The 57,671-nt window shown below is 58.3% G+C and carries 48 protein-coding genes (1 of these 48 cut by a window edge); 18 read left to right on the forward strand and 30 right to left on the reverse strand.

Going from position 1 to position 57,671, the window contains the following annotated elements; all coding sequences use genetic code 11:
- Positions 1 to 91 precede the first annotated feature (91 nt).
- From cgtA to rplU, 3 genes are all read right to left on the reverse strand, one after another.
- Positions 92 to 1,318, reverse strand: coding sequence for an Obg family GTPase CgtA (gene cgtA, locus ACZRMS_RS18415; protein ID WP_463996465.1), 1,227 nt, complete (start codon positions 1,316 to 1,318; stop codon positions 92 to 94).
- Between the two features lie 197 nt (positions 1,319 to 1,515).
- Positions 1,516 to 1,791 carry a 50S ribosomal protein L27 gene (gene rpmA, locus ACZRMS_RS18420; RefSeq protein WP_048359284.1) on the reverse strand — a complete coding sequence of 92 codons (276 nt, stop codon included), beginning with the start codon at positions 1,789 to 1,791 and terminating at the stop codon, positions 1,516 to 1,518.
- 34 nt (positions 1,792 to 1,825) lie between these two features.
- Complete coding sequence (gene rplU, locus ACZRMS_RS18425) at positions 1,826 to 2,140, reverse strand: 50S ribosomal protein L21 (protein WP_003443915.1); 315 nt, start codon at positions 2,138 to 2,140, stop codon at positions 1,826 to 1,828.
- A 241-nt stretch (positions 2,141 to 2,381) separates the two neighbouring features.
- Here rplU and ACZRMS_RS18430 point away from each other — a divergent pair, with 241 nt between their 5' ends.
- From ACZRMS_RS18430 to ACZRMS_RS18440, 3 genes are all read left to right on the forward strand, one after another.
- Entirely contained in the window at positions 2,382 to 3,350 is a 969-nt protein-coding gene (locus tag ACZRMS_RS18430; protein ID WP_048359285.1) for a polyprenyl synthetase family protein, read from the forward strand.
- A gap of 203 nt (positions 3,351 to 3,553) precedes the next feature.
- Positions 3,554 to 3,895, forward strand: a complete 342-nt coding sequence (locus tag ACZRMS_RS18435) for a zinc ribbon domain-containing protein YjdM (protein ID WP_048359286.1) — start codon at positions 3,554 to 3,556, stop codon at positions 3,893 to 3,895.
- Positions 3,896 to 4,091: 196 nt separating this feature from the next.
- On the forward strand, positions 4,092 to 4,364 hold the full coding sequence (locus ACZRMS_RS18440) for a PA4570 family protein (RefSeq protein WP_463996466.1): 273 nt from the start codon (positions 4,092 to 4,094) through the stop codon (positions 4,362 to 4,364).
- 101 nt (positions 4,365 to 4,465) lie between these two features.
- Here ACZRMS_RS18440 and ACZRMS_RS18445 read toward each other — a convergent pair whose 3' ends face one another.
- Entirely contained in the window at positions 4,466 to 5,083 is a 618-nt protein-coding gene (locus ACZRMS_RS18445; protein WP_019824026.1) for an FKBP-type peptidyl-prolyl cis-trans isomerase, read from the reverse strand.
- A gap of 142 nt (positions 5,084 to 5,225) precedes the next feature.
- Positions 5,226 to 5,714, reverse strand: a complete 489-nt coding sequence (locus ACZRMS_RS18450) for a TIGR00645 family protein (protein WP_003443930.1) — start codon at positions 5,712 to 5,714, stop codon at positions 5,226 to 5,228.
- Positions 5,715 to 5,856: 142 nt separating this feature from the next.
- Between ACZRMS_RS18450 and ACZRMS_RS18455 the strand changes: the two genes are divergently transcribed.
- A complete protein-coding gene (locus ACZRMS_RS18455) occupies positions 5,857 to 7,689 on the forward strand; it encodes a hypothetical protein (RefSeq protein ID WP_463996467.1) in 1,833 nt (610 codons plus the stop codon).
- A gap of 9 nt (positions 7,690 to 7,698) precedes the next feature.
- Here the strand turns inward: ACZRMS_RS18455 and ACZRMS_RS18460 are convergent, their stop codons facing one another.
- Together ACZRMS_RS18460 and ACZRMS_RS18465 are read right to left on the reverse strand one after the other, a co-directional pair.
- Positions 7,699 to 8,016: a PA4575 family protein gene (locus tag ACZRMS_RS18460; RefSeq protein ID WP_463996468.1), complete on the reverse strand. Its 318-nt coding sequence runs from the start codon at positions 8,014 to 8,016 to the stop codon at positions 7,699 to 7,701.
- 250 nt (positions 8,017 to 8,266) lie between these two features.
- Positions 8,267 to 10,705: a Lon protease family protein gene (locus tag ACZRMS_RS18465; RefSeq protein ID WP_463996469.1), complete on the reverse strand. Its 2,439-nt coding sequence runs from the start codon at positions 10,703 to 10,705 to the stop codon at positions 8,267 to 8,269.
- Between the two features lie 273 nt (positions 10,706 to 10,978).
- On the opposite strand from ACZRMS_RS18465, the gene ACZRMS_RS18470 reads away from it, so the two are divergent.
- The 4 genes from ACZRMS_RS18470 to ACZRMS_RS18485 all read left to right on the forward strand — a co-directional run bounded on the left by ACZRMS_RS18470 (position 10,979) and on the right by ACZRMS_RS18485 (position 14,320).
- Positions 10,979 to 11,467, forward strand: coding sequence for a DUF3015 domain-containing protein (locus tag ACZRMS_RS18470; RefSeq protein WP_463996470.1), 489 nt, complete (start codon positions 10,979 to 10,981; stop codon positions 11,465 to 11,467).
- A 78-nt stretch (positions 11,468 to 11,545) separates the two neighbouring features.
- Entirely contained in the window at positions 11,546 to 13,399 is a 1,854-nt protein-coding gene (locus ACZRMS_RS18475) for an Lnb N-terminal periplasmic domain-containing protein (RefSeq protein ID WP_463996471.1), read from the forward strand.
- A gap of 15 nt (positions 13,400 to 13,414) precedes the next feature.
- A complete protein-coding gene (locus ACZRMS_RS18480) occupies positions 13,415 to 13,705 on the forward strand; it encodes a chorismate mutase (RefSeq protein WP_463996472.1) in 291 nt (96 codons plus the stop codon).
- A 120-nt stretch (positions 13,706 to 13,825) separates the two neighbouring features.
- Positions 13,826 to 14,320 carry a GreA/GreB family elongation factor gene (locus ACZRMS_RS18485; RefSeq protein WP_463996473.1) on the forward strand — a complete coding sequence of 165 codons (495 nt, stop codon included), beginning with the start codon at positions 13,826 to 13,828 and terminating at the stop codon, positions 14,318 to 14,320.
- On the opposite strand, the gene gdhA is transcribed toward ACZRMS_RS18485, so the two are convergent.
- Together gdhA and ettA are read right to left on the reverse strand one after the other, a co-directional pair.
- Positions 14,317 to 15,654: an NADP-specific glutamate dehydrogenase gene (gene gdhA / locus ACZRMS_RS18490; RefSeq protein ID WP_463996474.1), complete on the reverse strand. Its 1,338-nt coding sequence runs from the start codon at positions 15,652 to 15,654 to the stop codon at positions 14,317 to 14,319. The two genes, ACZRMS_RS18485 and gdhA, sit on opposite strands and share 4 nt — an antisense overlap.
- Before the next feature lie 374 nt (positions 15,655 to 16,028).
- A complete protein-coding gene (ettA, locus tag ACZRMS_RS18495; RefSeq protein ID WP_463996475.1) occupies positions 16,029 to 17,696 on the reverse strand; it encodes an energy-dependent translational throttle protein EttA in 1,668 nt (555 codons plus the stop codon).
- A gap of 266 nt (positions 17,697 to 17,962) precedes the next feature.
- On the opposite strand from ettA, the gene ACZRMS_RS18500 reads away from it, so the two are divergent.
- Both ACZRMS_RS18500 and glyA read left to right on the forward strand, forming a co-directional pair.
- The gene (locus tag ACZRMS_RS18500) at positions 17,963 to 21,820 is read left to right on the forward strand and encodes a sensor domain-containing protein (protein WP_463996476.1); all 3,858 of its coding nucleotides are present in this window, start codon (positions 17,963 to 17,965) and stop codon (positions 21,818 to 21,820) included.
- A 105-nt stretch (positions 21,821 to 21,925) separates the two neighbouring features.
- Positions 21,926 to 23,179, forward strand: a complete 1,254-nt coding sequence (gene glyA / locus ACZRMS_RS18505) for a serine hydroxymethyltransferase (protein ID WP_463996477.1) — start codon at positions 21,926 to 21,928, stop codon at positions 23,177 to 23,179.
- Positions 23,180 to 23,475: 296 nt separating this feature from the next.
- On the opposite strand, the gene yjiA is transcribed toward glyA, so the two are convergent.
- From yjiA to katB, 6 genes are all read right to left on the reverse strand, one after another.
- Positions 23,476 to 24,444 carry a GTPase gene (yjiA, locus tag ACZRMS_RS18510; RefSeq protein ID WP_463996478.1) on the reverse strand — a complete coding sequence of 323 codons (969 nt, stop codon included), beginning with the start codon at positions 24,442 to 24,444 and terminating at the stop codon, positions 23,476 to 23,478.
- Between the two features lie 142 nt (positions 24,445 to 24,586).
- Entirely contained in the window at positions 24,587 to 24,784 is a 198-nt protein-coding gene (locus ACZRMS_RS18515; RefSeq protein WP_003443968.1) for a YbdD/YjiX family protein, read from the reverse strand.
- Between the two features lie 15 nt (positions 24,785 to 24,799).
- Positions 24,800 to 26,866 (reverse strand): carbon starvation CstA family protein, encoded by a 2,067-nt coding sequence (locus tag ACZRMS_RS18520; protein ID WP_463996479.1) that lies wholly within the window; start codon positions 26,864 to 26,866, stop codon positions 24,800 to 24,802.
- A 127-nt stretch (positions 26,867 to 26,993) separates the two neighbouring features.
- The gene (radA, locus tag ACZRMS_RS18525) at positions 26,994 to 28,361 is read right to left on the reverse strand and encodes a DNA repair protein RadA (RefSeq protein WP_463944470.1); all 1,368 of its coding nucleotides are present in this window, start codon (positions 28,359 to 28,361) and stop codon (positions 26,994 to 26,996) included.
- 45 nt (positions 28,362 to 28,406) lie between these two features.
- Positions 28,407 to 28,937: an ankyrin repeat domain-containing protein gene (locus ACZRMS_RS18530; RefSeq protein ID WP_463996480.1), complete on the reverse strand. Its 531-nt coding sequence runs from the start codon at positions 28,935 to 28,937 to the stop codon at positions 28,407 to 28,409.
- An 89-nt stretch (positions 28,938 to 29,026) separates the two neighbouring features.
- Positions 29,027 to 30,568 carry a catalase KatB gene (gene katB / locus ACZRMS_RS18535; protein ID WP_463996481.1) on the reverse strand — a complete coding sequence of 514 codons (1,542 nt, stop codon included), beginning with the start codon at positions 30,566 to 30,568 and terminating at the stop codon, positions 29,027 to 29,029.
- A gap of 280 nt (positions 30,569 to 30,848) precedes the next feature.
- Here katB and mscL point away from each other — a divergent pair, with 280 nt between their 5' ends.
- On the forward strand, positions 30,849 to 31,262 hold the full coding sequence (gene mscL / locus ACZRMS_RS18540; protein ID WP_463996482.1) for a large-conductance mechanosensitive channel protein MscL: 414 nt from the start codon (positions 30,849 to 30,851) through the stop codon (positions 31,260 to 31,262).
- 72 nt (positions 31,263 to 31,334) lie between these two features.
- On the opposite strand, the gene ACZRMS_RS18545 is transcribed toward mscL, so the two are convergent.
- Complete coding sequence (locus ACZRMS_RS18545) at positions 31,335 to 32,111, reverse strand: ferredoxin--NADP reductase (RefSeq protein WP_463996483.1); 777 nt, start codon at positions 32,109 to 32,111, stop codon at positions 31,335 to 31,337.
- Between the two features lie 370 nt (positions 32,112 to 32,481).
- Here ACZRMS_RS18545 and ACZRMS_RS18550 point away from each other — a divergent pair, with 370 nt between their 5' ends.
- Positions 32,482 to 33,195: an autoinducer binding domain-containing protein gene (locus tag ACZRMS_RS18550; protein WP_463996484.1), complete on the forward strand. Its 714-nt coding sequence runs from the start codon at positions 32,482 to 32,484 to the stop codon at positions 33,193 to 33,195.
- Between the two features lie 155 nt (positions 33,196 to 33,350).
- Positions 33,351 to 34,475: a methyltransferase gene (locus ACZRMS_RS18555; RefSeq protein ID WP_463996485.1), complete on the forward strand. Its 1,125-nt coding sequence runs from the start codon at positions 33,351 to 33,353 to the stop codon at positions 34,473 to 34,475.
- Positions 34,476 to 34,533: 58 nt separating this feature from the next.
- On the opposite strand, the gene ACZRMS_RS18560 is transcribed toward ACZRMS_RS18555, so the two are convergent.
- From ACZRMS_RS18560 to ACZRMS_RS18570, 3 genes are read right to left on the reverse strand one after another with little or no spacing between them, the layout of a single operon-like run.
- Entirely contained in the window at positions 34,534 to 34,701 is a 168-nt protein-coding gene (locus ACZRMS_RS18560) for a DUF2474 domain-containing protein (RefSeq protein ID WP_048359305.1), read from the reverse strand.
- A 58-nt stretch (positions 34,702 to 34,759) separates the two neighbouring features.
- Positions 34,760 to 35,767: a cytochrome d ubiquinol oxidase subunit II gene (gene cydB, locus ACZRMS_RS18565; protein WP_463996486.1), complete on the reverse strand. Its 1,008-nt coding sequence runs from the start codon at positions 35,765 to 35,767 to the stop codon at positions 34,760 to 34,762.
- Positions 35,768 to 35,770: 3 nt separating this feature from the next.
- The gene (locus ACZRMS_RS18570) at positions 35,771 to 37,210 is read right to left on the reverse strand and encodes a cytochrome ubiquinol oxidase subunit I (RefSeq protein ID WP_463996487.1); all 1,440 of its coding nucleotides are present in this window, start codon (positions 37,208 to 37,210) and stop codon (positions 35,771 to 35,773) included.
- Between the two features lie 404 nt (positions 37,211 to 37,614).
- On the opposite strand from ACZRMS_RS18570, the gene ACZRMS_RS18575 reads away from it, so the two are divergent.
- Entirely contained in the window at positions 37,615 to 38,838 is a 1,224-nt protein-coding gene (locus ACZRMS_RS18575; RefSeq protein WP_463996488.1) for an MFS transporter, read from the forward strand.
- Between the two features lie 103 nt (positions 38,839 to 38,941).
- Here ACZRMS_RS18575 and ACZRMS_RS18580 read toward each other — a convergent pair whose 3' ends face one another.
- Positions 38,942 to 39,379, reverse strand: coding sequence for a DUF4879 domain-containing protein (locus ACZRMS_RS18580; RefSeq protein ID WP_463996489.1), 438 nt, complete (start codon positions 39,377 to 39,379; stop codon positions 38,942 to 38,944).
- Positions 39,380 to 39,589: 210 nt separating this feature from the next.
- Here ACZRMS_RS18580 and ACZRMS_RS18585 point away from each other — a divergent pair, with 210 nt between their 5' ends.
- Entirely contained in the window at positions 39,590 to 40,885 is a 1,296-nt protein-coding gene (locus ACZRMS_RS18585) for an NCS2 family permease (RefSeq protein WP_463996490.1), read from the forward strand.
- Entirely contained in the window at positions 40,882 to 41,970 is a 1,089-nt protein-coding gene (gene trmA / locus ACZRMS_RS18590; protein ID WP_463996491.1) for a tRNA (uridine(54)-C5)-methyltransferase TrmA, read from the forward strand. The genes ACZRMS_RS18585 and trmA overlap by 4 nt, the downstream gene beginning before the upstream one ends.
- Before the next feature lie 60 nt (positions 41,971 to 42,030).
- Here the strand turns inward: trmA and ACZRMS_RS18595 are convergent, their stop codons facing one another.
- The 9 genes from ACZRMS_RS18595 to quiC form a co-directional block, all read right to left on the reverse strand.
- On the reverse strand, positions 42,031 to 43,344 hold the full coding sequence (locus ACZRMS_RS18595; RefSeq protein WP_463996492.1) for a TolC family outer membrane protein: 1,314 nt from the start codon (positions 43,342 to 43,344) through the stop codon (positions 42,031 to 42,033).
- A complete protein-coding gene (locus ACZRMS_RS18600) occupies positions 43,341 to 44,669 on the reverse strand; it encodes an HlyD family type I secretion periplasmic adaptor subunit (protein WP_463996493.1) in 1,329 nt (442 codons plus the stop codon). The genes ACZRMS_RS18595 and ACZRMS_RS18600 overlap by 4 nt, the downstream gene beginning before the upstream one ends.
- Positions 44,666 to 46,420 carry a type I secretion system permease/ATPase gene (locus ACZRMS_RS18605; RefSeq protein WP_463996494.1) on the reverse strand — a complete coding sequence of 585 codons (1,755 nt, stop codon included), beginning with the start codon at positions 46,418 to 46,420 and terminating at the stop codon, positions 44,666 to 44,668. Before ACZRMS_RS18605 ends, ACZRMS_RS18600 begins: the two co-directional genes overlap by 4 nt.
- A 159-nt stretch (positions 46,421 to 46,579) precedes the next feature.
- Positions 46,580 to 47,209: a heme acquisition protein HasA gene (locus ACZRMS_RS18610; RefSeq protein WP_463996495.1), complete on the reverse strand. Its 630-nt coding sequence runs from the start codon at positions 47,207 to 47,209 to the stop codon at positions 46,580 to 46,582.
- Between the two features lie 103 nt (positions 47,210 to 47,312).
- Positions 47,313 to 50,087 carry a TonB-dependent receptor gene (locus ACZRMS_RS18615; RefSeq protein ID WP_463996509.1) on the reverse strand — a complete coding sequence of 925 codons (2,775 nt, stop codon included), beginning with the start codon at positions 50,085 to 50,087 and terminating at the stop codon, positions 47,313 to 47,315.
- Positions 50,088 to 50,229: 142 nt separating this feature from the next.
- The gene (locus tag ACZRMS_RS18620; RefSeq protein WP_463996510.1) at positions 50,230 to 51,231 is read right to left on the reverse strand and encodes a FecR family protein; all 1,002 of its coding nucleotides are present in this window, start codon (positions 51,229 to 51,231) and stop codon (positions 50,230 to 50,232) included.
- 86 nt (positions 51,232 to 51,317) lie between these two features.
- Positions 51,318 to 51,824 (reverse strand): RNA polymerase sigma factor, encoded by a 507-nt coding sequence (locus ACZRMS_RS18625; RefSeq protein WP_463996496.1) that lies wholly within the window; start codon positions 51,822 to 51,824, stop codon positions 51,318 to 51,320.
- A 94-nt stretch (positions 51,825 to 51,918) separates the two neighbouring features.
- Complete coding sequence (locus ACZRMS_RS18630) at positions 51,919 to 52,596, reverse strand: TetR/AcrR family transcriptional regulator (RefSeq protein ID WP_463996497.1); 678 nt, start codon at positions 52,594 to 52,596, stop codon at positions 51,919 to 51,921.
- 69 nt (positions 52,597 to 52,665) lie between these two features.
- Positions 52,666 to 54,576, reverse strand: coding sequence for a 3-dehydroshikimate dehydratase QuiC (gene quiC / locus ACZRMS_RS18635; RefSeq protein WP_463996498.1), 1,911 nt, complete (start codon positions 54,574 to 54,576; stop codon positions 52,666 to 52,668).
- 243 nt (positions 54,577 to 54,819) lie between these two features.
- Between quiC and ACZRMS_RS18640 the strand changes: the two genes are divergently transcribed.
- Complete coding sequence (locus tag ACZRMS_RS18640; protein WP_048359321.1) at positions 54,820 to 56,148, forward strand: MFS transporter; 1,329 nt, start codon at positions 54,820 to 54,822, stop codon at positions 56,146 to 56,148.
- Positions 56,149 to 56,211: 63 nt separating this feature from the next.
- On the forward strand, positions 56,212 to 57,096 hold the full coding sequence (locus ACZRMS_RS18645; protein WP_463996499.1) for a DMT family transporter: 885 nt from the start codon (positions 56,212 to 56,214) through the stop codon (positions 57,094 to 57,096).
- 115 nt (positions 57,097 to 57,211) lie between these two features.
- Here the strand turns inward: ACZRMS_RS18645 and pcaG are convergent, their stop codons facing one another.
- Positions 57,212 to 57,671, reverse strand: partial view of a protocatechuate 3,4-dioxygenase subunit alpha gene (gene pcaG / locus ACZRMS_RS18650; RefSeq protein ID WP_463996500.1) — the 3' portion only. Its footprint extends 146 nt past the window's final position; 460 of the gene's 606 nt are visible here — the last part of the coding sequence; its start codon lies beyond the right edge, outside the window; the stop codon is at positions 57,212 to 57,214.

The raw sequence follows: 57,671 nt of genomic DNA on the forward strand, positions 1-57,671 counted from the left end.
CCGAGCGCCGCCCATGGAATTATTTTTGATTACCAATTCGTAGATGCTAAAACGCCGCTCATTGAGCGGCGCTGTAGTTTACTGCAACGAATCAGTCGCGGACGTAAATGATTTCCGGACCATCTTCGTCTTCAACATCTTCTTCATCCCAGTCATCGTCACCGATGTCATGGACGCTCTTCACGCCGCTGCGACGCAGGGCACGCTTGTCATCCAGCGCCTGCAACTGCGCACGGGCCTCATCTTCGATGCGCTGATCCAGCTCAGCCAATTCTTCCTTGTAGGCAGGATCATTGGCCAGACGGTCAGCACGGTCTTCCAGATAACGCATGATGTCGTGGCACAGCTTCTCGGTACCGATCTTGGCAATAGCCGAGATCACATACACAGGACCGGTCCACTCAAGACGATCCACGACTTCTTTAACGCGCGCATCGTGTTCGTCTTGCGGCAAGGAGTCGCACTTGTTCAACACCAGCCAGCGATCACGCTCAGCCAGCGACGGGCTGAACTTGGTCAGCTCATTAACGATGACTTCAGCGGTGTCGGCAGCACTTTCACTGCCTTCAACCGGCGCCATGTCGACGAGATGCAGCAACAGACGGGTACGCGCCAAGTGCTTGAGGAAGCGAATCCCCAGGCCCGCGCCATCGGAAGCACCTTCGATCAGGCCAGGAATATCGGCAATCACAAAGCTCTTCCAGCGATCAACGCTGACGACGCCCAGGTTTGGCACCAGGGTGGTGAACGGATAGTCCGCCACTTTTGGCTTGGCTGCAGACACCGAACGGATAAAGGTACTTTTACCCGCATTCGGCAAGCCCAGCAGACCCACGTCAGCCAGCACTTTCAATTCCAGCTTCAGATCACGCTGCTCACCCGGCTTACCCGGAGTGGTCTGGCGTGGAGCCCGGTTGGTACTGGATTTGAAACGCGTGTTACCCAGACCGTGCCAACCGCCATGCACCACCAGCAAACGCTGGCCAGCCTTGGTCAGGTCACCAATGATTTCCTGGGTGCCCGCATCGATCACCGTAGTGCCGACCGGAACACGCAGCTCCAGATCTTCACCCTTGCGACCCGTGCAATCCGCGCTACCGCCGTTCGAGCCACGCTGGGCATCGAAGTGACGGGTGTAGCGGTAATCAACCAGGGTGTTCAGGTTTTCGTCGGCGATCATGTAGATCGAGCCGCCATCACCGCCGTCACCACCGTTCGGACCACCGTTTTCGATGAATTTCTCACGACGGAAACTCATGCAACCGTTACCACCGTCGCCTGCTTTTACTTTGATCGATACTTCATCAACAAACTTCATAACAAAACACGCCTCTCGTCATCAGGACGAGCCGATAAAAACCAAGACATAAGACTCTTGCAAAAATGAGCGCAGCGACCTCAATCAACGACCGTTAAATCCAGCGCCGGCAGCCCATACAAACAGTTTTGCAAGAGACTCACCCCACAAACGAAAAAGCCCCGTCGCAAGACAGGGCTCTTCCAGCTACCAAGCTATTACGCTGCGACGACAACAGTCTTCGGAACGATGCTTACGTAGCGGCGACCGAAGGCGCCCTTAACCTGGAACTTGATCACGCCTTCCACTTTCGCGAACAGGGTGTGATCTTTGCCCATACCAACGCCGTAGCCAGCGTGGAATTGGGTGCCGCGCTGACGCACGATGATGTTGCCCGGAATGATAGCCTGGCCGCCATACATCTTCACGCCAAGGCGTTTGGCTTCTGAGTCGCGACCGTTACGGGTACTACCACCAGCTTTTTTGTGTGCCATGAGTCAATTCTCCTAGTGAGGAATTAGGCTGAAATTAAGCCTGAATACCGGTGATTTTGATCTCGGTGTACCACTGGCGGTGGCCCATACGCTTCATGTGGTGCTTACGACGACGGAACTTGATGATGCGGATTTTATCGTGACGACCTTGGGAGATCACTTCAGCAACAACAGTGGCGCCAGGAACAACTGGAGCGCCGATGTTTACGTCGTCGCCATTGGCGACCAACAGAACGCGATCAAAAGTTACGGATTCGCCGGTAGCGATTTCCAGTTTTTCGATCTTCAGGTATTCACCTGGAGCTACTTTGTATTGCTTGCCACCAGTAACGATTACTGCGTACGACATGGTATTTCTCCGATAATCCTGCTCACCCAGCTCTTTATAGGTAAAGGTATTGGCTGGCATGGCTGCATGGGGCTGGAACGGCCCAAGTGCAATTGCGTAAGGCAGGTGCTGCCCAGGAAGTTCAGGGTGCGCGATTGTACGCAAGGCACGTCAGGGTTGCAAGGGGCCGCCCATCGCGCCTTGACAGGCCCAGCCCCCCGACCTAGCATGCCGCGCAACCCTTCTGGAGCACCTGTCGCTGATGCAACCCCAAGCTTTCTACCGCGCGGTGGCGGACGATTTTAGCGCCGTCGATGGCATCATCAAGAAGCAGCTGACTTCACGCGTACCGCTGGTCTCAAAAATCGGCGATTACATCACTTCGGCCGGCGGCAAGCGCCTTCGTCCTTTATTAGTGCTGTTGTGTGGCAAGGCTCTGGGCCGCGAAGGCGACGATATGCGTCTGCTGGCCGCGACCATCGAGTTTTTGCACACCGCCACCCTGCTGCACGACGACGTGGTCGACATGTCGGGCATGCGCCGTGGCCGCAAAACAGCCAATGCCACGTGGGGCAACGCCCCCAGCGTACTGGTTGGCGACTTCCTGTACTCGCGCTCCTTCGAAATGATGGTTGAGCTGGGCTCGATGCCAGTGATGAAAATCCTGTCGCAAGCCACCCGCATCATTGCCGAAGGCGAAGTGTTGCAGCTGTCCAAGGTGCGCGACGCCAGCACCACCGAAGAAACCTATATGGAAGTCATTCGCGGCAAAACCGCGATGCTGTTCGAGGCCTCGACCCACAGTGCCGCCGCACTGGCCGGTGCAACGCCAGAACAGAGCGAAGCCCTGCGCACCTTTGGTGACCACCTGGGTGTGGCTTTCCAGCTGGTGGACGACCTGCTCGACTACCGCGGCGATGCCGAAACCCTGGGCAAGAACGTCGGTGACGATCTGGCCGAAGGCAAGCCGACACTGCCCCTGATCTACACCATGCGCGAAGGTACGCCCGAACAGGCAGCCCTGGTGCGCAAGGCCATCCAGAAAGGTGGCATTGAAGATCTGGAGAGCATTCGTGAAGCCGTTGAGGCCTCCGGTTCGCTGGAGTACACCGCACAACTGGCACGCGACTATGTGGCCCGTGCGATTGTCTGCCTTGAAGCCTTGCCGCCAAGCGAGTACCGCGATGCGCTGGTGGAGCTGAGCGAGTTTGCAGTAGCCCGCACGCACTGATCCCGTGACGCTGTAGCCGCTGCCGCAGGCTGCGACAAGGGCCGCAGGACCTTCGCTTGAGCATTCAAGAAGGGTCGCTGCGCAACCCGTCGCAGCCTGCGGCAGCGGCTACGGGTTCGGTAAAGCTCCACGTTCACCCGCCCGCCAACAAAACCCTATACAATACGTGCCTTTTAGCCATCCTGACTCTTAAGGAGCTTTGAGTGAGCACGTTGCCACCCTGCCCAAAATGCAATTCCGAATACACCTACGAAGACGGCGTTCAGCTGATCTGCCCGGAATGCGCCCATGAGTGGTCCGCCAGCGGCGACGCTGAAGACACCAGCGATGTGAAAGTCTACAAAGACTCCGCAGGCACTGTCCTGGCCGACGGTGACACCATCACCGTGATCAAGGACCTGAAAATCAAGGGCACCTCCCTGGTGGTCAAAGTGGGCACCAAAGTCAAAAACATTCGCCTGTGCGATGGTGACCACGATATCGATTGCAAAATCGACGGTATCGGCCCGATGAAGCTCAAGTCAGAGTTCGTGCGCAAAGTCTGATTCTGTTGCTGACCTTCCTGCGTTTCGCGCAGGAAGGCGCTACTCCCCTCGCTGTACTCCCCCCGCAATATCAAAAAGCCAGTCAGTTTGACCCACCGCAGTTGTTGCATAGAAAAAATACAAATCCGCCAATAGGCACTTGCTATTAAGCGAATAAGAATTATTCTCATCGGTACTCATCAAGGAGATACCGAACATGACTTATTTGATAGATGCCTGGCTGGACCGTCCACATCCGTACCTGCGAATCCTGCATCGGGAAACCGGGGAAGTCTGTGCGGTACTGGAAGAAGAAGCGCTCAACGAGCTGCAGGATCAGGGCGACCTGGATTTCAACGGGCTCAACTCCAGCGAGCCACTGGTGCTCAAGGAGCTGGTGCGTAATCTGTTTCTGTTTTGCTATGCCCGGGCATTGCGCCCAATCGGCACCACCTACACCCTCGAGCATCACGCCAAAATAGTGATATGAGGTGTGTCAAAAGCAAACGGGCTTGCTTGCAATACAAACGACATGACGTCATCCGGATCGCCAGCAAGCCCGCTTTACCAACGCTTTAAACTGCCGAGTTCTTACAGAACGTCCAGCAGCTCAACGTCGAATACCAGCACGCTGTGCGGAGCAATGCTGCCAACGCCTTGGGCGCCGTAAGCCAGTTCGCTCGGCACGTAGATGCGCCATTTGCTGCCGGCGTTCATCAGTTGCAGGGCTTCAGTCCAGCCGGCGATCACGCCGCCTACCGGGAATTCTGCTGGCTGACCACGATCGTAGGAGCTGTCGAACACAGTGCCGTCAATCAGGGTGCCGTGGTAGTGAACACGTACAGTGTCTTCACGGGATGGCTTGGCGCCCTCACCTGCTGTCACAACTTCAAATTGCAGGCCCGACGCCAAAGTGGTGATGCCGTCTTTCTTGGCGTTTTCAGCCAGGAAAGCCTTGCCTTCACCTGCAGCAGCTTCAGCTTTGGCAGCTGCTTCAGCTTGCATGATCTCGCGGATCACCTTGAAGCTGGCGCTCATTTCTTCCTGACCTACACGGCTTTCCTTGCCCGCGAAAGCGTCAGTCAGACCAGCCAGGATCGCATCCAGGCTAATGCCCGGTGGCGGGTTGTCGCGCAGTTGGTCACCCAGCTGACGGCCAATGCCGTAGCTAACGCGGGTTTCGTCGGTCGACAGATTTACTTCGGACATAACACTGCTCCGCTGTGAGGGTATTGAGGAAAACGCTATGCAGCGCTGCTCCCAAACACCCTGAACCAAAAAAGGGCCAGCAGACTACCACAGCCCCCAAAGCCTTCGCAGCCCGGGTTCGTTCGCGCCCCCTGGCCAGCCATCAATGCTTGGTCAATTTATCCAGATAGCCCATCGCAAATGCCGACACCACGAAGGTCATGTGAATGATCACGTACCACATCAGGTATTGGGGCTCGATGTTGCGCGCATCCATAAATACCCGAAGCAGGTGGATCGAGGAGATTGCCACAATCGAGGCCGCGACTTTCATCTTCAGCGACGTGGAGTCCATCGTCCCCAGCCAGCTAAGCTTTTCTTTGTGGTCATCGATATCCAGCTGCGAGACGAAGTTCTCATAGCCCGAGATCATCACCATCACCAGCAAACCGCCCACCAGAGCCATGTCAATCAGCGACAGGATGACCAGGATCAAATCCGACTCACTTAACGCGAACACGTTGGGGATTACGTGAAACACTTCCTGAAAGAACTTCAACGCCAAAGCCAGAAGGCCCAGCGAGAGCCCGAAGTAGATTGGCGCCAAAATCCAGCGCGAGGCGTACATTGCGTTTTCGATAAAGCGTTCCATTGAATCTCACAGGAAGTAAAAAAATGGGCGCGAGTATATCAGTGAGAAAAGCGCAGAGATAAAGAGCTCGAAACAGCCTGTAAAAACATTTTCTGCTAGTGTCCTCCTCCTCAGCATTGTTTACGGACAGGAAACCCGAACCATGGATCTGCGATTCCCCTTGGCTTGTTTTGGGCTTTCGATGGCTTTGCTCGCGTCCAGCGGCTGTTCCCCTGATGACGAACACCAGCAGGCCAGCCTGGAAGAGCGCAGCGCAGCGTTCGAAAAGAACCTCGATACCATCAAGGATCAGCAGCTCAAAGATGCCGTTGCAGACCTGGGCGGCTCCTTGCTGCTGCTTGAGCGTGCGCGCCTCAAGCTGCAGGAAAAACCCGTCGAGACCGAATACGGCACTGACGACCTCGCGCTGCTCAAGCACTACCCCAGCAGCCAGGCGCTGAGCGATGCCTATATCAACGGGCTGTTTGTGATGCGCAAAAACTCCAGCTCTGATTACCTGACGGACCTGGAGCCTGTTTTCCCTTTTCCGCTCAACAGTGCGTCCGAGTTCCCGTTCCCCCACGCTCTGGAATGGCAGTCTGTGACCCTGAGCAACAAACAGGTCGTGCCCTTTCAGCCCGAGTGGTCTGAAACCGACCCGGGCATCCAGCTCAGCCCCTCCAGCGCCAATCTGAGCAACCCGGACGACCTGACCGTCACCTACCCCTATATCGACGGGATTGAGGTCGAGAACACCCAGCAGCCTCAGCCCCTGATGCTGCACGGCAAAGTCGAAGTGATCGCGCCGGGCAAAGTGGTCACGTTCAACCTGACGGCCAGGGACGTGGGCAAAACCCGCACCGACGGCACCATCAGCGCAACCCTGCTGACACTGGGTAAAAACTTCGCCGAAGTGGATATCGTCAACACCGCCCCGCCGGCCGAGCAAGTGCGCGACACCCCGCTCAACCCGCTGATCATCCAGGCCCGCGATCACACCGGGCAGTTCCTGTCACGTTCGGGCTCGATCAACGAAAACGCCGAACAGCTGGCCTTTTATCAGGAACAGCTGGCAAAGATGCTCAAGCAAACGGCCTGGACCGACGCTTTCGGTCAGCAGCTGGATAACGAACAAAAGGCCTTTGACCAAAAACACACCCACCATTACAGCAAGGTGTACTTCAACGGCACGGTCGAAAATATCGACATCAACGTGCTCGACTTTTCCACCGCCAACATCACCCGCAAGGCGCTCGACCTGCCTGTGCGCAAGCTCGACAAAAACGTTGTGGGCAAAGAAATTCAGCCCCTCCCGCTCAGCGTAGTGGTCTATGACGATAAGGCCGCCAACTACCTCAAGGGCGCCAACCTGGACCCCGGGCAACTGGAAAAAAGCGTGGTCATCAGCCAGTCCGTGGACGACGCCAGCGCCGCAACCCTTGAATTCAGCCACCCCGCCACCTTCAACGAGGAAATGCTTGGCGCGCTCCCCGACCATTCTGACGCGCCGGTTACCTTCTTTGCCGAAGACGAGACGGGCAAGCGCAGCGAACCTGTGGAGCTGCCCACCGAAGCGTTCGATGTCGACCCCCACGCGGGTGTCATCACCTATGACCTGAATCTGTTCCCCGAAACCCCGGCTTATGCGGTGGGCTCGATCCCCCTGTTTATTGCCGACATCGACAAGCAGGTTCTGGACGTCGCCCACCTGCCCAAAGGCCTTGAGCTCAAAGGCAACGCGCTGGTCGTGGATCAAAAGGCATTCCCGTCCGAGGCCTGGCGCTTTTACGCCAAAGACGACACGGGCAATTATCTGAAGGAAGTCGTAGCCGTCAGCCATAGCGCCGAACCCGATGGCCCGACCTTGTTCGACGTGCATTACTTTTATGGGCAGCCAACCCGGCTTGAAAGCTATGCCCGCACTGCGCTGAACCCCGTTGAATACGGGTTTGAGGTCAAGCTCGAAAAAGCCCCGGAAGCCAGCACTTCGCAATAGAACCGCCGCTTAGCGGGAAGCATGACAGCGCCCGCCATTGATCTGACGTAACTGGGCCTGCACATGCAGGCACCAGATCTGCGGGTCGTCCGCGAGCTGATAGCCATGCAGCGTCAGGCTTTCGACGATTGATTCAAGAATGGTTTCGGCCACGAACGGGCCGGGGAACGGGCCTTGCGCCCTGATGGTCGTGGGCTGTTCACCTGCCAGGCCGGCAGCAAAGAGCAGCGTCCACATCCCGGTGTTGCCTGCCAGCGGTCGAATACTGCATTCGATACGGGTCACCAGGCCCAAGCAGTCTCGAGTAAGGCAAAGGTTGCGCGACATGGCGGCGACCCTCGTTAGATTCTGTCTTCAGCCGCACACAACGGGCTGCATCGTCCAGTGACGACAGTGGAGTCCATGCCCTGAGAATAGAAGAAAAAACGCATAAGAAAAGTCGCCAATGACCAACGGCTCGATCGACTGGCATCGGTGATTTGTGGGAGCGGGCTTGCTCGCGAATGGATCGACGGGGTGTGACAGATACACCGCGTCGTTTGCATCGCGAGCAAGCCCGCTCCCACAGTAGAGGGATTTAGGCCGGTTTCGTCGCTGACAGGACTTCAGCCAGCAACTCCTTTTCGGCTTCCTTGAGGTCGTCGTCGCTGATCATCTCGGCAATCACCCGCAACCGCTCAACCACGCGGGCATTGACGCTGCCTTCCGGGAACTGGCCTTGCTCGTCCGGCTCACCGGCGGGCTCGCCCACCAGCAAACTCAGCGCCTCATCGGCCTGACGCACCGCGTACACGTGGAACTTGCCCTCGCGCACGGCCTGCAGCACCTTTTCATCCAGCATCAAGGTCGCCACGTTGGCCTGCGGAATGATCGCGCCCTGATCGCCTGTAAGACCTCGCGCCTCACACAACCGGAAGAAGCCTTCGATCTTCTCGTTAACCCCGCCCACCGCCTGCACTTCACCAAACTGGTTGATGGAACCGGTGATGGCGAAACATTGCTTGAGCGGCGTTTTGGACAGTGCGGAAATCAACGTACACGCCTCGCCCAGCGACGCACTGTCGCCATCGACGTAACCGTAGGATTGTTCCAGCGCGATACTGGCCGAAATCGCCAGCGGGAATTCCTGGGCGTAACGGCTGCCCAGGTACCCGGTCAGGATCATCACGCCTTTGGAGTGAATCGGCTGGCCCAGGTTAACCTCGCGTTCGATGTCGACAATGCCGCTGCCCCCCGGGTACACCGTGGCGGAAATCCGCGCTGGCACACCAAAGGCCGAGTCGCCGACTTCGAGCACCGTCAGGCCGTTGCACTTGCCGACCGCCGCGCCATCGGTGTCGATCAGAATGATCCCCGCCAGCATGTCATCCAGAATCCGTGCCGACACACGCCCGGTGCGGGTGGCCTTGGCCTTGAGCGCACGTTCGATATGCCCGGCGTCGGTCATTTCGTCGCCGGCCAGATGGCGAATGAAATCTGCTTCGCTGACCAGTTGGAACAAATCGCCAATACGCGCGGACAAACGCTCCTGATGCTCGGCCAAGCGCGCGCTGTAGGTCGCCAGACGCGCCACCGCACCGGCGGTCAGCGGCGCCATTCCCTCCTCCGAGGTGCGGGTGGTCAGCAACTGGGCAAATTGCTCCAGGCTCTCATCGACCATCGGGATGTCTTCATCGAAATCCACCAGCACCCGGAACATTTCCTGGAAGTCCGGATCGAGGTCCTGCAGCGTGTAATAGAGCTGGCGAGCACCAATGATGACCACCTTGACCTGCAAGGGGATGACTTGCGGGTTGAGGGTGATGGTCGCCAGACGGCCCATCTCGCCCAGCGGCGACTCCATTTTCAGTTTGCGCGATTGCAGGGCGCGCTTGAGGGCATCCCACACAAACGGCTCACTGAGCATCTTCTCGGCTTCGAGAATCAGGAAGCCGCCATTGGCACGGTGCAACGCGCCGGGCCGTAGCTGGCGGTACGTGGTGTACAGCGCGCCCTGGTCGGTGCTGTATTCAATACGGCCAAACAGATTGTCGTAGGTCGGGTGCGGCTCAAACACCACCGGTGCGCCGCCGCTCATGGGCTGGCCCACCACCAGGCTCGGCAGGTACTGCTCTTCGAGCAATTTGCGCGCCTGGGCGTCGGTTTTGCTGTCGTCGACCAGTTGCTCGACCACGGTTTTGAGCAAGTACACCTGCATGGCCTGCAAATAGCCGCAAACCGCGCCATTTTCGGCGTACTTCTGCGATAACGGCGACAGCAACGGCTGCAAGGCCAGGGTGATGGTTTCTTCGTTCAACTGACGCAGCAGATTGTTCGACTCGCGCTTCCACTGCGGCAGGCTCGCCAACTCTTCGTTCAGGCGCTCTTCGAGCCCGGAAATATCTTCGTGAAAACGCTCGCGCTCTTCCTCGGGCAACTGCGAAAACTCGGCCTCATCCAGAGCCTTGCCATCGCTCATCGGGGTGAAGGCCACGTTGCTGCTGTCACGGTACAGCGCAACGCCTTTTTCCAGCGCCAGGCGCTCGATCACATCCAGTGCACGGTCGTAGCGCTGGTTGAACCCACGGTCGATGGCGCTTTTGCGCTGCTGGTACGTCGGGTGCTCGAACACCGCCGGAAAAGTCGCCAGCAGGTTGTCGATCAAATGATTGATGTCGCCAATAAACGCGCCAGCGGAACTCGAAGGCAACTCCAGGGCGCGGGGCTCACGGGGCTCATCAAAATTATTGACATACACCCAGTCGCTCGGCGACTTCAGGCGCTTGCCCTCAGCCTTGAGGTAGCGTTTGACGAACGAGAAGCGACCCGTACCCGGCTCGCCCATCACAAATACGTTGTAACCCGGACGTGGCATGGCCACACCAAACTGCAAGGCTTCGACCGCACGCTCCTGGCCGAGAATGCCGCGAAAGGGTTCTAAATCATTGGTGGTCGAGAAGCTGAACTGTTCAGCAGAAAAAGGACGGGTTAGCGCGTCGGGCGCTAGACGCAAGCTGGTGGCAACAGAATCAGGCATCGGGCTTCCTTACATCGGGCGGGGCAGATGGCAGCATTCTGGCGCTGGCTGTACATCACTGGCAAGACGTACAACACGGGAAAACCCGTCCCTCAATGTTTACGGGCTAAAAAGGCCCTCCATCAACGATTGTTTTACAAAAAGTCACGGAACCTGCCGATAGTGCCTAGACTCCAAGCTGTTACGCGGCTGGAAGGCATAACTGGCCCGTACTGGCGCTTCAGGGCCAGAAACCCTTGTCCATTGGTTGCACACATATAGAGAACAAAGCTTATGAAACGGATTCTTCTCGGTACTCTCTTTACTGTTGTTTCCCTCAACGCCATGGCGCAAGCACCAGGTGGCCCCAACTGCGGTTGGGGCAACATGCTGTTTGAAGGCCAGCGCGGCACACCGGCCCACTTCCTGGCATCCACTACCAACGGTACGTCCGGTAACGCCACCTTCGGCATGACCTCCGGCACCAACGGCTGTACCACCAAGGACGCCCTGACCTACGGCGGTAAATCGTGGATTGCCATGAATGGCATGATCAACGAACTGTCCGAAGACATGGCCAAAGGCAATGGCGAAGCACTGACCACCTACGCGGTGGTACTGGGCGTCGCCCCTGAAGACCGCGAGCACTTCGCCGCCGTCACTCATGAGCACTTCCAGCAAATCTTCAGCAAGGCCGATGTAACGGCTGAAGATGTACACACCAACACCCTGGCCATCCTCAAAAGCGATGCCCGTCTGGCCAAGTACGCTACAGCTGCATAGTAAATGAGACACGCCCGCTCCTACCGGAGCGGGTATTCTCCTGCTTTACCCCTCTTTGTCTGACAACAGTTGCCGAACATGCTCAAACGCCTTGCCTACCTGGCGCTCTGTGCCTGCGCCCCGCTGTATGCCGCACCCAACCTCGACAATCAACGTGTGCAGCAGTTGGCCAACGATCCGTTCTGGATCTCTCTGGGCCACTATGAAGCTGCAAAGCTCAACGGTTGGCGCAGCCATGTCAGCGAGGACAAATTCTTTCTGGCCCCCGACGGTGCTCACCACCCCGACGCCGAGCTACGGGCCACCGTCCAGGCGCTGTATTCACCGGCGAGCCTGGGGGACAAACACCCGCAATGCGTCTACCCGTCCCGTACCCGCTGGCTCAAGGACCAGCTGAACCTGACCGACCTGCCCCAGGTTGACTGTGCAGAGTTCAGTAAATGGTTCAAGGACGTGGCGCCGCACAGCACGGTGATGATTTTCCCGGCGGCCTACCTCAACAGCCCGTCTTCGATGTTCGGCCATACCTTGTTGCGTATCGACCAGGCCGATGTGCAGGACAACAAGACCGCCCTGCTCAGCTATGCGATCAACTTTGGCGCCTACATTGAAGGTTCCGACAACAGCATTCTGTATGCCTGGAAAGGCCTCGCCGGTGGTTACCCCGGTTTGTTCGCGCTGGTGCCCTACCAGGAAAAACTCTCGGAATACCGCAGCCTGGAAAACCGCGATCTGTGGGAATACCGCCTCAACCTGACACCCGAAGAAACCCAACGCATGGTCGAACATGTGTGGGAACTCAAACAGATCCAGTTCGACTATTTCTTCTTCGACGAAAACTGCTCGTATCGCTTGCTCGAACTGCTGCAAGTGGCGCGCCCCGGCTTGCAACTGACCGGCCAGTTCCCGCTGACCGCGATCCCCACCGACACCGTCAAAGCGGTCAAGGAAGCCGGCCTGGTCGAAAGCATCGAGTACCGCCCGTCCCGCGAGCGTGAATTGCTGGATCGCGCCAAAGCCCTGGACCCCGAAGAACAGCAATGGGTATTGCAGGTGAGCGCCGATCAGACCCAGTTGCAGAGCCCGACGTTCATGGCGCTGCCCAAGGCGCGACAGGCGCTGATCATCGACGCTGCCTATCGTCTTGAGCGCTACCGTGCCAACGGTCTTGAGCGTGACCCTGCACGCTCGCAGCGCAGCTTTGAGCTGCTGCGGGCGATCAACCAGAACCCTGCCCCCGAACTGCAGGTCGAAAAACCCGAACTCCCGGAAAACGGCCACGAATCGCGCACCTGGCAACTGGGCGCCGGCAGCCGTGACGACAAGGCGTTTGCCGAATACGGCCTGCGCATGGCCTACCACGACCTGAACGACAACGCTGCGGGCTTCCCGCTGGGTGCCCAGATCGAAATCCTGCAACTCAAACTGCGCCAGTACGAGGGCAACAAATGGCAGGTCCAACAACTGGACCTGGCCAATATCCGCTCCCTGACACCGCGCAACGACCTGCTGCAACCCTGGTCCTGGCAAGTGGGCGGCGGGCTTGAACGGGTACTCGGCAAACATGGCGACGAAAATCTGGTCAGCCACGTCAACGGTGGCGCGGGCGGTACCTGGCAGTTGGCCGACAACCTGCTGGGGTTCGCATTGGGCACTGTACGTGTGGAACACAACAACGACTTCGCCGCGTTTGTGTCACCGGCAGCGGGCTTCAACACGGGAGTGCTGTGGCGCAACCCGGTGGGCAACCTGAGCCTGGAAGCCAAGGGTGACTACTTCACCAACGGTGAAGTCCGCCGTAGCCTGAGCCTGAATCAGCAATGGGAAGTTTCCCGCAATCTCGGCCTGCGACTCACCGCACAGCGAGAGTTCAGCCATCTGAGCTCTCCCGTCAACGAAGTGATGCTGGAGTTGAAGTGGTATCACTACTGAAGGAGTTTTAAAGACATGGCTGTTAACTGTGATTCCCTTGAGCAAGTGCGCGAGAAAATCGATGGACTGGACCGGCAGATTGTCAGCCTGATCGCTGAGCGCGGTGCCTATGTGTCACAAGCGGCACGCTTTAAAAAGGACAGCGACGCGGTCAGGGCCCCGCAACGGGTTGAGCAAGTGATTGCCAAGGTCCGGGCATTGGCCGATGAGCTGGACGCCAACCCGGATGTCACCGAAGCCGTTTACCGCGCCATGATCGCGGCCTTTATCGAGCAGGAGCTGGCTGAGCATTCAGCACTGCGCTAGGAGCGCTGCTTGCCCGCGATGGCATCAATGCGGTGCCGAAGACATACCGAGCCGCCCGCATCGCGAGCAAGCCCTCCCCCACATTGATTTTGCTGTGCCTGACCCCGAGGGGAAACAGCCATGAGCCGTGCATTTGTCAACGAAGACAGCGCCGCCAGCCAGGCCAATGCGCCGATCGAGCGCAAGGTCAGCGACCAGCCCAACTACGTCACCGCCACCGGCCTTGCCCAACTGCACGCCAAGGCCAGCGAGTTGCAGCGCCAGCACAGTGAAGAGTCCGCCCAAGGTGATGCCAGCGACAAACAGCGGTTGGCCGAACTTGAACGCGACCTGCGCTACATCAACCAGCGCCTGCAAAGCGCCCTCGTGGTCGCCCCCGCGACATCAACGCAGAAAGTGCAGATTGGCAGTTGGGTCACGTACGCCGATGAGCTCGGCAATGAACAGCGCGTACAACTGGTGGGCGAGGATCAGGCCGATGCGAGCCACGGGCTGATCAATTGGGGTTCACCGCTCGGTCGCGCGCTGTTGGGCACGCAACTGGGCGATGAAGTGCTGTGGTCTCGACCCGCAGGTGATTTGCAGATCGAAGTCATCAAGATAGAACCGGCTTAAACCACGCCCTGAGCCAGCATCGCGTCAGCCACTTTTACGAAGCCCGCAATGTTCGCGCCTTTTACGTAGTTGATCCGGCCGTTTTCTTCGCCGTAGTGCACGCACGCGTGGTGGATAGACTGCATGATGTTGTGCAACTTGCTGTCCACCTCGCCCGCCGTCCACAGCAAGCGCATGGCGTTTTGCGACATTTCCAGACCGCTCACTGCCACGCCACCGGCGTTGGATGCCTTGCCCGGCGCAAACAAAATACCGGCTTCGATAAACAGATCCACGGCGTCAAGGGTGGTCGGCATGTTCGCGCCTTCGGCGACGCACACGCAGCCATTGGCCAGCAACTTGCGGGCGGCTTCGGCGTCCAGTTCGTTCTGGGTTGCGCACGGCAAGGCGATATCGCACGCCAGGTTCCAAGGGTGCTGATCGGCCAGAAACTCCAGACCGAATCGTGTAGCCAGCTCGCTGATGCGGCCGCGCTTCACGTTTTTGAGGTCCATCAGCGCTTCCCATTGCTCCTCGCTCAGACCGGCTTCGCAGTACAGCGTGCCTTCTGAGTCCGACAGCGAGATCACTTTGCCACCAAGGTCCATGACTTTACGCGCCGCGTATTGCGCCACGTTGCCCGAGCCGGAAATGGCCACGCGCTTGCCATCAATGCGCTGGCCGCTGCGCTTGAGCATTTCCTGAGCGAAGTACACGCAACCGAAACCGGTGGCTTCAGGGCGAATCAGGCTGCCGCCGTAGCTCATGCCCTTGCCGGTCAGCACGGAGGTGAACTGGTTGCTCAGGCGCTTGTACTGACCAAACATAAAGCCGATTTCCCGCGCACCGACACCGATGTCGCCAGCCGGCACATCAACGTCAGAACCAATGTGACGGTACAGCTCGCTCATAAAGGCCTGGCAGAAACGCATGACTTCCGCGTCGCTCTTGCCCTTGGGGTTGAAGTCCGAGCCACCTTTACCACCGCCCATCGGCAGCGAGGTCAGGGAGTTTTTGAAGGTCTGTTCAAAGGCCAGGAACTTCAGGACACCCAGGTTCACCGACGGATGGAAGCGCAGGCCCCCTTTGTACGGGCCGATAGCGCTGTTCATCTGGATACGGAAACCACGGTTTACACGCACTTTGCCTTCGTCATCGACCCACGATACGCGGAACACGATCGCACGTTCGGGTTCGCAAATGCGCTCAAGAATGCCTGAAGTCAGGTAATGCGGATTGGCTTCAAGAAACGGCCACAGACTGCGCAGGACCTCTTCCACTGCCTGGTGGAATTCTGGCTGGTCGGGGTCGCGTTTTTTCAGGCGGGCAAGGAACAGGTCGACGGATTCGATCATGGGAAAGTCTCGGCAAATTTGTTGTCGTTAAACGGAGATTGGCCAGAACTTTATCAAGTCAGGTGGCACCGTGACAGCGCAAAATGTCGCAGTTATGAATTTAAATGGTGCATTTATATAAATTAAGCCGATTCCAAGGGGCTTTGCGCACCATAAGAGTGAATTCTGTACCCAGTTTTGCACCCGTAAAAACGCACTTCTATTAGGTGTGGGAGCGGCGGTGCGACGATTCGACCTCGCGATGCAGGCGCTGCGGTATGTCAGAAGTATCAAGGTGATGCCATCGCGAGCAAGCCCGCTCCCACAGGTAAAGCATTGTTTTGCGCAAAAAAAACGGAGCCCCGAGGGGCTCCGTCTTGTGCTGCAAACTGCCCTTACTGGGCCAGTTTCTTGTGACGCACACGGTGCGGCTGGGTGGCCGCTTCGCCGAGGCGCTTTTTACGGTCTGCTTCGTACTCGGTGTAGTTACCTTCAAAGAAGATCGCTTGCGAGTCGTCTTCGTACGCCAGGATGTGAGTCGCGACGCGGTCAAGGAACCACCGATCGTGAGAGATCACAATGGCAGCGCCCGGGAAGTCCAGCAGCGCCTCTTCGAGCGAACGCAGTGTCTCAACGTCAAGGTCGTTGGACGGTTCGTCGAGCAGCAGCACGTTGGCGCCCTCTTTCAAGGTCAGGGCCAGGTGCAGGCGACCACGCTCACCACCGGACAGGTCCTTGACGAACTTCTGCTGATCGCCACCTTTGAAGTTGAAACGACCGACATAGGTACGCGACGGGATTTCATAGTTGCCGATGCGGATCACATCGGAACCATCGGAAATAGCCTGGAACACGGTTTTGCTGCCATCCAGGTCGTCACGGCTCTGGTCAACGCACGCCAGTTGCACGGTTTCGCCGACTTCGATGGTGCCCGAATCCGGCTGCTCTTTGCCCATCAGCATGCGGAACAGGGTCGATTTACCGGCACCGTTACCACCGATCACACCAACAATGGCGCCTTTAGGCATGGCGAACGACAGGTTGTCGATCAGTACGCGATCGCCATAACCCTTGGACACGTTCTTGAACTCGATAACCTTGTCACCCAGGCGCGGACCGGCCGGGATGTAGATTTCGTTGGTTTCGCTGCGCTTCTGGAATTCCTGCGATTGCAGTTCTTCGAAGCGTTGCAGACGGGCCTTGGACTTGGACTGACGTGCCTTGGCGCCTTTACGAACCCATTCCAGCTCGTCTTTCATGGCCTTTTCATGGGCCGACTGCTGCTTGGATTCGGCAGCCAGACGATCGGACTTGGCTTCAAGCCAGCCCGAATAGTTGCCTTCGTAAGGAATGCCCGCACCGCGGTCAAGTTCCAGAATCCAGCCAGCAACGTTGTCCAGGAAGTAACGGTCGTGCGTAATCGCAACCACGGTACCCGGGAAGTCGTGCAGGAAGTGCTCCAGCCAGGCTACCGAATCGGCGTCCAGGTGGTTGGTTGGTTCGTCGAGCAGCAGCATGTCCGGGGCCGACAGCAGCAGGCGGCACAAGGCCACACGGCGCTTCTCACCACCCGACAGGTGTTCGACCTTGGCATCCCATGCCGGCAGGCGCAGGGCATCGGCAGCCACTTCGAGCTGACGCTCGAGGTTGTGACCGTCGCTCGCTTGCAGGATGGACTCCAGCTTGGCCTGTTCAGCCGCCAGCTTGTCGAAGTCGGCATCCGGGTCGGCGTACTCGGCGTAAACCTGATCCAGGCGCGCTTGGGCATCCTTGATTACACTTACGGCTTCTTCAACCACTTCGCGTACGGTTTTGTTCGGGTCCAGCTGCGGCTCTTGCGGCAGGTAACCGATGTTCAGGTCCGGCATCGGGCGAGCTTCACCGTCAAACTCGGTGTCGACACCCGCCATGATTTTCAGCAGGGTGGATTTACCCGAACCGTTCAGGCCCAGTACGCCGATTTTGGCGCCCGGAAAAAACGACAGGGAGATGTTTTTCAGGATTTCCCGCTTCGGCGGAACAACTTTGCTCAGCCGATGCATGGTGAAAACGTATTGAGCCATGGAGAACCTAGGGTCAGTGACTGATGAATAAGGTGCGAGCAATGCCCGGATCAGGCCATAGCAGAAAGTCAGGGACTGATCGAGATCAATGCCTGCTCGCAGAAAAAGCATAAGTGTAGACGCCCGAATCTACCTGAATGCGCTGAACAGGGCAAACCAGCGCAGACCGGAGGACTGGCACTTTGCCACAACCCAAGGCATGCTAAGCGCCCTCTGGGCGTCTTAGGGGGCCTCGCGCCATTGCCGCCGAATTGCAGGATCACAACTTGCCCAATGTCACACCATCCACGCCCGCCAATGCATCCAGCCAATTACTTGGTACGCCTGTGCGCGGGACGTTAAAAAGTGCGTTGGCGGCTCTGGTTCTACTGTTGCTGGCGATGCTCTTCTGGTTATTGATCGAACAGTTCCAGGAAACACTGCAACAAGAACGCCAGACCAGCATCAATTACAGCGCCGACCTGGCCGATCACATCAGCCTGAGCATGGCGCTCAGGGCCGAGACAGCCCTCAACCTGCTGCCCGTCGACCAGTCGCCGAAAAACCTGCGTCAACAACAGTTGCTGGTCAAGCAACTGCGCCAATCCCTGCCGGCCCTGCAAAGCGTGGCCTTGCTCAGCACGACGGGCGAGGTACTGCTCGACAGTACCGGCACCAGCCCGGACGCCGCCTACCTGGCTGACTGGATCCGGAACAACCCTTCGCGCAGCCGCACCGAAGGCTACTACTACAGCAACAACAATGACGGCAGCGTCGTCTACTTACTGTTACGCCAGCCCAGCGGCTCCATTAATGGTTACTGGCTGCTGCGCATGAATCCGGACCTGCTGCAAAACCTGACACACCAAAGCGCCGGCAGCCGGCCGCAATGGCTGGTCGAAAACACACAGAGCCGCAAAGTGCTCAGCCGCATGGACAAACCTATTACGCCGGCGGTCACCCTGACCCCTCGCGATGAAGAGGACACCGTGTTGCTGACCGCCATCAGCCATAGCGACTGGCAACTGCGCGGACTGTTCAATGATCGCCAGGCGGTTGAGCAGTTGCTGCCCGGGCTGATCGGCAAATGCCTGCTCGGCTTGCTGTTTTCGTTGTTGCCGCTTATCGCGCTGCTGAACATGCGCCGCCGCCAGCGTCAGCTGCATGAAGGGCGCCGGCGCTATCACGATATTTTTGAAGGCACCGGGGTCGCGCTGTGCGTACTCGACTTGTCCAGCTTGCCGGGCTTCCTTGAGCGCGAAAAACTGCACGACAGTGACGGCCTCAAGCTATGGCTGAGCGATCACCCGGAGCATCGTCGCCAGCTGTTTGAACAACTGCGCATCACCGAAGTGAACCAGGTGGCCATGCAACTGCTGGCGGTCGAATCAGGAGACGGCGCCTGGCAAAAACTGATCAATGGTTGCCCGCAAACCGGCTCGGCCATTGGGTATCAGATCGTCGAAGCCGTGCTCGATCAACAGCAGCAGCTCGAACTGGAAATCAGGCTGACCGATGCCGATGGCCAGGATCAGCATTTATGGCTGGTACTGCGTCTGCCCGTGAACCGTCAGGAGTATCACGCGGTCATCCTGAGTATCAGCGACATCACCAGCCGCAAGCTGATCGAACTGTCCCTGCAGGAACGCGAGAGCTTTTGGTCCGACGTGGTGCGCACCGTACCCGACCATCTCTATGTGCAAAACGTCATCACTCAACAGATCATCTTCAGCAATCATCACCTTGGGCAAACCCTGGGCTACAGCAGCTGCGAACTGCAGCAAATGGGCGCTTACTTCTGGGAACTGCTGCTGCACCCCGAAGACGCCGAGCGCTACCACCAGTTGCGCCAGCAACAACGGCTCGATGGCTACAAGGACCTGATGCAATGCCAGCTGCGCTTTCGCCATCACCAGGGCAACTGGCGGCGCTTTGAAATCCGCGAGCAGGCCTTCGCCCGTGACACCGGCGATCAGGTCACGCGTATTGTCGGGGTGGCCAAAGACATCACGGACCAAATCGAAGCCAGCGAGTCGTTGCGCGACAGCGAGCAGCGTTACCGGATGCTGGCCGAAAGCATCAGCGACATTATTTTCTCCACCGACAGCACGTTGCAGCTGAATTACCTCAGCCCGTCAATACAGACAGTACTGGGCTACGAAGCGCAGTGGGTGTTCAACAACGGCTGGCAATCGATTATCTCCACCCCACAGCAACTGACCGGCATCTATGGCCTGATCGAGCGCATCAGTGCCGCCCTGGACAAGCCCCAGCAGCTCTCAGCCCTGCGTACCCAGGTGCAAAGCCAGTTGTTCCAGCTCGATTGCCTGCGCGCAGACGGCCATAAAGTCCCCATCGAGTTGCGCCTGGTGCTGGTATGGGATGAGAACGATGCCTTCGAAGGCATTTTGGGTGTTGGCCGCGATATCAGTCAGCAGCGCAGGGCCGAAAAAGACCTGCGCATGGCCGCGACGGTATTCGAACACTCCACCTCGGCCATCCTGATTACCGACCCCGCCGGCTATATCGTGCAAGCCAACGAAGCCTTCAGCCGGGTCAGCGGTTACGCCGTGGCCCAGGTGCTCGACCAGTTGCCGAGCATGCTGACTGTCGACCCTGAGCAGCACGCGCAACTGGCCTACGTGCTCAAGCAACTGCATCTGCACGGCACCTGGGAAGGTGAAGTCTGGCTCAAGCGCCTCAACGGCGAACACTACCCGGCCTGGGTCGGCATCACTGCGGTGCTTGATGACGAGGGCGATCTGGCCAGCTATGTGTGCTTTTTCAGTGATATCAGTGAGCGCAAGGCCAGCGAACAGCGAATTCACCGCCTGGCCTATTACGACGCCCTGACCCACCTGCCCAACCGCACCCTGTTCCAGGACCGTCTGCACACGGCACTGCAACAGGCCGAGCGCAACAAGTCGTGGGTGGTGCTGATGTTCCTCGATCTCGACCGCTTCAAACCCATCAACGATTCACTGGGCCACGCGGCAGGCGACCGCATGCTCAAGGACATGGCCATTCGCTTGCTGGCCTGCGTCGGCGATGACGATACCGTTGCGCGCATGGGCGGTGACGAGTTCACCCTGCTCCTGCAACCGAGGACCACCCGCCAGATGGCCTTGAACCGGGCCATCAGTGTGGCCGAGCAAATCCTCGCCAGCCTGGTCAAACCCTTTGTGCTCGAAAGCCGCGAGTTTTTCGTAACCGCCAGCATTGGCATCGCCCTGAGCCCGCAAGACGGCAACGAACTCAGCCAGCTGATGAAAAATGCCGACACCGCGATGTATCACGCCAAGGAACGCGGCAAAAACAACTTCCAGTTCTATCAGGCGGACATGAACGCCAGCGCCCTGGAACGTCTGGAGCTCGAAAGCGACCTGCGCCATGCGCTGGAACAGAAAGAATTCATCCTGTACTACCAACCTCAATTCAGCGGCGACGGCAAACGCCTGACCGGGGTCGAGGCGTTGTTGCGCTGGAACCACCCGAGACGCGGCCTGGTACCGCCCGGCGACTTTATCCCGGTACTCGAAGAGCTGGGGCTGGTGGTGGAAGTGGGCGACTGGGTGCTGGCAGAAGCCTGCCGCCAGCTCAAGCTTTGGCACCAGGTCAAAGTGCGCGTACCCAAAGTCTCGGTCAATATCTCGGCGCGCCAGTTCTCCGATGGCCAGCTGGGCACACGCATCGCCAATATCCTCAAGAAAACAGGCCTGTCGCCTGCCTGCCTGGAGCTTGAGCTGACCGAGAGCATCCTGATGCGCGAAGTCAGCGAGGCCCTGCACATCCTGGCCAGCCTGAAAAACCTCGGCCTGAGTATCGCCGTAGACGACTTTGGCACGGGTTACTCATCGCTCAACTACCTCAAGCAATTCCCCATCGACGTGCTGAAAATCGACCGTACCTTTGTCGACGGCCTGCCGTCAGGTGAACAGGACGCACAGATAGCCCGGGCGATCATTGCGATGGCCCACAGCCTGAACCTTGCGGTTATCGCCGAAGGCGTAGAGACCCACGAACAGCTGGATTTCTTGCGCGAGCATGGCTGCGATGAGGTGCAAGGCTACCTGTTCGGACGGCCGATGCCCGCTCACCTGCTGGTAAAACAACTGAAAGCGGCGAGTGATGAGCTGCAAAACTGAGACTTGCAGTGCGATCAAGTGCGCCGTGAATCGCATTCATATGCCAGATAAAATCCATTGAGTTAGAATGCCCTCCTTTTCTGCCCCCGATCCTTGAGGACCGCCATGTTCAGCCGTGATTTGACACTTGCCAAGTTCGACGCCGACCTTTTTGCCGCCATGGAGCAAGAAGCTCAGCGCCAGGAAGAACATATTGAGCTGATCGCTTCGGAAAACTACACCAGCCCAGCGGTCATGGAAGCTCAAGGCTCGGTGCTGACCAACAAATACGCCGAAGGTTACCCGGGCAAGCGCTACTACGGCGGCTGTGAATACGTCGACGTGGTTGAGCAACTGGCTATCGACCGTGCAAAAGAACTGTTCGGCGCCGATTACGCCAACGTTCAGCCGCACGCCGGCTCCCAGGCCAACAGCGCTGTTTACCTGGCCCTTCTGTCGGCTGGCGACACCATCCTGGGCATGAGCCTGGCCCACGGCGGTCACTTGACCCACGGCGCCAGCGTTTCGTCCTCGGGCAAGCTGTACAACGCCATCCAGTACGGCATCGACGCCAACGGCCTGATCGACTATGACGAAGTCGAGCGCCTGGCTGTTGAGCACAAGCCAAAAATGATCGTGGCCGGTTTCTCTGCCTACTCGCAGATCCTGGACTTCCCGCGTTTCCGCGCCATTGCTGACAAGGTTGGCGCCTACCTGTTCGTGGACATGGCTCACGTAGCCGGTCTGGTTGCTGCAGGCGTTTACCCGAACCCGGTTCCGTTTGCTGACGTAGTGACCACCACTACCCACAAAACCCTGCGCGGTCCACGTGGTGGCCTGATCCTGGCCAAAGCCAACGCCGACATCGAGAAGAAGCTGAACTCGGCCGTATTCCCGGGTTCGCAAGGTGGCCCGCTGGAGCACGTCATCGCCGCCAAGGCCGTGTGCTTCAAGGAAGCTCTGCAACCAGAGTTCAAGGCTTACCAGCAACAAGTCGTGAAAAACGCGCAAGCCATGGCATCGGTATTTATCGAGCGCGGTTTTGACGTGGTATCGGGCGGTACTGAAAACCACCTGTTCCTGCTGTCGCTGATCAAGCAAGACATCTCGGGTAAAGACGCTGACGCCGCACTGGGCAAAGCGTTCATCACCGTAAACAAAAACTCCGTACCGAACGATCCACGCTCCCCGTTCGTGACTTCGGGTCTGCGTTTCGGCACTCCGGCTGTTACCACTCGCGGCTTCAAAGTAGAAGAATGCCGTGAACTGGCGACCTGGATCTGCGACATCCTGGACAACATCACTGACGAAACCGTGATTGACGCTGTTCGCGAGAAAGTAAAAGCCATTTGCGCCAAGCTGCCGGTTTACGGCAACTGAGTGTAAACAGCTGAACAAAAAGCCCGGCCATGTGCCGTAATGCTGTTCACTTAAGCGATCTCTAACTCTGTGGGCGCGGCGGTGCGACGGTTCGACTTGCTCGCGATGGTCGTAAACGATGACGCGTATTTACTGAGTAAATGCGTCGCTCTGAAGACCATCGCGAGCAAGCTCGCTCCCACAATTGAGTAGCGTTGCTCTATAAATGAACAGCATTACGGCCATGTGCCGGGCTTTTTTGTGGGCGCTTACTTGCAAGTCGCCTGCCCCGGCGACAACAGATCAAAAGCCCTCACTCAGGCCCCAAGCCGGGCAAAACCCTCACGGATCTTGGCCTCAGGCAAATCATCGGCAATAAACACCATCACGCTTTCACGCGACTCACCTTCAGCCCATTCAGTGTCCCAATCAAAGCCATACAGCTTGAGCACGCCCTGGAACACCAGCCTGCGATCTTCGCCCGCAATGCTCAGCACGCCTTTGTAGCGCAGTAACTGTTTGCCGTGATCTTCGAGCAGCTCATTCATAAATGCGCTGAGGCTGTCGATATCCAGTGGCGTGTCGGTGCGCAGTACCAGGCTGGTGATGCGGTCAATGGACGCCGCAGGCTGCACCGGGCGCAAGCTCAGGCCGCCACCCAGGTCTGCGTTGAGGTTAAACCCGCGTACATCCAGCAGCTCGGCCAGATCAATCTTGCCGTGCTCGACCACGCTAATCGGCGCGCGGCAGTTGATGCGGGTCAGGCGCTCGCACAGGGCATCAAAAGTGGCGTCGTCCACCAGGTCGCGCTTGCTCACCAGCAGGCGGTCGGCAAAGCCGATTTGCGCCTGGGCAATGGTCTGGCTCAGGTGTACATCGGCGTGGGCCGCGTCCACCAGGGTGATGATGCCGTCCAGCAGATAACGCTCGCGCAGTTCTTCGTCGATAAAAAAGGTTTGTGCCACAGGCGCAGGGTCCGCCAGGCCAGTGCATTCGATCACCAGCCGGTCGAAGGCAATTTCGCCGCTGTCCAGGCGCTCAAGCAACAGGTACAACGCCTTGGTCAGGTCGGTGTGGATGGTGCAGCACACGCAACCATTGGACAGGGTCATCACTTGCACCGGCTCGTCGCCCAACAGCTGGGTGTCGATCCCGGCATCGCTGAATTCGTTTTCGATCACAGCGATTTTCAGCCCGTGCTCGGCCTTGAGCAGATGGCGCAACAAGGTGGTTTTGCCGGCACCGAGAAACCCGCTGAGGATGGTGACGGGGATTGGAGGGGACATGCACAAATCTCCTTGAAAATGACGCAAAACAAATGTGGGAGCGGGCTTGACCACGATGGCATTAAATCGCTCAGTCATACCGAGCCGATGCCATCGCGGGCAAGCCCGCTCCCACAATCAGATACCACTCGCCCTTAACGGGTTAACAGCACTTGGGCCCACCCTTGCCGCCGTAACGGGCCTCCTGGCGTTCGCGAAAGAACGCCTCGTAGGTCATGACCGGCTTGTCCGGGTGTTTGGTTTGCATATGCTCGACGTAGTTGTCGTAGTCGGGCATGCCGACCATCAGGCGCGCGGCCTGACCGAGGTATTTACCGAGGCGACTCAGGTCATTGAACATGGCTGCAATCCTCTGTTAAGCGTCTGGAACGGTTTGGTACGGCGACTCTTTATCCGTACGCTCTTTACGACCCCAGGCCGCTGCACCCACTTTTACCGCATAGAACAGAATGCTGAACACCACGAACAGGAACAGCACGGTCAGACCGGCGTTGGTGTAGGCATTGATGATCACGTGCTGCATCTGGTCGATGTTTTTCGCCGGGGCAATCACCTGACCCGCTTCCAGGGCCGTACTGTATTTGTTGGCCAGCGCCAGGAAGCCGACCGCCGGGTTGGCGTCGAACAGCTTGATAAAGCCTGCGTAGGTGGTGCAGATCAGCAACCAGACCGCCGGGGTCATGGTTACCCAGATGTAGCGCTGGCGCTTCATTTTGATCAGCACAACGGTCGCCAGCATCAGCGCGATACCCGCCAGCATCTGGTTAGAGATGCCGAACAGCGGCCACAAGGTGTTGATGCCGCCCAGAGGGTCGATCACACCCTGGTACAGCAGGTAACCCCACATTGCCACACACAGACCGGTTGCCAGCAAGTTGGCGCCCCAGGACTCGGTACGCTTGAGTGCAGGCACAAAGCTGCCGAGCAAGTCTTGCAGCATAAAGCGACCGGCACGGGTACCGGCGTCAACGGCCGTCAGGATGAACAGGGCCTCAAACAAAATGGCGAAGTGATACCAGAACGCCATGGTGTTTTCGCCCGGCAGCACGTTGTGCAGGATCTGGGCGATACCCACAGCCAGTGTCGGCGCACCGCCGGCGCGGGCCAGGACGGTGGTTTCACCGATGTCATGGGCCAATGCTGTCAGTGCATCCGGAGTAATTGCAAAACCCCAGCTGCTAACGGTTTGCGCAACAGTCACCACATCACCGCCGACGATGGCCGCCGGGCTGTTCATGGCGAAGTACACACCCGGCTCGATGACCGAAGCGGCAACCATTGCCATGATGGCCACGAAGGACTCCATCAACATCGCGCCGTAGCCGATGTAACGGGAGTTGCATTCGTTATCCAGCAGCTTGGGTGTAGTACCCGAGGCAATCAGTGCGTGGAAACCCGACACCGCGCCGCAGGCAATAGTGATGAACAGGAACGGAAACAGACCGCCTTTCCACACAGGGCCGGTGCCGTCGGTGAACTGGGTCAGTGCCGGCATTTTCAGCTCGGGCATGGTGACCAGAATGCCGATGGCCAGGGCCACGATGGTGCCGATCTTGAGGAATGTCGACAGATAGTCACGTGGTGCCAGTACCAGCCAAACCGGCAGTACCGCTGCCACAAAGCCGTAACCGATCAGCATCCAGGTGATTTGCGTACCGGTGAAGGTAAATACCGGGGCCCACTCCGGGCTGGCCGCAATCTGGCCCCCCAGCCAGATCGAACCGAGCAACAGCAGTACGCCGACGACCGAGATCTCACCAATACGACCCGGGCGGATGTAGCGCATGTAAATGCCCATGAACATCGCGATCGGGATGGTTGCCATCACCGTGAACATGCCCCAAGGGCTCTCGGCCAAGGCTTTGACCACGATCAGCGCCAGCACCGCAAGGATGATGATCATGATCAGGAAGCAGCCAAACAGCGCGATGGTGCCAGGCACCTTGCCCATTTCCTCGCGCACCATATCGCCCAAAGAGCGACCGTTGCGGCGGGTGGACATGAACAGAACCATAAAGTCCTGCACCGCGCCGGCCAGCACCACACCGGCGATCAGCCAGAGTGTGCCCGGCAGGTAGCCCATTTGCGCGGCCAGGACCGGCCCGACCAGAGGCCCGGCGCCAGCAATGGCGGCAAAGTGGTGACCAAAAAGAATGTGTTTGTTGGTTGGCACGTAGTCCAGACCGTCGTTATTGACCACCGCCGGTGTTGCACGCAGTGGGTCCAGCTGCATCACTTTAGTAGCGATAAACAAACTGTAATAACGATAAGCAACCAGATAGATGGCAACAGCTGCCACTACGATCCACAAGGCGTTGATCGCCTCGCCTCGACGCAAGGCCACTACGCCCAAGGCGCAGGCTCCTACAATTGCCAGCACCAGCCACGGGATGTGGCGTAGCAGGCTATTTTTATTATTCATTTTTATATTCCGGCCAGTTGGACAAGAAGGTTTGCCCCCGGAGTTTAGCGCTACCAGCTCTAAAGGCCACCCCCTGGCGTTGATCTAGAGCCTTCTTTTGCGGATTTGTGCTGGCCGGACCAGGTCATTATTCGAACAGCGCATCCAGCGCCTGCTCCAGGCGGGTCACACCAATAACCTGCAAACCTGGCGGAGATTCTTTCGGGGCATTGCCTTTGGGCACGATGGCGCGTTTGAAGCCGTGCTTGGCCGCTTCTTTAAGCCGCTCCTGACCGCTTGGCACGGGGCGTACTTCGCCAGACAGGCCGACTTCGCCGAACACCAGCAGGTCATGGGGCAGCGGCCGGTTGCGCAGGCTGGACATCACGGCCGCCATCAACGCCAGGTCTGATGCGGTCTCCAACACTTTGACTCCGCCCACAACGTTGAGGAACACGTCCTGATCGTGAGTGGGAATACCACCGTGGCGGTGCAGGACCGCCAGCAACATGGCCAGGCGATTCTGGTCCAGGCCCAGGGTCACACGACGCGGGTTGGACATATGGCTGTCATCCACCAGTGCCTGCACTTCCACCAGCATGGGCCGGGTGCCTTCCCAAGTGGCCATGACCACACTGCCCGGCACTTCTTCCTGAGCGCGAGTAAGAAAAATCGCAGACGGGTTGGAGACTTCTTTCAAGCCTTTGTCGGTCATACCAAACACGCCCAGCTCGTTGACCGCGCCGAAGCGGTTTTTCACCGCCCGCAGCAAACGCAAACGGCCATCGGACTCACCCTCGAAATACAACACGGTATCCACCATGTGCTCCAGCACCCGGGGGCCGGCCAGCGCCCCCTCTTTGGTCACGTGGCCCACCAGGAAAATCGCCGTGCCGCTGGACTTGGCATAACGCACCAGCAATGCCGCGCTCTCGCGCACTTGCGACACGCCGCCCGGGGCCGATTGCAGCTGTTCGGTGAAGATGGTCTGGATCGAGTCGATCACCATGACCTTGGGTTTTTCCAGCTTGGCGGTGGCGATGATGCTTTCGATGCAGGTTTCGGTCATCACCTTGAGTTGATCCTGCGGCAGCCCCAGGCGCCGGGCGCGCATGGCCACTTGCTGCTGGGATTCCTCACCGGTGACATACAGCGCAGGCATGCGCGTGGCCATATGACACAGGGTTTGCAGCAGGATCGTCGACTTGCCGATGCCCGGGTCGCCGCCGATCAGCACCACTGAGCCATCAACCAGACCGCCACCGAGCACCCGGTCAAGCTCGCCGGAGGCGGTGGAGAAACGTGGGATTTCAGCGATGCTGACTTCGGCCAGGGTCTTGATCTGCGCCTGTTGCCCGGTCCAGCCGGTACGGGCACTGGGTGGCGCGGCCGCCCCGCTTTCTACAATGGTTTCGACCAGGGTGTTCCAGACGCCACACTCGCCACACTGCCCGGCCCACTTGGGAAAGGTTGCGCCGCACTCGGTGCAGCCGTAAATGCGCTTGGGCTTGGCCATCTGAACTCCACGGAAAAACCGCGATGATAGCCCACCCGGCCGTGATCAGCGCGACACTGGCATGCGGATTTCGCCATTGGCCAGCCGAGCGGCACTGTTACCCGATGCATCTTCGGCATTCAGGTCCGCGCCTTTGCCGGACAAGTCATTGAGCAACTCGACCCGCTTGAACAGGCCCGCGTACATCGCTGCAGTTTGCCCCGCGCCGTTACGCTGGTCGGGGTTGCAGTCGGTGGCGAGCAAACGGCGGGCGATCATGAGTTCGCCCTTGAAAATGGCGCCCATCAGGGCGGTGTTGCCGCGGTGGTCTTGCACACAGGCATTGGCGCCGGCCTTGAGCAAATGCTCAACCGCCTCGCCCTGACCGTTGTAGGCCGCAAGGATTAACGCGGTATAGCCTTTGTTGTCCTGGATATCGAGCCCGTAGTGCGACTCGATAAAGGTATCGAGCATCGCCACGTCACCGCGACGGGCGGCGTCGAAATAATGATTCTGGAGCTGTGTTTGCACATCCGGCTCTTCGGCGAGACAGGTGCCGCTGGCAAGCAGCAAGGCCAGGGAAATAAACATACGCATTGTGGATAACCTGCAATTGCTCGCTTGAATCAAAAGCCCCTCACCCGGGCCCTTTCCTGAAGGGAGAAGGCCCGGGTGAAGGCCGGAGGTTAATCCACCAGTTTCGAAGCCAGTGCCTTGACCCGCGCCAGGTCACCCTTGGCCACTTTGGTCACGCCTGTGCCGTACTCTGGATCGGCCTTGTAGAGGAACGACAGGATGATGTGCTTGCTTTCATCGTCTGTTGTCGCCAGTGAGCCACCGAAGTTTTCAATCAGGTCCTGACGCTCTTTCTTGCTGAATGAGCGGTACAAATCACCGGCCTGCTTAAAGTTCTGCTCACGCTGAATCTTCGCCTGCTGGGTGCTGCCCGACAGCGGCGTTTCGATGTAGCGCGCGGCTTGCGGCTCTTCACGCGGCATCAAGCGGCTCGGCTGGTAGTTCACACCACTGCTGGTGTGGCCGATGTTCATCGCACCGTCCTGATTGCCATTGTTCACCGCAACACGCGGCGCGTTGATCGGCAATTGCAGGGCGTTGGCACCCAGGCGGTACATCTGGGTATCGGCATACGAGAACACCCGACCTTGCAGCAAGCGATCTTCGGACGGCTCGATACCCGGTACCAGGTTGGCCGGGGCCATGGCGACCTGCTCGGTTTCCTGGAAGACGTTGGCCGGATTGCGGTTCAGGACCATTTGCCCGACTTTGCGCTCAGGCACGCCCGGCCAGATTTTGGTGGCGTCCAGCGGGTCAAAATCAAACGACTTCAGGTCTTCAGGCTTGAGCACTTGCACATACAGGTCCCACTTGGGGAAATCGCCCTTGTTGATGTGAGTGACCAGATCGTTAGTCATGTGGCTGTAGTCCTGGCCCTGAACCTGAGTCACTTGTTTCGGGTCAAGGTTGTGCAGCCCCTGAAGGCTCTTCCAGTGGAACTTCACATAACGTACATCGCCCTTGGCATTTACCAGTTTGTAGGCGTGTACGCCGTTACCGTCCATCTCGCGGTAGCTGGCCGGGGTACCTGCGTTGGAGTACAGCTCGGTCAAGGTGCGCGTGGCTTCCGGCACGTGGGAGAAGAAGTCGAACCGGCGCGAGTCGTCGTCAAGGTTGGTACGCGGATCGGGTTTGAACGCGTGAACCATGTCCGGGAACTTGATCGCGTCACGAATAAAGAACGTCGGGAAGTTGTTGCCCACCAGGTCCCAGTTACCGTCAGCGGTGTAGAACTTGGTGGCAAAGCCGCGCGGGTCACGCAGGGTTTCTGGCGAATGGGTGCCATGCACCACGGCCGAAAACCGCACAAATACCGGGGTGGTTTCGCCTGCAGCGAACACACGGGCTTTGGTCAGGTCGCTCAGGTCATTGGTGACGGTAAACGTGCCGTGCGCACCGGTACCGCGAGCATGCACGACCCGCTCCGGAATACGCTCACGGTCAAAACGCTGAAGCTTTTGCAGCAACTGCACGTCCTGCAACAAGACCGGGCCGTTGGCCCCTGCCGTCTGAGAGTTCTGGTTATCACCGACAGCCGCACCGTTATCGCGGGTCAGGGTTGCGGCGTGGACCGAAACCGAAAGCAGGCTGGCGCTTAAAACACACAGCAGGCGGCGCTGTGAAGCCAGGCCGAAGCCCAGGGAGGTGGTCATGCGTATGTCCTCTGGTTATTGGATGCGCGTAGCAGCGCTGACCAGAGGCTAGAGGCCTGCGGGGCAAACTCTAAATAGAAAGGTCTCAAGCCGGCCATTGAAAAAAAGGTCTGGCATTGGGGTAATCAATCGCGTATTTGGCGCCACTTGCAGGGCAGTAGAAAACTTATGGTCATTGATCAGGTCGATTACTGAACATATGCAAACAGCGGCGCAGGCATGATCTGCCATGCTGAATTACACTGCACCCACCAACCTCATCTGTAACAAGGAATATCCAATGGGCGTGATAAGTGAGTTCAAGGCCTTCGCGGTCAAAGGGAACGTGGTCGATATGGCCGTCGGTATCATCATCGGCGCGGCATTTGGCAAAATCGTTTCGTCCTTTGTGGGTGACGTTGTCATGCCACCGCTTGGGTTGTTGATTGGCGGTGTGGACTTCAGTGACCTGGCCATTACGCTTAAAGCGGCCGTTGGCGATGCGCCAGCTGTGGTCGTGGCCTACGGTAAATTCATCCAGAGCGTGATCGATTTCGTCATCGTCGCGTTTGCCATTTTTATGGGTGTAAAGGCAATCAACCGTCTCAAGCGTGAAGAGGCCGTCGCCCCGAGTGCTCCGCCACTGCCGTCCAAAGAAGAAGAACTTTTGGGCGAAATCCGCGACCTGCTCAAAGTGCAAAACAACCGGCCATAATTGTCCGGCATAAATAACGGCGCCCCAGGGCGCCGTTATTTATTCTATGCCGCACGACATACAAAACTCACACTACCAGTAATTCTCAACTGCGACTTGCCCTGGCCGGCGGCTCAGGCTCAGTTGCATATCCCGCGTCTTGAGCAACTTGCGTGTGTCATCAATCATTTGCGGGTTTCCGCACAACATGACCCGTGAATGTTCGGCTGTCAGCTCTATACCCGCCGCCTGTTCAAGTTCGCCACTTTCAATCAGCGTGGTAATGCGCGCGTTCAATGCGCCGGGTACTCGCTCCCGGGTGACGATCGGTACATACACAAACTTGTGCGCATATTCGGCCAGGTACTCACGCGAACATAACCCGGCGATCAGGTCCTGATAGGCCAGCTCCCGTGCTTCCCTTGCACTGTAAACCAGCACAATACGCTCGAACTTTTCCCACACTTCAAAATCCTGCAGGATCGACAAAAACGGCGCGATGCCGGTCCCTGTCGCAAGCAACCACAGGTCACGCCCGTCGACAAAACGGTCCAGGGTCAAAAAACCGAACGCCTGGCGCTCTACCATCAAGTTGTCGCCTACTTGCAAGCGACTGAGCTCACTGGTGAATTCTCCGCCCGGCACCACAATCGAAAAAAACTCCAGAAACTCGTCATGGGGCGACGAAACCATGGAATAAGCGCGCCACACCGTGCTGCCGTCGGCCTTGGTCACCCCCAGCCTGGCAAATTGACCCGCGCGAAAACGAAAACCTGCGTCGCGGGTGGTGCGCAATGTAAACAGGCTGGGGGTCAGGGGGGTGACATCGGTCAGCGTCTGCTGGGTGAATTTTTCTGCGCTGGCAGTCATGGGACACTCCAATGGCGAATGGCCCTAGTGTCGCGCAAAGAGCCCCGGAGAAACACCGATGGTTTGTGGTGGCTTTGCGGCAGACTGTCGCCCTGCAAATGCGGGCCCAAAACGCAATAACTGTAATAGTTAATGCAAATAGTTCCGACACAGCCACTATTTACAAATGCATAACCGCTATATAGACGCGACCAAAAAGTCCAATCAAACACACTCTTAATATGATCTTCTGCATATTTAAGCAATCGCCCCACCGCCCATAGATAATATTTACTTATTAAGTATTTAGTATTATTTGAAGTGGCAACTAAAATTATCTACTAGGATACCCGCAACTCCCCCAGTAACTTCAAGGTCGCAGGAGCGCCTCATGACCGCTCACCATACAATCAGCTTCAACCAGTACGTTGCTTGCAGTAGCGAGACAGAGTTACGTTCCTACACACTCAAACGGATAGAAGGCTATGGCTTCGACTATTTCTTTTTCCGAATGATTCCTAGGCTCGGAAATGTCGTAACGCACAGCAAGGTAATAACAAACTATCCAAAAGATTACATTGAGCGGTATGAGAAAGGCCCTTCGTCGAAAGCAAACCCGCTCGTGGCTCACTGCCAGCTTTCTATCGTGCCTATCATTTGGAGCCCCTACGTTTTTCGTGAAGTTCCAGAGTTGTGGAAAGCGGCACAAACCTGTGGGCTGACCTATGGGTGGTCGCAATCGGTCCACGACCCCAATGGCGTTGTAAGCATGTTGAGCCTTGCCAGGAAAGATCCCCCTCTCACCGAAAATGAGTTCGCGGACAAAGTCGCCAACGTCTTGTGGCTATGCAACCAGCTGCACGCTGCCATGCTCGAACGCACCCACCTGCGCCACAATCTGGAGATCCATATCACCCGCTTGTCCTGCCGGGAGATCGAAATCCTGAAGTGGACAGCCGAAGGCAAAATAGCCGCCGACATTGGTACGATCCTGAGCCTGAGCACCCGCACCGTGAACTTTCATATCAGCAGTGCCATCAGAAAGCTGGGGGCGAACAACAAGACGTCTGCTGTGGTCATGGCGGCCAAGTCCGGCCTGCTGTAAGCCGGCACTGCCACGTGCCGGACAAACGCATCAGGTAATCTGCTGCAAAAAAAAGTAAAATCACGCCCACCTGTAAAACCCACGGATTCCTCTGTTAGCCAGGCCCCCCTCAAGGGCCGGGCCATGCAGTTGCCGATTCCTCAGAGTTTGTATAAATGCCTGTGCTAGAAAGCCCCTTCGCCCAACTTCGCCTGATCCGCCAACCCGAGCAGCAGAACGAGCCCTTGCAGGCCTTCGATGCGGCGGATGAGTATTTGCTTAATCACTTGGCCGAACAGGCGCTGCCCGCGAACAGCCGGGTGCTGGTGCTCAATGACAGTTTTGGTGCCCTGGCCGTCAGCCTGGTCGGCACCCAGCGTGTCACCAGCAGCAGCGACTCCTTCCTCGCCCTGCAGGCGCTGGAAAAAAACCTGACGCTCAATGGCCATGCTTACGATGCAGTTTCGATCATCCCTGCCAGCGAACCGTTGGTCGGCCCCTTCGACTGCGTACTGATCCGCGTGCCCAAAACCCTGGCGTTGCTCGAAGAGCAGCTTATCCGCCTGCAGGGCCAGTTGGCGCCGGGCGCGCAGGTGATCGCAGCTGCCATGGTCAAACACTTGCCACGTGCCGCAGGTGATCTGCTGGAGCGTTACATCGGCCCGGTACAAGCTTCGCTGGCGGTAAAAAAGGCTCGCCTGCTGATTGCAACGCCGCAGGCCCTGGGGCCATTTACCTCCCCGTACCCTTCGCGCTACCGCCTGGACAAGCCCGCCATCGAGCTGCTCAACCACGCCAACGTGTTTTGCCGCGAAGACCTGGATATCGGCACCCGGGCATTCCTGCCTCACCTGCCAGCAAACCTGGGGTCGGCACGGGTTGCAGACCTGGGCTGCGGCAATGGGGTGCTGGCCATTGCCAGTGCGCTGAACAACCCGCAGGCGCAATACACTCTGGTTGATGAGTCCTTCATGGCGGTGCAGTCCGCCCGCGAGAACTGGCAGGCCGCGCTGGGTGATCGCGAGGTCATTGTGCGGGCCGATGACGGCCTGGCAAGCCAGGCGCCGGACTCTCTGGACGTGGTGCTGTGCAACCCGCCATTTCACCAGCAACAGGTGGTAGGGGACTTTCTGGCCTGGCGCATGTTCCAGCAGGCGCGTGAAGCGCTGGTGGTCGGCGGTGCGCTGTACATCGTGGGTAATCGCCATCTGGGTTACCACAGCAAGCTGGCCAAGCTGTTTCGCGGTGTCGAGCAAGTCGCCGCCACGCCAAAGTTCGTGATTCTCAAGGCGCGCAAGTAAGCACACCCAGCCCACACAATAAAAAACCCTCCGAAGAGGGTTTTTTATTGTCTGACCATCAGTGGGTTTTCATACCGGCCGCCGTCATGAACAGGCGAATCAGCCAGGCAAACACGCCCAGGCTCGCCACGCTGGCGGTCCAGATCACCAGCAGCCAGCCGATACGTTGCCATAACGGCTTCTTCTCGCACTCTTGCACGTCGTGTAGATAATCCTTGCCAGCCATGTTCAGGCCTCCTCTTGGGGAAAAGGCTGTGGCCCTCAGGCCACAGCGGCAGTTGCTACTAGTGATAACCGTCTTCGTGGGTGACCTTGCCGCGGAACACGTAGTAGCTCCAGAAGGTGTAACCCAGAATGAACGGGATGATGAACAAGGTGCCCACCAGCATGAAGCCCTGGCTTTGCGGCGGTGCAGCGGCTTCCCAGATCGAGATCGAAGGCGGGATGATGTTCGGCCACAGGCTGATACCCAGACCGCTGTAGCCCAGGAAGATCAGTACCAGGGTCAACAAAAACGGCGTGTAGTGAGCCTTGCGCGCTATCGCCTTGAGCAGACCGTACATCGTCACCAGCACCAGGATCGGAACCGGCAGGAACCAGAACAGGTTCGGCAGCGTGAACCAGCGCGCGGCAATGTCGGTGTGCGCCAGGGGTGTCCACAGGCTGACGATACCCATCAGCACCAGCACGGCCAGCGCCAGAGGGCGGCCCAGCTTGTGCATGCGCTCCTGCAGATGACCTTCGGTCTTCATGATCAGCCAGGTGCAGCCGAGCAACGCATAGGCCACGATCAGCGCGATGCCGCAGAACACGGTAAACGGCGACAGCCAGTCCAGCCCGCCCCCTGCGTATTCTCGATTAACCACCGGGATGCCATCAATGAAGGCCCCCAGCGCCACGCCCTGAAAGAAAGTGGCCACGAGCGAGCCGCCAATGAAGGACTTGTCCCAGATATGGCGTTTTTCCGGCCGCGCCTTGAAGCGGAACTCAAAGGCCACGCCGCGAAAGATCAAACCCATCAGCATCAGCATCAGGGGCAGGTACAGCGCCGACAACACCACCGAATAGGCCAGCGGGAAGGCGCCAAACAACGCCGCACCACCCAGTACCAGCCAGGTTTCGTTGCCGTCCCAGACGGGAGCAACCGTGTTCATCATCACATCGCGGTCACTCTCGCCCTTGATAAAGGGGAAGAGGATGCCGATCCCGAGATCGAAACCATCCATGACCACGTACATCATGATCCCGAAGATGATGATGATTGCCCAGATAAGTGGCAGATCAATACCCATGACTCAATTCCCCTTAGTCAGGCTGTCGCTGTGGCCTTCATCTGTACCCTCATGGGCAGCAGACAGAGGACGGGCAGGCGTGCGTTGCTGGCCTGGGCCACCGTGGGTGTCGTCATCGCCTTCGTGAGTGATCGGGCCCTTGCGTACCAGACGCATCATGTAGCCCAGGCCCACACCGAACAGCGAGAAATACACCACTACAAACATGACCAGCGTGATGCTCATTTGCATGACGCTGTGATTGGACGAGGCATCCGCAGTGCGCATCAGCCCGTAGACCACCCACGGCTGGCGACCGATCTCGGTGGTGAACCAGCCTGCCAGAATCGCGATCAGGCCGGACGGCCCCATCCACAGCACCATACGCAAGAACAAGCGGTTTTCGTACAGGGTGCCGCGTTTGCGCAGCCACAGGCTCCACAGGCCGATAAAGATCATCAGCATGCCCAGCGCCACCATGATGCGGAAGGTAAAGAACACGATGGTCGAGTTCGGACGATCCGCTGCCGGGAAGTCCTTCAGGGCCGGAATTTGCTTGTCCAGGCTATGGGTCAGGATCAGGCTTCCCAAGTAAGGAACTTGAATCTTGTAGTCCGTGGTTTCGGTCTTCATGTTCGGGATGCCAAACAGAATCAGCGGCGTGGCCTCACCGGGTTTGTTCTCCCAGTGACCTTCCATGGCCGCGATTTTTGCTGGCTGATACTCAAGGGTGTTCAAACCGTGGGCATCGCCGATCAGCGCCTGTACCGGCGCAACCACCAAAGCCATCCACATCGCCATCGAGAACATGCGGCGAATGGCCGGCGTGTTACGACCGCGCAGCAAGTGCCAGGCCGCCGAAGCGCCGACAAAAAATGCCGTGGCCACAAAGGCCGCCGTGGCCATGTGCGCCAGACGGTAAGGGAATGACGGGTTGAAAATCACCGCCAGCCAGTCCACCGGAATCACCCTGCCATCAATGATTTCGAAGCCCTGCGGGGTTTGCATCCAGCTGTTGGACGCCAGGATCCAGAAGGTCGAGACCAACGTCCCCAGGGCTACCATTGCGGTCGAGAAGAAATGCATCCCGCGACCGACGCGGTTCCAGCCAAACAGCATCACGCCCAGAAAACCTGCTTCAAGGAAAAATGCGGTCAGTACTTCATAGGTCAGCAGCGGCCCGGTAACAGCCCCGGCAAAGTCCGAAAACCTCGACCAGTTCGTACCGAACTGATAGGCCATGACCAGGCCCGACACCACGCCCATCCCAAAGTTGACGGCGAATATCTTCGACCAAAAGTGGTACAGGTCGCGGTACGTATCGTCACGGGTTTTCAGCCACATCCCTTCGAGCACCATCAAATAACTGGCGAGACCGATGGTAATGGCGGGAAAAATGATGTGAAACGATATGGTAAACGCGAACTGGATTCGGGCGAGATCGAGAGCCTCCAAACCGAACATAAGTCTTCCTCTATCAGGTATCAGGTCGTTGAGGACACAAGCATCGCGCCTGTATCCAACTACCCCCGCAGGCCATGGCCACAGCGAATCGAGCTTCGCTCTTTTAACCACAACGCAAAGGGTTCTGGCCGGCTGGCCATCCAGAAAACCTCTTGGAGGTCTTGATCTGGATCAAGCATGGATGAAAGAGTAGTCCATTCCTGACACACGGCTAATGTGGTTTGTTGTCGCGTGACACGATGCCTCAGGCCTTGATATAGACCGTTGCAAGAACAGCAAGGAATCGCCCAAAGCAGATTTTCAGTCGGGGTTTGGGTGACCGGAAACCTTCATGTTCCGGGTCATCAATTGTTACAGAATAATGATAATCTCGAGCCCCCTGTCCTCGGCCACTCTTCCTCCAAATGACCAGCCAGCCCCTCCTGCTACGCCATCACCGGCCATTTGTGGCCTTCTGGTTTGCCCGCATCTTCACCGCCAGTGCGTTTCAGATGCTGACCGTGGCCATTGGCTGGAACCTCTACCAGCTCACCGGCAATGTAATGGACCTGGGTTGGGTCGGCTTGATTGAGTTCGCGCCGCGCCTGCTGTTCATGCTGCACACCGGGCATGTGGCCGACCGCTATGACCGGCGCCGGGTGGCGGCCCTCTGCCAGTCGCTGCAGGCGATGATTGCCCTGATACTGGCCATCAGCAGTGCAAGCGATCACATCACCCGGGAAATGATCTTTATCCTGGCCTTTGTGCTGGGCGCCGCCCGCTCCTTCGAGATGCCCGCCACCCAGGCGCTGCTGCCTTCGATCGTTCCGGTTGAACTGTTCCCGCGCGCAGTGGCGGCCGCACAAGCGGCGCAGCAGTCAGCCACCATCGTCGCGCCGGCGTTTGGCGGGTTGCTGTATGCGTTTGGCAGTGTGTGGGTGTATGGCCCGAGCGTAGCGCTGTATCTGATAGCCGCATTGCTGATGAGCACCCTGCCCGCCCGTCAGTTGCCGTTGAACAAGGGCAAGGCGACGCTGAACTCGTTACTGGCAGGCATTCGCTTTATCCGCAGCCGCCCTGATGTCCTGGGGGCCATCTCCCTTGACCTGTTTGCGGTACTGCTGGGCGGCGCCACGGCGTTGCTGCCGGTGTTTGCCAAAGACATCCTGCTCACCGGCCCCTGGGGCCTGGGCATGTTGCGCTCGGCACCGGCGGTCGGTGCCTTGCTGATGTCGCTGTGGCTGGCCAGGTTCCCGGTGGAGCGCAAGGTCGGGCGCGTCATGTTTACCGCCGTGGGGCTATTCGGGGTCGCGACCATCGCGTTCGGCCTGTCGACCTCTTTCTGGTTTTCCATGGCGGTGCTGGTGGTACTCGGGGCAGCGGACATGATCAGCATGGTGATCCGCGCTTCATTCGTGCAGCTTGAGACCCCGGATGAAATGCGCGGCCGGGTCAGTGCGGTTAACGGCTTATTTATTGGCGCATCCAATCAACTGGGCGAATTCGAATCCGGCGCCACCGCCCATTGGCTAGGCACCGTGCCTGCCGTGGTGCTGGGCGGGGTCGGCACGCTGGTCGTTACGGGGCTGTGGATAAAACTGTTCCCCGGCCTGGCCAATCGCGACCGGATGGTGGAAGAAAAGCCTTAACTACACACCCTGTGGGAGCGGGCTTGCTCGCGATGAGATCGCTGCGGTGTTCAGGCCTAAGGCGCAGCTCCCATCGCGAGCAAGCCCGTTCCGACAACAGCTCTCACTTTATATAGAGCTGTGCACCCATCCGGTTGTGCGGTGGCACCAGCGAGGTGTTACTGAACTCGAAGCTGCCGCCGTCCTTGTTACCCAGGTCAAAGGTATAGAGGTGCCCCACAGTGGTGCCCGCACCGTTACAGGCCACCAGCCCCTCGCCCTGGTTGCAAACCGGGGCTCGCACGCCGTCCACTTCCTGGCCATCCAGGGTGACATTGGGCTGGCCGCCATAACCTCGCTCCAGCACGTAAACCTTGATATCGGGGCCGTTATGGTCACACCGGGTTTGCTTGCGGCCGTCCGACACATCCTCTACAGCGCAGGTAACAGACGCCACTTTGAGTATCTCGACAGCGCTCAAAGGTAACGCGGGCGCAGCATGGGCAGCGGCACTGATCATAAAGCCGACACAGGCACAAACTGCTTTGATGGTGTGATTCATAGATCCCTCCGAAAACTGGCACGCAGTATGCCTTCTGTCTCAAGGTTACAAAACATGGCCCCGCCGGGTAACCAAAGCAGCCATATGTACGAGCTGCTGGTATGATGCGCGGCTTTTTCCGACAGACAGAAATTCTTCAGGCGATCCGCGTCTGTGCTTTGCTGTTGAAAACGATTTAATCACGGCGCATTTGGCGCCACGGGGACTGGCATGCTGGAAAGGCTGTTTCAACTCAAAGCACACAACACCAATGTGCGTACCGAGATTCTTGCGGGTATCACCACCTTCCTGGCGATGGCCTACATCCTGTTCGTAAACCCGAGCATCCTCGGTGAAACGGGCATGGACAAAGGCGCCGTGTTTGTCGCCACCTGCCTGGCGGCGGCCATCGGCTCGGCAACCATGGGCATCATCGCCAACTACCCGATTGCACTGGCACCGGGCATGGGCTTGAACGCCTTCTTCACCTACACCGTGGTGCTGCACATGGGCCACACCTGGCAGGTAGCGCTGGGCGCGGTGTTCATCTCGGCGGTGCTGTTCTTCCTGCTGTCGATCTTCCGCATCCGCGAATGGATCATCAACAGCATCCCGCTGCCGCTGCGTTCGGCCATTGCAGCCGGTATCGGCCTGTTCCTGGCGCTGATCGCCCTGGGTAACGCCGGCATCGTGGTTGCCAACAAGGCGACCTTGGTGGGCATGGGCGACCTGGCCCAACCGAAAGTGATCCTGGCGTCCCTGGGGTTTGCCCTGATTGTTGCCCTTGAGGCAATGAAAGTGCGCGGTGCAGTGCTGATCGGCATTCTGGCCGTGACCCTTGCTTCCATTGCCATGGGCGTGACCGAGTTCGGTGGCGTGATGTCGATGCCGCCTTCCCTGGCCCCGACCTTCCTGCAACTGGATATCAAAGGCGCGCTGGACATCGGCCTGATCAGTGTGATCTTCGCCTTCCTGTTCGTTGACCTGTTTGACAACTCCGGCACCCTGATTGGCGTCGCCAAGCGCGCCGGCCTGATGGGTAAAGACGGGCACATGCCAAAAATGGGCCGCGCCCTGATTGCTGACAGCACCGCGGCCATGGCCGGTTCGCTGCTGGGCACCTCGACCACCACCAGCTACATCGAGTCGGCAGCAGGCGTAAGCGCCGGTGGCCGTACCGGCCTGACCGCCATCGTGGTCGGCATCATGTTCCTGCTGGCGTTGTTTTTCTCGCCACTGGCCGCCAGCGTTCCGGCCTTCGCCACTGCACCTGCACTGATGTTCGTAGCCGTATTGATGATGAGTGGCCTGGCCGAAATCGAGTGGGACGACATCACTGTTGCCGCACCGGTGGTCATCACCGCGCTGGCCATGCCGTTCACCTACTCCATCGCCAACGGCATTGCCTTCGGCTTTATTTCCTGGACCGTGATCAAGCTGCTGTCGGGCCGCGCCCGTGAGCTGAATGCACCGCTGATCATTCTGTCGATCCTGTTTGTGGTCAAGCTAGGTTGGTTTGCAGCATGAGTGCATTGCCGTTTGATTCTGCTACCTACGCCGTTGAACTTGAGGCCAAGGCCAATCGTCTGCGCGAGCTGCTGGCGCCTTTCGATGCGCCCGAGCCGCAGGTGTTCGATTCGCCTCTGAAACACTTCCGTCTGCGGACCGAGTTCCGCCTGTGGCGCGAAGGGGGCGAGCGTCACTACGCCATGTTCGCGCAGGACGACAAGCGCACGCCGATCCTGATCGAAGAGTTCCCGATTGCCAGCCTGCGCATCAATCAACTGATGCCCCAGCTCAAGGCCGCCTGGAAAGCCAGCTCAGCCTTGAGCCACAAGCTGTTCCAGGTGGAGTTCCAGACCACTCTGGCAGGCGATGCGATGGTCACTCTGTGCTATCACCGCCCGCTGGACGAACACTGGCAAAACGCTGCCGAGCAGCTGGCCAAAGACCTGGACATCAGCGTGATTGGCCGTTCCAAAGGCAAGCGCGTGGTGATCGGCCGCGATTACGTGGTCGAAAAGCTGGAAGTCGCGGGTCGCACCTTCACTTATCAACAGCCTGAAGGCGCGTTCACCCAGCCAAACGGCACGGTCAACCAGAAAATGCTCAATTGGGCATACGAAGCGTTGGGCGAGCGTGCGGATGATTTGCTGGAGCTGTATTGCGGCAACGGCAACTTCACCCTGCCGCTGGCCACCCGTGTACGCAAAGTGCTGGCCACCGAAATCAGCAAGACCTCGGTCTACGCCGCGCTGAACAACCTGCGCGACAACGCTGTGGATAACGTCACGCTGGTACGTTTGTCGGCCGAAGAGCTGACCGAAGCCCTGAACGAAGTGCGTCCGTTCCGTCGCTTGCAGGGCATTGACCTGAAAAGCTACGACTTCGGCAGCGTTTTCGTCGACCCGCCACGCGCGGGGATGGACCCGGACACCTGCGAGCTGACCCGCCGTTTCGACAACATCCTGTACATCTCGTGCAACCCGCTGACATTGGCCGAGAACATCGCCCAACTGCACGACACTCACCGTATTGAGCGTTGCGCGGTGTTTGACCAGTTCCCGTGGACTCACCACATGGAATCGGGTGTGTTGCTGGTTCGTCGCTAGGCCTTGAGTCAAAAGCCCCTCACCCTCACCCTCTCCCCGAGGGTGAGGGGCTCTTCAAACTCACTGAAAATACCCCGCCACCTGCCGCAAATCTCCTTCGTTCAACAACCCCGCGTAATACTTGAGCTGCACCCGTGCCAGCAAATACGCATAGCGCGCCTCTGCCAAATCCCGCTTGGCACTGAACAACTGCTGCTCGGCATCCAGCACATCCAGATTGACCCGCTCGCCCCCGCCCACGCTTTTCTGCGTCGCCTGCACCAGTGCACCGGCGGACTCCACCGCCATTTCATAAGCCCGTACCTTGGCCGCCGCGCTGCTATTGAGGTTGTACTGCTTGCGCAAGTCCACCAGGGTGGTCGCCGTTTGCGCGTCCAGCTCGAACTGCGCCTGAGACAGTTGCCGCGCCGCCTGTCGGGTCGACGCCGACACCGAGCCCCCAGCAAACAAAGGCACGCTGAGCTGGATGCCCACGCTGTTGGTGTCGTACTTCTGGTTGTAGGTGCTTTCGGAGTCGGAACTGGTCTGACGGCTGCTGGCATACAGGCTGAGTTTGGGCAGATGCCCGGCCCGCTTGCGTTCCACCTCGTACTCGGCCGATACCAGCGCATGATGCTGCGACGCCAGTTCCGGGTTATTGGCCAACGCCAGCTCGCGCCAGCTTTCAAAGCGCCGGGGCTCCAGGGGCAGGATTGCAAAACGCGGCGCCAAGGGATCAAGCTGTTCTATTTGCAAAGGCTCGCCAAGCATCGCTTCCAGCTCACGCAGGGCAGCATCCTGATTGTCTTGCGCCTCGATCTCTTCAGCCACCGCCATGCTCAGGCGCGCCTGGGTTTCCAGCACGTCGGTTCGGGTGCCCTCTCCGCCCTTCAACATCCGTTGGTTGAGTTGTAAACGCTCGGCAAAGGCGCGCTTTTGCGCGCGGCTCAGCTCGATCCGTTCCTGCGCCAGCAATGCCTGACTGTAGGCACTGAGCAGACGCACCGCCAGATACTGGCTTTTGCTGCGAAAACGCTCATCGGAGAACAACGCCTGCGCAGCACCCTGCCGAAAGCGTGCGTACGCTTCATAGTCCAGCAGTGGCTGCTGCAAGGTCAGTGTGGCTGCGTAGCTACGGTAATCACGGTCGGTACGGGTACTGGCCTGGGTGACTTCGGACTCGTTGCGCGAGTTGTTGTAGTTCCATGACAAGGTCGGCAGCAACGCCGAACGGCCCAGGGCACGGTTCTCTTCCCCGGCCGCCCGTTCTTCAATGGCCGCCTGAAAGGTCGGATCGTTGCGGATTGCCAGATCGTAGGCCTCAAGCAAACCCAGCGCCTGCGCCGGGCCAGCCAAGAGCGCGCACATCAGCCATGCATATCGACGCACGCTCATTCCTCCACCAAGGCCATGTGGGTGCGGTCAAGCAACGGCTTGAACAGGTAATTGAGCATCGAGCGTTCGCCCGTGCGGACAAAGGCTTCCACCGGCATGCCGGGGCGGATCTGCAACCCGGCCAGTTGCGCCATGCCAGCTTCGCTGACTTGCGCACGCAGGGTGTAGTAAGGCTCGTCGGTGCGCTCATCGACCTGACGGTCCGCCGATACCAGCGTTACTTCACCTGCTACCCGAGGCGTGGTGCTTTGGCTAAAAGCCGAGAACATCAGTTCCACCGGCAAGCCGGGGTGAACCTTGTCGGCCAGCTCAACCGGTACCCGCGCCTCCACCAGCAGCACCTCACCCTGGGGCACGATTTCCATCAGTGCCTGGCCGGGCTTGATCACCCCGCCTTCGGTGAACACATCCAGGCCCACCACGATGCCCGCCACCGGGGCACGCAACTGGCTGTTGGCCAGTTCGAATTCGGCCGAAGCCAGACGATTGCGCAAGTCCTCGGTACGCACACGGGTGTCGGCCAGTTGAGTGCGCACTTCCTTCTGGTATTCCTCGGCCAGTTGCCGAATCTTCAGGCGCATTTCCAGCACTTGTCGCTGCAACTGGCCGATGCGGCCGTAGTCTTCGCTGATCGAACCCAGGATCTGAGCGTAAACCCGTTCAGTGTCCAGCAGGCGGTTGCGCGGGATATAGCCTTCGCGGGCCAGCTCACGCAGGCCTTGCAACTGTTCGGTCAGGGCCGTGCGTTGCAGCACCTTGCTGGACTGGGAATCTCGCACCCCGCGCAGCTGCGCCTCGGCGCCGGCAATGCTTTCATCCACACCTTGCTGGTCCAGCAGCAAGGCTTTGCGCCGACTGTCGAACAGTTGCTGCTGCAAGGCGAGGCTGGAAGCCACTTCCGGCTCGGCCGCCAATGCCGTCAGCTCGGCAGGGAAGTTAACGCGGCTGGCGCCATCGCCCTCGGCGTTCAGCCGCGCCTCACTGGCCAACGACCCATAGAACTGGCTACGCAAAGACTGAGCCTGGCCCAGCAGCGGGGTTTCTTTCAGACGTATCAGCACCTGACCCGCAGCCACTTTGTCGCCATCACGCACGTCGATACGCTCAACAATCCCGCCGCTGGGGTGCTGCACCACTTTGCGATGGCCCGAAACCATGACCTTGCCCGACACCGCGACACCCTTGTCCAGCGGCGCCAATGCGGCCCAGCCAAGAAACCCGAGAAAGCCGCCGAGCATCAGCAGCCAGCCCAGACGCGCATAACGGGTGTCATCCAGTTGCAGCACATTACTGTCGCCAAGGGCCTTGGCGGTTGACTGTTTCATGCCTTGCTCGCCTCTACCGTACCGAGCCGATAGCTCACATTCATTGCCGGTTTTGGTGCCGCAGGCTTGGCCGCCGAGGGAGCACCGAGCACTTTGGCGGTCGGGCCAAAGGCTTGTAACTGGCCTTCACGCAGAATCAAAAGCTGGTCAGTCAGGGTCAACACATTGGGTTTGTGAGTAATCAAGATCAGGGTCCGCTTGTGCTGCTTGAGTTGAGTAATGGCCTGCAACAAGGCCTGCTCCCCGGCTTCATCGAGGTTGGAATTGGGTTCGTCGAGCACAATCACCGCCGGCAAGCCGTACAGCGCCCGGGCCAGACCGATGCGCTGTTTCTGCCCGCCGGACAACCCGGCACCGCCTTCACCGAGGCGGGTGTCGTAACCCTCAGGCAGTTGCAGAATCAACTGATGCACACCCGCCAGCTGCGCGGCGGCCAGCACCTTGTCGGCGTCCACCTCGGTAAAGCGTGCGATGTTTTGGGCGATGGTCCCGGCAAACAGTTGTATGTCCTGGGGTAAATAGCCCAGATGCGGGCCGAGCTGGTGTTTGTCCCACTGCGACAGCTCGGCACCGTCCAGTCGCACCTTGCCCGCCAACGGCTGCCACACGCCAATCAACAGCCGGGCAAGGGTCGACTTGCCGCAGCCAGAAGGCCCGATCACCCCCATCACTTGCCCGGCCGGCAGGGTGAAGCTCAGGTTGGCCAGGGTGGCGCGACGGGTGCCGGGAGCGCTGGCGCTCAATTGCTCCACCGACAACTCGCCCTGTGGTGCCGGCAATGCCATGCGCACCGGGCGCGGTGGGTGCGCCTGCAACAAGGCTTCGAGACGTTGATAGGCCAGTCGCGCCGAAGTCCATTGCTTCCACACACCTATCAACTGATCGATGGGGCTCAATACGCGGCCCATCAGGATGGAACCGGCGATCATCATCCCGGCAGTGATTTGCCCTTGTACTGCCAGCAATGCGCCGAGCCCCAGCACCAGCGACTGCAGGGCCAGGCGTACACCTTTTGACCAGGCACTGACCGTGGCGGTCTTTTCACTGGCCAGATTTTGCTGTGCCAAAAACGCCGTGTGTTGTGCAAGCCAGCCCCCACGCAAGGTGTCGAGCATGCCCATGGCTTCGATCGCCTCGGCATTGCGCAAATGCGCACTGGCTTGCCGGGTCGCTTCCACCGACAACTCGCTGGCGGCTTTAAGGGGCGCTTGCGATACGCGCTGATTGACCCACGCCAGAATCATCAACAGCACCGCGCCACCCAGCGCCAGCAACCCTAGCCAGGGGCTGAACATAAAGATCACAAACAGGTACACCGGAAACCACGGCGCATCGAAAAATGCGAACAACGCATTGCCGGTGGCGAACTGACGCAGGCTGGTCAGGTCATTCAACGCCTGCCCCGCTGCCGGGCTTCCGGTGCGCAATTGCGCTTCAAAGGCTGCGTCGTAAACGCGTTGATTCAAACGCATATCCATCTGCGTGCCGAGGCGGATCACCACCTGGCTACGCACCCATTCCAACGCCCCCATCAGGCCAAACAGGCCGAGAATCATCAGCGTCAGCATCAACAGGGTCATTTGATTGCCCGAGGCCAGCACCCGGTCGTACACCTGCAACATGTACAGGGCCGGGGCCAGCATCAGTAAATTGATCACGGCCGAGAACAGGCCAATATTGAAAAAAGCACGCTTGTAGGCCGTCAAGGCAGCCAGCATCTCGTTGGCGACGTGGGCTTTGGGCCGGGTCATTAAAGAGTTCCGAAAAAGGGTGACCGGTATGCCTGTGGGAGCAGGCTTGCCTGCGATACAAACGACACGGTCTTACTGCCAGACCGTGCCGATGCAATCGCGGACAAGCCCGGCTCCCACAGGGTTGGTATCGCCTGTGAGAACAGGGGGTGGCGAGCGTTACGCCGCTAGCGCCCAGTCTTGAACCAGCTCTTGCACACCCACCAGGCTGATATCAGCAGCCAGCGGTGCATCCGAGTGAGCCAGGCCAGCGGCCGCCAGTTGGTCGAAGGTCGAATCGGTGCTCAGACCGAACCCGCTCAGCAGGTTGTTGAGCACGCCTTCCAGACCCGACACGTCGCCTTTCATCAGGCCGTAGATCACGTCCTGAACAGCGTTGCCAGCACGGCCAGCATCGCTGGCGGCGGACAGGTCGAGGCCGTTGAAGGAAGCGGTGTAGTCGCCCAGCGTAAAGTCGCTGCCCTTACCACCGCCGAGCACTTCACCCAACTGCACATTATCCAGGCTGCCCCACAGGAAGTGGTTCATGTTGTCGCCCGCTGACAGCTTAGGGTTGAACACATAATTCAAACCGTTATCCGTGTCGCTTTCAGCCACAAAGGCGTAAGTCGAACCGTTAGCGCCCTGAGTTGCATATTGCTCGCCCGTCATTGCGCGGCCGCCGGTATTGAAACCTCCGGTATGGGCGGTGCCATGATCGGCGGTACGGAAACCTGTAGACCATTCAGTCAAAACGTCATGAACAGAGAAAGCGCCCGCAGCAGAGTTATAAGTTACTGAAATAGTCATGATTTACTCTCTTCCATTGATAGTTTCGGTGACAACTTGCACACACCTGTGTGCTTTTGCCCAGTACGAGCAAAATCTTTAACAGCGCACTAATCACTGATGTTTAAAACTTGTATTCGAGCATTCCACTTAATGTTCTGCCCCGGGCCAGGCTTAAATTATTAGCATCACCCATAGCAACGAAGTAGGCTTCATCCGTTGCGTTTTCCAATACCATGGTTAAATTAATATCATTAGTCGGCCAGTAACTGGCATACAGGTCATACACACTGTATTTGGGCCATGTCGCCTGTTCGATATTGTAGTAATTATGCGCATTCATATCAGCACCGTTGCCACGGCTGTAGCGCAAACGAATACCTGTGTCCAGTCGGCGTTCAAGAAATCGTGCTCCGACAGTCATTGAGCCTCGGTCAGCAGGCATATAGGCTGCACTGCCCATTACTCCGCCACAACTCACTTTACCGTTGGCAGCCGGATCATCCATAAATTCGTATTCCCTGGCCTTCCGCAAACCTTTAGTGCCATCAGGTCGTGTGTAACTCTCATATTTAGAACTCAGGGTTTTACCTGATTTTTTCGCACCCCCCATATAATAGTTACTTGAGCAAAACTCATTACTGCCGATCATGTGGGTATAGCTCAAGTTGGTGTACACACGCCCCATGTCATAATTCAGCTGGTACTCCATTCCGCGAAAACGCGTGCCATTCAAGTTATTAACGTATGCCAGGTCTCCAAAATTAGCGGCACCTGAAGTTTCCGGCAATGCGATACCATATTGCATAAACGAAAAGTTCTTTATCTTGTTATCAAAATAAGAAACTTTCATGCCCAGCCGGTCATTATTAAAAAACAACGACTCTTTAAAAATATTGAAGCCCACTTCCCAGTCTCTGGATTCCTCTGCCTTGAGGAAAGGGTTGGGGAACACTCGTTCAGGAGCATTGCCGCCATGGGGGCGACCCGTCATCAATACTTCTGTCACTGCCGGTGGACGCCAACCCTTACCCCAGCGGGCATACAACTGAAGCCAGTCCACGCCCGGCTTGATCGCAATACCGAAAGTCGGTGAAAACTTGCCGCTCTCTTGGTCCAGGTCATACGTGTCTTCGACGCGTTTGGCCGGGTCCAGATTGGCCACCGGCACACCATTTTCATGCCGAATTATTTCTTGACGGTAGAGAGTCATCCCCGTCTTTCCTTCAAGGCGATAACGGTCATACCGCAAGCCGCCATTGAGGGTCAACCAGCCGTCGTAATCGTATTCCAGATTGCTGAACAGGCTGGCCATGGTGCGTTTGCCAGAAGGGTCGGCACCATCAACATAAGGTTTGACCACCTCACTCAAGGCCGCCACTTTATTGGTCTTGGGCTTGAAGGTGTCCTGGTACATCTCCAAGCCATAATTCCAGCTCAACAGACCATAGGAATCGAAGTTGAAGCGCGAGGTGTTCTCGCCTTGAACGCCCCAGGTATCAGTGCGAAAAAAATCTTTGTAGGGATCGTAGTTATTGCGCACTTCACTTGTTTGATGCCCGGCATTGGAACGCACCAGTTCAGTACTGACGTAATACACCTTGCTCTTGAAGTCGATCAGTTCGCTGTCAGGGTTGTAGCTGTAATCAAGCGCATAGTTGCCGGTGCCAAGGTTGTTTTTACTGTGCCTTCTGTACTCATAGTCGGTCTCGTTGTTGATCGCGTAAGTCCATGAGTCGTTGCTATCGCTATCGGTGTTCAGATAGCTCAATTGCACACGTTGATCGTTGGGCAGATTGAGACCGAACTTGACCATCTGCGAGCGCGTCACGCTACCTGAGTCACCCACCTCATTGTTCAGCCAGTTGTTCCAGGCTTCACGGCGAGTTTGTTTGACCCGTATCTCATCCCCCAGGTTATCGGCGTTTTGCCGACCGCTGCGGTAGTTGCCGAAATGGCGCTCACTGTAGGCGAACAAGGCATCGCCAATGTCGTTGCCGAAGGCGAACACCCCGCCACCGTTGAAATAAGTACCGTTGCCCAGCTCACCGATGCCGCTACCTGCACGCACGCGCCCGCCGAACTCTTTGCCATCTTTCAAAAAATCACTGGCTTCAAGGGTTTTGAAGGTGGCGATACCACCCAGCACCGCCGCACCGCCCATGCCGGATTGGGTGCCCTTGTCGATTTCGATACTGGAGATCATTTCCGGGTCGATCAGCATCACGCCGTTGCGATGCTGGTGGCCGTTGACGTTGAAGTTCTGGCGCATGCCATCAACGTTCATGTTGACCCGGCCATAGTCCTGAAGGCCGCGGATGTTGACCGACAATCCAGGGTCGCGCTGATCGACGGCGGTGTAGACGCCCGGGGTTTCCTCCAGCATGTCAGCTGCGTGACGCGGGGCGCGCTTGTTGATTTGCTCGCTGGTAATCACGGATACCGCTTCAGGTGTCTGGTACACCCAATCCGCACTATTGCCTTCGCTGGCAGTCACTGAGGTGGTGCCAAGCGCCAGCGCGTCTTTGTGTTCATTACTGACGCGAGTCAAGGTGACCTGGCGTTCGCCGGTAAAGCGGTATTCCACCGGGTTGTTGCCCAGCAAGCGCCCCAGGCCTTCCTGCACACCCAGGTCGCCGTTCAGCGCCATGGACTTGAGGCCTTGCAGCATCTGACTGTCGAACAACACTTGCAAACCGGCCTGTTCGGCAAAGATCAGGACCGCTTTGTCCAGCGGCTGAGCCGGGATATGGAAGGCGATAAATTCTTGCTGGACTGCGCTGCCGGCTTTTTCAGCCGCATGTAATGGCGCTTGCGCTACCAACAATCCAAAAACTGCGACATGAACAGCAAAGGCTAACCGGCTTGCGGATTGCACCCCTTTGCGCTGACTACCCATCATTTTTGTTTTCCCCAGGCTGCACGAGCTGCTTTGCGAATGAATCTCAATAGCAAGACGTGCAGGCAAGGGAAAGTCAGTAAGGGTTTTTGCGATTATTTTTCAGAAAGGGCTTTTTCAGTGCACCACACATGTTTGCGGCTCAGTAAATCAGGCTGACGCCCGCCAGTTCGAAGCGCTGTACATGCAGTTCCCGGGTGAGGGCTTGCAAGGCACTGTCGAGCAGTTCAAGGCGGAATACGCCGCTGACCTGTCGGCTGGCCAAGGCGGGGTTGGCCAAAAGGATCTGGCCGGGGCGATAACGGTTGAGCTGCTCAATCACCTGCCCCAACGGCTGGCGATCAAAGATCAGCACGCCACGGCGCCAGCTGGTTGCCGCGCTCAGGTCAAACCCGGGCAGTGGCTGCACGCCATTTTTGGCGCTATAGCGAGCGCTCTGGCCTTCTTCGAGGGTGTACTGTGCCGCGCCTTGCACCGGCGGGGCTTGCAGGCTGACCGCGACGCTGTGCTGCAAGACGCCAACCCATGCCTGTTCACTGCCTTCCCGGCCCACCACAAACTGCGTGCCCAGCGCCCTGGTGCGCCCGCCTGCACTTTGTACGACAAAGGGCCGGGTTTCGGCTTCGCCCATCGGTGCTACGTCAAACACGGCGGAACCTGCAAGCAGGCTGATGCGCCGCTCGTTGCTGTCGTAGTCGATGCTGATGGCGCTGGAGGCATCCAGTTCGACCGAACTGCCATCGTCGAGTTGGACCGTGCGGATTTCTCCTGCGCCGGTGCGGTAGTCGGACTGCATCTGTAACAGCAACGTCGGGCCACTGACCCAGCCCACAGCCAGTACCAGCGACAGCACTGCCGCACGCCCGACCCAACGCAGCGGGCGCCGACGGCGGGTGACCGGTACGGGACGGGCAGCGGCCGGGGGCAGGCGATGCGCCAAGGGCCTGGCCTCCAGCGCCAACTCCCCCAACGCTGCCCAGGTCTGCTCGGCAAAGCGCAGCGCTGGCGCATGGCGCGCGTCAGCTGCCAGCCACTGGTCCAGTTGCGCCTGGTCGTCCTCGCTCAACGCACCCGCGTGCAGACGCACCGCCCACTCGGCGGCCGCTTCAGTAATGATCTGCTGTTCGGGGCCTTGGCTCATCAGGTGTGAATCTCTATTTCTCGTTATATATAAGCAGTGACGTCTCGCTAATCGAAACTCAGTAAGCCATTTATCTACAAATATGAAAGTTATTTCCTCGGCTCTTGCAGGCGCTGCATGACATAGGCCAAGGCTTTCGACAGATGTTTCTGCACTGAGCTGTCAGATATTTCAAGGTGGCGTGCGACTTGAGCATGGGTCATGCCCTCGATGCGGTTGAGACGGAAAATCTCCTGAGTACGCTCCGGCAATTCGGACAAAGCCTGTTTTAAAGCCATGCGCTGTTGCTCAGCCATCGCCTGGGCCTCCAGCCCTGCCAGTTCATCTTCGATGTCAGCCAGTGCTTCATGGGTAACCGTGTCAGTCTTGCGGCGGGTTTCCTGGCGAATGTGATCGACCAGCAGGTTGCCGGCAATGCGGTAGAGGTAACCGGGGGTGTTGTCGATTTGCTCCTTGCGCCCACGCTCGGCCATGCGCAGGAAACTTTCCTGCACCAGATCGGCGGCCAACTGCGGGTCTCGCACCTTGCGCGCCAGATACCCGCGCAGGGTACTGGCATGCTTGAGGAACAAGCCTTTGAGATCCATATCCGACAAACCGACTCCCTGAGCATGAAGGAAAGGGGTCGCTATCTTACTTTTTGTCGAGAATGACTTTCAATTGATATTAATTCCCAAGGCGCTCCCGGGGCTACGCCTGCAGGTAGCGCAATACCGAGTCGCAAATCATGTCGCGCTGACGTTGCTTGACCTGGAGATCGGAGAAGTCGACCTGGAAAATTTCATCGAGGGTGTATCGGTTTGACACGCGATAAAAGCAGAAAGAACTCACCAGCAAATGCACATCCAGCGGATTCAGGCCTGCACGGAACACCTTTTGTTCAACGCCACGGCGCAGGATGTTTTCCAGGGCATGCACAATCGTGTCGTTCATGGCCTTGATACCTTCTGAACGCTTGATGTATTCGCCCTTGTGGATATTTTCGATGCTGACGATGCGCACGAAGTCCGCATTCATATCGTGGTGATCGAAGGTGAACTCCACCAACCGGCGAATCGCCTCGACCGGCGCCAACTGATCCAGGTTCAAGCGGCTTTCGATGCTGCGAATTTCGCCGTAGAGCTTCTCCAGCACTTCGACGTAGAGCTGCTCTTTACTGGTGAAGTAGTAATAGATCATGCGCTTGGAGGTGCGGGTGCGCTCGGCAATGGCGTCCACGCGCGCCCCCGCCAGCCCTTGCTCCACGAATTCGACAATCGCTTCTTGAAGGATATTTTCGCGGGTCTTTTCGGGGTTGTTCTTACGGCTTTTGCGCGGTTCGACTACCGGTGCCGTGGCTCCGGCGTCGTCGTCCAGGATCTTGGTCATTAAAGGCTCACGGCCATGTGGAGATGGCCTGATTATGGGCCGCCTCGCTCTACGAAGGAAGTCGCCACCCTATAGCTTTGCCTGGCGCACCGCGCCACTGCGCGACTTGGCCATGGCCGCCAGGCGTACCGCGACGTTTGCCGCGCCGTACCCGGCATAGCCATTTTTGCGCTGCAGCAGTTCAAAGAAAAAGCGCCCCTCGAACGGCTCGGTGTACACATGGAACAGCTCGCCGCCTTGAGCGTCGCGGTCATATAACACGTTGAAATAGGCCAGTTCGCTCAAGAACTCATCATCAAAATCAAACCGCGCTGCCAGGTCATCGTAGTAATTGAGCGGGATATCCAGCAGCGGCACCCCTGCAACTTTCGCCCGGCTGACTTCGGCGAACAGATCGTCACACTCAAAGGCAATGTGGTGCACGCCTGAGCCGCGATAACTCGACAAGGCGTGTGAGATGGCGGTGTTTCGATTCTCGGAGATATTCAGCGGCAAGCGAATCGAGCTACAGCGGCTACGCAACGCGCGGCTTTTTACCAGGCCATAGGGGTCGGGCAGCACCACTTCGTCATCGGCTTCGAAATCCAGCAGGCTTTTATAGAACAGTACCCAGCTGTCCAGGCTGTCCGCCGGCAGGGCCATCGCCATATGGTCGATGCGCTTGAGGCCACCCTGGGTCGCCAGAGCAGGCGTGAAGTTGAAGTCCGATTCGTACAGCGGGTTGCCGGCCTCGTCCTGGTCCACCAGATAAATCAAACTGCCATCTGGCGCACGCACGGCGGCCAGTTCCAGCTCATTGGGCCCGACCAGCCCGCGATAGGGTTGGCCTTTGTAGGCTACGGCACGGGCCAGGGCGCTGGCGCTGTCCTGCACCCGGATCGCGGTGGCGCATAACGATGGGCCATGGGCCTCGAAGAAGTTATGCGCAAACGAATACGGCTCAGCGTTGAGAATCAGGTTGATGTCGCCCTGGCGCAGCAAACTGACATTTTTGGATCGGTGCTGTCCGGCCTTGCTGAAGCCCAGACGTTCGAGCCAGTGAGTCAGCTGGGCGCCCTGGTTTTCGTCCACGGCAAACTCGAGAAACTCGATACCGTCGTACGAGCTGGCTTCGGGCGGTGCAAACAAAGATTCGAGAACAGGCGCGGGGGCGGTTTGCAAGGCAAGACGCTCGCGGGTTTTCTCTTCGAGATACAGCAACGAACGCAAGCCATCGGCGGCATTGGCACGCGGCGGCGCAGCACGGAAACCGTCATTGAAGATTTCCAGCGACAGCGGCCCGGTGTAGCCACTCTGGATGATTGGCGCCAAAAAGCCTGCCAGGTCAAATTCGCCCTGCCCCGGGAAGCAGCGGAAGTGGCGACTCCACTCCAGCACGTCCATCGCCAGAATCGGCGCGTCGGCCATTTGCACAAAAAAGATCTTGTCGCCGGGGATCTGCGCGATCGCACTTGGGTCACCCTTGAGCGACAAGGTGTGGAAGCTGTCGAGCAATACACCGAGGTTCGGATGGTCGACCTGACGCACCAGGTCCCAGACCTGTTGCCAGGTATTCACGTGACGACCCCAGGCCAGCGCTTCGTAACCAATGCGCAGGTTGCGCGCCCCTGCACGCTCGGCAAGCAGGCTCAGGTCATCGAGCAGGATCTGCCGATCACCTACCGAGTCGGGCGCGGCGTTACTGCACACCAGCACCAGATCGGTGCCCAGTTCCTGCATCAGGTCGAACTTGCGCTCGGCGCGGTCCAGGTTGCGCGCCAGCCGGTCACGGCGGCAGCCTTCAAAGTCACGAAACGGCTGAAACAGGCTGATGGCCAACCCCAGGTCGGCACACATCTGGCGCACCTCACGCGGGCTGCCGTCGTAGTAAAGCAGGTCGTTTTCAAAGATCTCGACCCCGTCAAAACCCGCAGCAGCGATGGCGTCGAGCTTCTCCGGCAAGGTGCCGCTCAAGGAAACGGTGGCGATCGAACGCTGCATATCTAACTCCCGGGATTGGCGTGGCCTGCAAACAACGGCATTTCTTAATAGCCTGATTATTAAGGGCGCCCTATTATTGAGCAATCAATCTGTACCAACCGGTTAGTTTTGCGTGCGATTATCGAACACTATGCCCTCTCCTGAATTGACGATTTTTTATCCACTCGCCACCATCAAACCCGATTCACTTGCGTCAAATGCACCACGACACCACATAACAATTCCAAGAAACGGGTAAAAACCATGGTCCCTTCTCAAACTGCACGCACCAAGCCTGCCCACGCTCCGAATGCGGGTATCGGTGACAAGATTCGCGGCACCATGGCGGCAGGCAAAACCCGTTGGGGCATGCTCGCACTGGTGTTTTTCGCCACCACGCTGAACTTCATCGACCGCGCAGCCCTGGGGGTGATGCAACCGATTCTGGCCAAGGAAATGAGCTGGACGGCGATGGATTACGCCAACATCAACTTCTGGTTCCAGGTGGGCTACGCCATTGGCTTCGTGCTGCAAGGCCGCCTGATTGACCGGGTCGGGGTCAAGCGCGTGTTCTTCTGTGCCGTTCTGTTGTGGAGCCTGGCCACCGGCGCCCACGGCCTGGCCACCTCGGCGGCGGGCTTCATGATTTGCCGCTTTATCCTCGGCTTGACCGAAGCCGCCAACTACCCGGCCTGCGTGAAAACCACGCGACTGTGGTTCCCCGCCAGTGAGCGGGCGGTGGCCAGCGGGATCTTCAACGCCGGGACCAACGTCGGCGCCATGTTCACGCCCATGCTGTTGCCATTGGTGCTGCATGTATGGGGCTGGCAGGCCGCATTTCTGGGGATGGCAGCACTGGGCGGTATTTGGCTGATTTTCTGGGGTTTGAAGTACTACAACCCTGAAGAGCACCCGACCGTGACCAAGGAAGAACTGGCCTATATCCAGCAAGAGAAAGAGCCTGAGCAAACCACCGTTTCATTCGCCACCATCATCAAGATGCGGGGGACCTGGGCCTTCGCCTTGTCCTACGCCATGACTGCGCCGGTGTTCTGGTTCTACCTGTACTGGTTGCCTCCGTTCCTGAATCAGCAATACAACCTTGGCATCAGCGTGACCCAGATGGGTATCCCGCTGATCATCATCTACATCACCGCCGATTTCGGCAGCATCGGGGGCGGGATTCTGTCTTCGGTCCTGATCAAGCGCGGCATGGCAGCAGTCAAGGCGCGGCTGGTTTCAATGCTGCTGTGCGCCATCAGCATTATCGGTGTGGTAATGGCTGCAGGCTCCAGCGAACTGTGGGTCGCCGTGGGCGCCATCGCCCTGGCACTCGGCGCGCATCAGGCCTGGACTGCCAACGTGTGGAGCATGGTGATGGACTACACACCCAAACACATGATGGGCACCGTATTCGGCTTTGGCGGGATGTGCGCAGCCATTGGCGGGATGTTTATGACCCAGTTTGTAGGTTATGTGCTGACCGTTACGAACAACAATTACACCCTGTTGTTCACGATGATTCCTGCGATGTACTTCATTGCGTTAGTGTGGATGTACTTCATGGCTCCGCGAAAAATCCCGCAGGTCTAAGCAACTTCCCGGGCAAAGCAAGGCGCTGAAATCTCTGCACTCAGCCACACAGTGAGGTACTCGATGACATTGCCCACCCCCCTGTCGGGGGTTAACCACCCCCTGAAGGGTATCTTGCTGATTGTGGCCGCCACGGCACTGTTCTCCAGCCACGATGCGCTGTCCAAATACCTCAGTGGCTTCTACCCGGTGGTGATGGTGGTGTGGGCACGCTATCTGGTGCATACCCTGCTGATGGCTGGGATATTTCTGCCGCAGTCCGGGCTTCGGGTATTACGCAGTAAACGACCTTTGCTCCAAGTCTTGCGGGCAATTTGCCTGCTGGGCTCTGGGCTGTTTTTTACCTATGGGTTGCTGTTTATCCCACTGGCCGAAAACACGGCGGTTAACTTTCTGGCACCGCTGCTGGTGGCGGCGCTGTCCGGGCCCTTGCTGGGCGAGACGGTGACTCGCGGGCAGTGGCTGGCCGTGGTGTGCGGGTTTATCGGGGTGGTGATCATCATTCACCCGGGCGGCGAACTGTTCACGCCTGCGGTGTTGTTGCCGATGGCGGCGGCGCTGTGTTTCAGCTGCTACCAGATCCTCACCCGCAAGCTCAGCGTGTATGACAGCCCCACCACCAGTAACTTCTTTGCCGGGCTGTTCAATGTGCTGGTCATGAGTGCGCTGGTGCCCTTCTTCTGGCAAACGCCGACACTGGCCCACGGCCTGCAAATGCTGGCACTGGGCAGCCTGGGCATGACGGCGCATTTGCTGCTCACACAATCGTTCCGCTTCGCGGCACCGGCCTTGCTCGCGCCGTTCAGCTATTGCCAGATAGTGTTTTCCGGGGTCTTGGGGTGGTTACTTTTCGACCATACGCCCGACCTGGCGAGCCGGATCGGCATCGCCATCATCTGTGTCAGCGGGCTGGCGGCGGCGTGGCAGCAGCGGCGATCACGGGCCTGAACCATCAAAAAACGGTGGGAGCGGGCTTGCTCGCGACAGCATCACCCCGGTATGCCTGACACACCAAGGTGGCTCAATCGCGAGCAAGCCCGCTCCCACATGAGACAGGTTTTTTTCAGAAGTCGAAAAATACCGTCTCGCCTTCGCCCTGGATGCGGATATCAAATCGATACGCCGTTTTGCCATTTATTTCACAGCGGTGGGCAATCAGGGTTTCTCGGCGTTGTGGTTGCTCGATCAGGTTAAGCACCGGGCATTTGGCGTTCGCTTCGGACTCGTCGCTGAAGTACAGCCGGGTCTGCAAGTGGATGTTGATGCCTCGGGCAAACAGGGTGACGTTGATGTGTGGCGCCATCGGCACGCCGCCCGCGTTGTTCACCACGCCCGGCTTGATGGTGTTGAGCGTCCACTCCCCGGCATCAAAGGTGGTCGCGGTGCGGCCAAAGCTGTTGAAGGCTTTTTCTGAATCAAAATTTTCGTCATACACCCCTTCGTGATTGGCTTGCCACAACTCCAGAAAGGAGTCGCGCACCAAGTGGCCGTTGCCGTCGTAGACGTTGCCAAACAGCAGGATG

The sequence above is a fragment of the Pseudomonas sp. B424 genome (assembly GCF_055408345.1).

Excerpts from the sequence above, each read along its gene's own strand:
- cgtA (WP_463996465.1), bottom strand. The coding sequence starts at position 1,318 with ATGAAGTTTGTTGATGAAGTATCGATCAAAGTAAAAGCAGGCGACGGT.
- rpmA (WP_048359284.1), bottom strand. The coding sequence starts at position 1,791 with ATGGCACACAAAAAAGCTGGTGGTAGTACCCGTAACGGTCGCGACTCA.
- rplU (WP_003443915.1), bottom strand. The coding sequence starts at position 2,140 with ATGTCGTACGCAGTAATCGTTACTGGTGGCAAGCAATACAAAGTAGCT.
- ACZRMS_RS18430 (WP_048359285.1), top strand. The coding sequence starts at position 2,382 with ATGCAACCCCAAGCTTTCTACCGCGCGGTGGCGGACGATTTTAGCGCC.
- ACZRMS_RS18440 (WP_463996466.1), top strand. The coding sequence starts at position 4,092 with ATGACTTATTTGATAGATGCCTGGCTGGACCGTCCACATCCGTACCTG.
- ACZRMS_RS18445 (WP_019824026.1), bottom strand. The coding sequence starts at position 5,083 with ATGTCCGAAGTAAATCTGTCGACCGACGAAACCCGCGTTAGCTACGGC.
- ACZRMS_RS18450 (WP_003443930.1), bottom strand. The coding sequence starts at position 5,714 with ATGGAACGCTTTATCGAAAACGCAATGTACGCCTCGCGCTGGATTTTG.
- ACZRMS_RS18455 (WP_463996467.1), top strand. The coding sequence starts at position 5,857 with ATGGATCTGCGATTCCCCTTGGCTTGTTTTGGGCTTTCGATGGCTTTG.
- ACZRMS_RS18460 (WP_463996468.1), bottom strand. The coding sequence starts at position 8,016 with ATGTCGCGCAACCTTTGCCTTACTCGAGACTGCTTGGGCCTGGTGACC.
- ACZRMS_RS18465 (WP_463996469.1), bottom strand. The coding sequence starts at position 10,705 with ATGCCTGATTCTGTTGCCACCAGCTTGCGTCTAGCGCCCGACGCGCTA.
- ACZRMS_RS18470 (WP_463996470.1), top strand. The coding sequence starts at position 10,979 with ATGAAACGGATTCTTCTCGGTACTCTCTTTACTGTTGTTTCCCTCAAC.
- ACZRMS_RS18475 (WP_463996471.1), top strand. The coding sequence starts at position 11,546 with ATGCTCAAACGCCTTGCCTACCTGGCGCTCTGTGCCTGCGCCCCGCTG.
- ACZRMS_RS18480 (WP_463996472.1), top strand. The coding sequence starts at position 13,415 with ATGGCTGTTAACTGTGATTCCCTTGAGCAAGTGCGCGAGAAAATCGAT.
- ACZRMS_RS18485 (WP_463996473.1), top strand. The coding sequence starts at position 13,826 with ATGAGCCGTGCATTTGTCAACGAAGACAGCGCCGCCAGCCAGGCCAAT.
- gdhA (WP_463996474.1), bottom strand. The coding sequence starts at position 15,654 with ATGATCGAATCCGTCGACCTGTTCCTTGCCCGCCTGAAAAAACGCGAC.
- ettA (WP_463996475.1), bottom strand. The coding sequence starts at position 17,696 with ATGGCTCAATACGTTTTCACCATGCATCGGCTGAGCAAAGTTGTTCCG.
- glyA (WP_463996477.1), top strand. The coding sequence starts at position 21,926 with ATGTTCAGCCGTGATTTGACACTTGCCAAGTTCGACGCCGACCTTTTT.
- yjiA (WP_463996478.1), bottom strand. The coding sequence starts at position 24,444 with ATGTCCCCTCCAATCCCCGTCACCATCCTCAGCGGGTTTCTCGGTGCC.
- ACZRMS_RS18515 (WP_003443968.1), bottom strand. The coding sequence starts at position 24,784 with ATGTTCAATGACCTGAGTCGCCTCGGTAAATACCTCGGTCAGGCCGCG.
- ACZRMS_RS18520 (WP_463996479.1), bottom strand. The coding sequence starts at position 26,866 with ATGAATAATAAAAATAGCCTGCTACGCCACATCCCGTGGCTGGTGCTG.
- radA (WP_463944470.1), bottom strand. The coding sequence starts at position 28,361 with ATGGCCAAGCCCAAGCGCATTTACGGCTGCACCGAGTGCGGCGCAACC.
- ACZRMS_RS18530 (WP_463996480.1), bottom strand. The coding sequence starts at position 28,937 with ATGCGTATGTTTATTTCCCTGGCCTTGCTGCTTGCCAGCGGCACCTGT.
- katB (WP_463996481.1), bottom strand. The coding sequence starts at position 30,568 with ATGACCACCTCCCTGGGCTTCGGCCTGGCTTCACAGCGCCGCCTGCTG.
- mscL (WP_463996482.1), top strand. The coding sequence starts at position 30,849 with ATGGGCGTGATAAGTGAGTTCAAGGCCTTCGCGGTCAAAGGGAACGTG.
- ACZRMS_RS18545 (WP_463996483.1), bottom strand. The coding sequence starts at position 32,111 with ATGACTGCCAGCGCAGAAAAATTCACCCAGCAGACGCTGACCGATGTC.
- ACZRMS_RS18550 (WP_463996484.1), top strand. The coding sequence starts at position 32,482 with ATGACCGCTCACCATACAATCAGCTTCAACCAGTACGTTGCTTGCAGT.
- ACZRMS_RS18555 (WP_463996485.1), top strand. The coding sequence starts at position 33,351 with ATGCCTGTGCTAGAAAGCCCCTTCGCCCAACTTCGCCTGATCCGCCAA.
- ACZRMS_RS18560 (WP_048359305.1), bottom strand. The coding sequence starts at position 34,701 with ATGGCTGGCAAGGATTATCTACACGACGTGCAAGAGTGCGAGAAGAAG.
- cydB (WP_463996486.1), bottom strand. The coding sequence starts at position 35,767 with ATGGGTATTGATCTGCCACTTATCTGGGCAATCATCATCATCTTCGGG.
- ACZRMS_RS18570 (WP_463996487.1), bottom strand. The coding sequence starts at position 37,210 with ATGTTCGGTTTGGAGGCTCTCGATCTCGCCCGAATCCAGTTCGCGTTT.
- ACZRMS_RS18575 (WP_463996488.1), top strand. The coding sequence starts at position 37,615 with ATGACCAGCCAGCCCCTCCTGCTACGCCATCACCGGCCATTTGTGGCC.
- ACZRMS_RS18580 (WP_463996489.1), bottom strand. The coding sequence starts at position 39,379 with ATGAATCACACCATCAAAGCAGTTTGTGCCTGTGTCGGCTTTATGATC.
- ACZRMS_RS18585 (WP_463996490.1), top strand. The coding sequence starts at position 39,590 with ATGCTGGAAAGGCTGTTTCAACTCAAAGCACACAACACCAATGTGCGT.
- trmA (WP_463996491.1), top strand. The coding sequence starts at position 40,882 with ATGAGTGCATTGCCGTTTGATTCTGCTACCTACGCCGTTGAACTTGAG.
- ACZRMS_RS18595 (WP_463996492.1), bottom strand. The coding sequence starts at position 43,344 with ATGAGCGTGCGTCGATATGCATGGCTGATGTGCGCGCTCTTGGCTGGC.
- ACZRMS_RS18600 (WP_463996493.1), bottom strand. The coding sequence starts at position 44,669 with ATGAAACAGTCAACCGCCAAGGCCCTTGGCGACAGTAATGTGCTGCAA.
- ACZRMS_RS18605 (WP_463996494.1), bottom strand. The coding sequence starts at position 46,420 with ATGACCCGGCCCAAAGCCCACGTCGCCAACGAGATGCTGGCTGCCTTG.
- ACZRMS_RS18610 (WP_463996495.1), bottom strand. The coding sequence starts at position 47,209 with ATGACTATTTCAGTAACTTATAACTCTGCTGCGGGCGCTTTCTCTGTT.
- ACZRMS_RS18615 (WP_463996509.1), bottom strand. The coding sequence starts at position 50,087 with ATGGGTAGTCAGCGCAAAGGGGTGCAATCCGCAAGCCGGTTAGCCTTT.
- ACZRMS_RS18630 (WP_463996497.1), bottom strand. The coding sequence starts at position 52,596 with ATGACCAAGATCCTGGACGACGACGCCGGAGCCACGGCACCGGTAGTC.
- quiC (WP_463996498.1), bottom strand. The coding sequence starts at position 54,576 with ATGCAGCGTTCGATCGCCACCGTTTCCTTGAGCGGCACCTTGCCGGAG.
- ACZRMS_RS18640 (WP_048359321.1), top strand. The coding sequence starts at position 54,820 with ATGGTCCCTTCTCAAACTGCACGCACCAAGCCTGCCCACGCTCCGAAT.
- ACZRMS_RS18645 (WP_463996499.1), top strand. The coding sequence starts at position 56,212 with ATGACATTGCCCACCCCCCTGTCGGGGGTTAACCACCCCCTGAAGGGT.